This is a genomic window from Streptomyces sp. NPDC058308, assembly GCF_042880275.1.
Lineage (GTDB): Bacteria > Actinomycetota > Actinomycetes > Streptomycetales > Streptomycetaceae > Streptomyces.
In genome coordinates this window covers 1-57,671 of the sequence record NZ_JBHVZA010000017.1, presented here as the reverse complement: position 1 = coordinate 57,671, position 57,671 = coordinate 1, and the positions used below count along the sequence as shown (strand labels likewise).

The 57,671-nt window shown below is 70.6% G+C and carries 43 protein-coding genes (1 of these 43 running past the window's edge); 16 read left to right on the top strand and 27 right to left on the bottom strand.

Features of this window, described 5'->3' with window-relative positions; translation table 11 throughout:
* The 6 genes from ACFVYL_RS23115 to ACFVYL_RS23090 all read right to left on the bottom strand — a co-directional run.
* Positions 1–217 carry the 5' end (the start) of a nucleobase:cation symporter-2 family protein gene (locus tag ACFVYL_RS23115; RefSeq protein WP_389719075.1) on the bottom strand. The gene continues 1,217 nt to the left of window position 1, outside the view, so only the first 217 of its 1,434 coding nucleotides appear in the window; its start codon is at positions 215–217; its stop codon lies off the left edge, out of view.
* A gap of 68 nt (positions 218–285) precedes the next feature.
* Positions 286–1,218 (bottom strand): factor-independent urate hydroxylase, encoded by a 933-nt coding sequence (gene pucL / locus ACFVYL_RS23110; RefSeq protein WP_306337172.1) that lies wholly within the window; start codon positions 1,216–1,218, stop codon positions 286–288.
* 5 nt (positions 1,219–1,223) lie between these two features.
* Positions 1,224–1,631 (bottom strand): hydroxyisourate hydrolase, encoded by a 408-nt coding sequence (gene uraH / locus ACFVYL_RS23105; protein ID WP_389719074.1) that lies wholly within the window; start codon positions 1,629–1,631, stop codon positions 1,224–1,226.
* Entirely contained in the window at positions 1,628–2,140 is a 513-nt protein-coding gene (gene uraD / locus ACFVYL_RS23100; protein ID WP_389719072.1) for a 2-oxo-4-hydroxy-4-carboxy-5-ureidoimidazoline decarboxylase, read from the bottom strand. Before uraD ends, uraH begins: the two co-directional genes overlap by 4 nt.
* A gap of 190 nt (positions 2,141–2,330) precedes the next feature.
* Positions 2,331–2,708, bottom strand: coding sequence for a helix-turn-helix domain-containing protein (locus tag ACFVYL_RS23095; protein ID WP_389719071.1), 378 nt, complete (start codon positions 2,706–2,708; stop codon positions 2,331–2,333).
* Positions 2,705–2,983 (bottom strand): hypothetical protein, encoded by a 279-nt coding sequence (locus tag ACFVYL_RS23090; protein WP_389719070.1) that lies wholly within the window; start codon positions 2,981–2,983, stop codon positions 2,705–2,707. Before ACFVYL_RS23090 ends, ACFVYL_RS23095 begins: the two co-directional genes overlap by 4 nt.
* Positions 2,984–3,109: 126 nt before the next feature.
* On the opposite strand from ACFVYL_RS23090, the gene ACFVYL_RS23085 reads away from it, so the two are divergent.
* The 3 genes from ACFVYL_RS23085 to ACFVYL_RS23075 all read left to right on the top strand — a co-directional run bounded on the left by ACFVYL_RS23085 (position 3,110) and on the right by ACFVYL_RS23075 (position 6,572).
* Positions 3,110–3,949: a TIM barrel protein gene (locus ACFVYL_RS23085; protein WP_389719069.1), complete on the top strand. Its 840-nt coding sequence runs from the start codon at positions 3,110–3,112 to the stop codon at positions 3,947–3,949.
* A 53-nt stretch (positions 3,950–4,002) separates the two neighbouring features.
* The gene (locus ACFVYL_RS23080; protein ID WP_389719068.1) at positions 4,003–4,893 is read left to right on the top strand and encodes a 2-hydroxy-3-oxopropionate reductase; all 891 of its coding nucleotides are present in this window, start codon (positions 4,003–4,005) and stop codon (positions 4,891–4,893) included.
* Between the two features lie 221 nt (positions 4,894–5,114).
* Entirely contained in the window at positions 5,115–6,572 is a 1,458-nt protein-coding gene (locus tag ACFVYL_RS23075) for a catalase (RefSeq protein ID WP_389719067.1), read from the top strand.
* 316 nt (positions 6,573–6,888) lie between these two features.
* Here the strand turns inward: ACFVYL_RS23075 and ACFVYL_RS23070 are convergent, their stop codons facing one another.
* Together ACFVYL_RS23070 and gcl are read right to left on the bottom strand one after the other, a co-directional pair.
* A complete protein-coding gene (locus ACFVYL_RS23070; protein WP_389719066.1) occupies positions 6,889–8,145 on the bottom strand; it encodes a Shedu immune nuclease family protein in 1,257 nt (418 codons plus the stop codon).
* Between the two features lie 102 nt (positions 8,146–8,247).
* The gene (gene gcl / locus ACFVYL_RS23065) at positions 8,248–10,035 is read right to left on the bottom strand and encodes a glyoxylate carboligase (protein ID WP_389719251.1); all 1,788 of its coding nucleotides are present in this window, start codon (positions 10,033–10,035) and stop codon (positions 8,248–8,250) included.
* 331 nt (positions 10,036–10,366) lie between these two features.
* On the opposite strand from gcl, the gene ACFVYL_RS23060 reads away from it, so the two are divergent.
* Positions 10,367–11,218, top strand: coding sequence for a hypothetical protein (locus tag ACFVYL_RS23060; RefSeq protein WP_389719064.1), 852 nt, complete (start codon positions 10,367–10,369; stop codon positions 11,216–11,218).
* On the opposite strand, the gene ACFVYL_RS23055 is transcribed toward ACFVYL_RS23060, so the two are convergent.
* Entirely contained in the window at positions 11,178–12,410 is a 1,233-nt protein-coding gene (locus ACFVYL_RS23055) for an MFS transporter (protein WP_389719250.1), read from the bottom strand. The genes ACFVYL_RS23060 and ACFVYL_RS23055 overlap by 41 nt on opposite strands.
* A gap of 314 nt (positions 12,411–12,724) precedes the next feature.
* On the opposite strand from ACFVYL_RS23055, the gene ACFVYL_RS23050 reads away from it, so the two are divergent.
* Positions 12,725–13,336, top strand: coding sequence for a GNAT family N-acetyltransferase (locus ACFVYL_RS23050; protein WP_389719062.1), 612 nt, complete (start codon positions 12,725–12,727; stop codon positions 13,334–13,336).
* Here ACFVYL_RS23050 and ACFVYL_RS23045 read toward each other — a convergent pair.
* On the bottom strand, positions 13,314–14,921 hold the full coding sequence (locus tag ACFVYL_RS23045) for an AMP-binding protein (protein ID WP_389719061.1): 1,608 nt from the start codon (positions 14,919–14,921) through the stop codon (positions 13,314–13,316). The two genes, ACFVYL_RS23050 and ACFVYL_RS23045, sit on opposite strands and share 23 nt — an antisense overlap.
* Positions 14,918–16,633, bottom strand: coding sequence for an AMP-binding protein (locus ACFVYL_RS23040; protein ID WP_389719249.1), 1,716 nt, complete (start codon positions 16,631–16,633; stop codon positions 14,918–14,920). The genes ACFVYL_RS23045 and ACFVYL_RS23040 overlap by 4 nt, the downstream gene beginning before the upstream one ends.
* Before the next feature lie 159 nt (positions 16,634–16,792).
* On the opposite strand from ACFVYL_RS23040, the gene ACFVYL_RS23035 reads away from it, so the two are divergent.
* The gene (locus ACFVYL_RS23035) at positions 16,793–17,632 is read left to right on the top strand and encodes a response regulator transcription factor (RefSeq protein WP_389719059.1); all 840 of its coding nucleotides are present in this window, start codon (positions 16,793–16,795) and stop codon (positions 17,630–17,632) included.
* Between the two features lie 77 nt (positions 17,633–17,709).
* On the opposite strand, the gene dmpI is transcribed toward ACFVYL_RS23035, so the two are convergent.
* The 4 genes from dmpI to ACFVYL_RS23015 all read right to left on the bottom strand — a co-directional run bounded on the left by dmpI (position 17,710) and on the right by ACFVYL_RS23015 (position 21,159).
* On the bottom strand, positions 17,710–17,892 hold the full coding sequence (gene dmpI / locus ACFVYL_RS23030) for a 4-oxalocrotonate tautomerase DmpI (protein WP_389719058.1): 183 nt from the start codon (positions 17,890–17,892) through the stop codon (positions 17,710–17,712).
* Between the two features lie 128 nt (positions 17,893–18,020).
* Positions 18,021–18,917, bottom strand: coding sequence for a LysR substrate-binding domain-containing protein (locus ACFVYL_RS23025; protein WP_389719056.1), 897 nt, complete (start codon positions 18,915–18,917; stop codon positions 18,021–18,023).
* 22 nt (positions 18,918–18,939) lie between these two features.
* Positions 18,940–20,454, bottom strand: coding sequence for an AMP-binding protein (locus tag ACFVYL_RS23020; protein ID WP_389719054.1), 1,515 nt, complete (start codon positions 20,452–20,454; stop codon positions 18,940–18,942).
* A gap of 198 nt (positions 20,455–20,652) precedes the next feature.
* Positions 20,653–21,159: a carboxymuconolactone decarboxylase family protein gene (locus tag ACFVYL_RS23015; protein ID WP_389719053.1), complete on the bottom strand. Its 507-nt coding sequence runs from the start codon at positions 21,157–21,159 to the stop codon at positions 20,653–20,655.
* Positions 21,160–21,438: 279 nt separating this feature from the next.
* On the opposite strand from ACFVYL_RS23015, the gene ACFVYL_RS23010 reads away from it, so the two are divergent.
* Positions 21,439–22,215 (top strand): SDR family oxidoreductase, encoded by a 777-nt coding sequence (locus ACFVYL_RS23010; protein WP_389719052.1) that lies wholly within the window; start codon positions 21,439–21,441, stop codon positions 22,213–22,215.
* A gap of 27 nt (positions 22,216–22,242) precedes the next feature.
* Here the strand turns inward: ACFVYL_RS23010 and ACFVYL_RS23005 are convergent, their stop codons facing one another.
* Together ACFVYL_RS23005 and ACFVYL_RS23000 are read right to left on the bottom strand one after the other, a co-directional pair.
* On the bottom strand, positions 22,243–22,824 hold the full coding sequence (locus tag ACFVYL_RS23005; protein ID WP_389719050.1) for a hypothetical protein: 582 nt from the start codon (positions 22,822–22,824) through the stop codon (positions 22,243–22,245).
* 73 nt (positions 22,825–22,897) lie between these two features.
* On the bottom strand, positions 22,898–24,142 hold the full coding sequence (locus ACFVYL_RS23000) for a winged helix DNA-binding domain-containing protein (RefSeq protein WP_389719048.1): 1,245 nt from the start codon (positions 24,140–24,142) through the stop codon (positions 22,898–22,900).
* A 247-nt stretch (positions 24,143–24,389) separates the two neighbouring features.
* Here ACFVYL_RS23000 and ACFVYL_RS22995 point away from each other — a divergent pair, with 247 nt between their 5' ends.
* From ACFVYL_RS22995 to ACFVYL_RS22985, 3 genes are all read left to right on the top strand, one after another.
* Positions 24,390–25,580, top strand: coding sequence for a magnesium and cobalt transport protein CorA (locus tag ACFVYL_RS22995; RefSeq protein WP_389719046.1), 1,191 nt, complete (start codon positions 24,390–24,392; stop codon positions 25,578–25,580).
* Positions 25,581–25,703: 123 nt separating this feature from the next.
* Complete coding sequence (locus tag ACFVYL_RS22990) at positions 25,704–26,120, top strand: hypothetical protein (RefSeq protein WP_389719045.1); 417 nt, start codon at positions 25,704–25,706, stop codon at positions 26,118–26,120.
* 508 nt (positions 26,121–26,628) lie between these two features.
* Positions 26,629–27,318, top strand: a complete 690-nt coding sequence (locus tag ACFVYL_RS22985) for a hypothetical protein (protein WP_389719043.1) — start codon at positions 26,629–26,631, stop codon at positions 27,316–27,318.
* 404 nt (positions 27,319–27,722) lie between these two features.
* Here the strand turns inward: ACFVYL_RS22985 and ACFVYL_RS22980 are convergent, their stop codons facing one another.
* Entirely contained in the window at positions 27,723–28,886 is a 1,164-nt protein-coding gene (locus ACFVYL_RS22980; protein ID WP_389719042.1) for a hypothetical protein, read from the bottom strand.
* 297 nt (positions 28,887–29,183) lie between these two features.
* Between ACFVYL_RS22980 and ACFVYL_RS22975 the strand changes: the two genes are divergently transcribed.
* Both ACFVYL_RS22975 and ACFVYL_RS22970 read left to right on the top strand, forming a co-directional pair.
* Complete coding sequence (locus ACFVYL_RS22975; RefSeq protein WP_389719040.1) at positions 29,184–30,236, top strand: D-alanyl-D-alanine carboxypeptidase family protein; 1,053 nt, start codon at positions 29,184–29,186, stop codon at positions 30,234–30,236.
* A gap of 232 nt (positions 30,237–30,468) precedes the next feature.
* A complete protein-coding gene (locus ACFVYL_RS22970; protein ID WP_389719038.1) occupies positions 30,469–32,109 on the top strand; it encodes a BCCT family transporter in 1,641 nt (546 codons plus the stop codon).
* A 17-nt stretch (positions 32,110–32,126) separates the two neighbouring features.
* Here ACFVYL_RS22970 and ACFVYL_RS22965 read toward each other — a convergent pair whose 3' ends face one another.
* Entirely contained in the window at positions 32,127–32,681 is a 555-nt protein-coding gene (locus ACFVYL_RS22965) for a CGNR zinc finger domain-containing protein (protein ID WP_389719037.1), read from the bottom strand.
* Between the two features lie 112 nt (positions 32,682–32,793).
* Here ACFVYL_RS22965 and ACFVYL_RS22960 point away from each other — a divergent pair, with 112 nt between their 5' ends.
* The gene (locus tag ACFVYL_RS22960; protein ID WP_389719035.1) at positions 32,794–33,432 is read left to right on the top strand and encodes a LysE family translocator; all 639 of its coding nucleotides are present in this window, start codon (positions 32,794–32,796) and stop codon (positions 33,430–33,432) included.
* A 9-nt stretch (positions 33,433–33,441) separates the two neighbouring features.
* Here the strand turns inward: ACFVYL_RS22960 and ACFVYL_RS22955 are convergent, their stop codons facing one another.
* The 8 genes from ACFVYL_RS22955 to ACFVYL_RS22920 all read right to left on the bottom strand — a co-directional run bounded on the left by ACFVYL_RS22955 (position 33,442) and on the right by ACFVYL_RS22920 (position 45,570).
* A complete protein-coding gene (locus ACFVYL_RS22955) occupies positions 33,442–33,669 on the bottom strand; it encodes a hypothetical protein (RefSeq protein ID WP_389719033.1) in 228 nt (75 codons plus the stop codon).
* Positions 33,572–34,003 carry a DUF5825 family protein gene (locus tag ACFVYL_RS22950; protein ID WP_389719247.1) on the bottom strand — a complete coding sequence of 144 codons (432 nt, stop codon included), beginning with the start codon at positions 34,001–34,003 and terminating at the stop codon, positions 33,572–33,574. The genes ACFVYL_RS22955 and ACFVYL_RS22950 overlap by 98 nt, the downstream gene beginning before the upstream one ends.
* 40 nt (positions 34,004–34,043) lie before the next feature.
* Positions 34,044–34,280: a hypothetical protein gene (locus ACFVYL_RS22945; RefSeq protein WP_389719032.1), complete on the bottom strand. Its 237-nt coding sequence runs from the start codon at positions 34,278–34,280 to the stop codon at positions 34,044–34,046.
* Positions 34,281–34,510: 230 nt separating this feature from the next.
* Positions 34,511–35,098 (bottom strand): acireductone dioxygenase, encoded by a 588-nt coding sequence (locus tag ACFVYL_RS22940; protein WP_389719031.1) that lies wholly within the window; start codon positions 35,096–35,098, stop codon positions 34,511–34,513.
* A gap of 10 nt (positions 35,099–35,108) precedes the next feature.
* Positions 35,109–36,152, bottom strand: a complete 1,044-nt coding sequence (locus ACFVYL_RS22935) for an HAD-IIIC family phosphatase (RefSeq protein ID WP_389719030.1) — start codon at positions 36,150–36,152, stop codon at positions 35,109–35,111.
* Positions 36,142–37,344 (bottom strand): acyl-CoA dehydrogenase family protein, encoded by a 1,203-nt coding sequence (locus ACFVYL_RS22930; RefSeq protein WP_389719028.1) that lies wholly within the window; start codon positions 37,342–37,344, stop codon positions 36,142–36,144. The genes ACFVYL_RS22935 and ACFVYL_RS22930 overlap by 11 nt, the downstream gene beginning before the upstream one ends.
* Complete coding sequence (locus ACFVYL_RS22925; RefSeq protein WP_389719027.1) at positions 37,341–37,595, bottom strand: acyl carrier protein; 255 nt, start codon at positions 37,593–37,595, stop codon at positions 37,341–37,343. Before ACFVYL_RS22925 ends, ACFVYL_RS22930 begins: the two co-directional genes overlap by 4 nt.
* Before the next feature lie 61 nt (positions 37,596–37,656).
* Positions 37,657–45,570: an amino acid adenylation domain-containing protein gene (locus ACFVYL_RS22920; protein ID WP_389719026.1), complete on the bottom strand. Its 7,914-nt coding sequence runs from the start codon at positions 45,568–45,570 to the stop codon at positions 37,657–37,659.
* A gap of 656 nt (positions 45,571–46,226) precedes the next feature.
* Between ACFVYL_RS22920 and ACFVYL_RS22915 the strand changes: the two genes are divergently transcribed.
* The 3 genes from ACFVYL_RS22915 to ACFVYL_RS22905 form a co-directional block, all read left to right on the top strand.
* Positions 46,227–55,916 (top strand): amino acid adenylation domain-containing protein, encoded by a 9,690-nt coding sequence (locus tag ACFVYL_RS22915; RefSeq protein WP_389719025.1) that lies wholly within the window; start codon positions 46,227–46,229, stop codon positions 55,914–55,916.
* A gap of 135 nt (positions 55,917–56,051) precedes the next feature.
* Positions 56,052–56,993, top strand: coding sequence for a TauD/TfdA family dioxygenase (locus ACFVYL_RS22910; RefSeq protein WP_389719023.1), 942 nt, complete (start codon positions 56,052–56,054; stop codon positions 56,991–56,993).
* A 103-nt stretch (positions 56,994–57,096) separates the two neighbouring features.
* Positions 57,097–57,671, top strand: a 575-nt coding sequence (locus ACFVYL_RS22905; RefSeq protein ID WP_389719022.1) for a condensation domain-containing protein, incomplete at its 3' end; no start/stop codon positions are given.

Here is a 57,671-nt window from a genome sequence, read left to right as displayed (position 1 = left end):
AGGCCTGGCCGATGATGAGCGGAGGGGTGACCACACCCGCGTACATGGCGGCGATGTGCTGGAGCGCGGCGGGGACGAGCCGCGAGGGGTGGAGCTTCTCGTCCACCGGGTGACAGTCGGCAGTTGACGCCCTGTCAGCTATGTCCCTGTCAGCTATGTCCGATGGGGTGGAACACGGGCCTTCGGCTGCTGCCGGCCCCTGTGCAGGCTGTGCCATTGCGGATGTTCCCTCCGGTGTGGCGCGCCCCCGCCCACTGCGGGTGGAGCGGGGGCACGCATCCCGCGTCAGAGGTTGGTCATGTCGACCGGGATCTTCGGCTCGACGCCGTCCCGCAGGATCGTGGCCTCGATGAGGCCGTACGGGCGGTCGGCGGCGTAGTAGACGGCTCCGTCCTTGGCGGCGTTGTCGAGGCCGAAGGGCGAGAGGTCCTGACGGAAGTGGTGCTTGTTGGGCGCGGAGAAGCGGATCTCGTCGATCTCGCTGCGGTTGTTGATGACCCGCGAACCCATCTGGTACAGCGTCTGCTGGAGCGACAGCGAGTAGGTCTCCACGAAGGCGTGCAGGATGTGCTTCTTCGCCTGCTCGTAACTCCGCTCCCAACTCGGCATGCGCTGCTCGTCGTTGGTCCAGTTGTGCCGCCACCAGGTGGACAGGGAGGTGGCGAGGATGCGGTCGTAGTCTTCCTGGAGCGTCGTGTACTTGTCCTTGATGTAGCCCCAGAACTCGGAGTTCGTGGAGTTCATCACGGTCAGGTCCTTCAGACCCGAGAGGACCTCGAAGTTCTCGCCGTCGTAGGTGATCTGGGCGAGCCGCGTCTCCTGGCCCTTGCGGACGAAGGAGTGCTTGACCTCGTCGGCGCCTATGAACTTGGAGTTGCTGTCGGAGCCGCCGATGCGCTCCCAGCTGTACTCCTCGATGCGGATGCGCGCGCGGTGGATCGAGGGCTGGCTGTCCACGAAGTGCCGGGCGAGGTGGATGCCGTACTGCTCGGCGGACTCGATGCCGTATTCCTTGGCGAACGCGAAGCAGGTGTTCTTCGTCGTGTCCGTCGGCAGGCAGTTGGCGTTCGAGCCGTTGTAGTGGACGTCGTCCAGGTCGCCGGAGAGGGCGACGGAGACGTTCAGGTCCTTGATGTGATGGGTGTCGCCGTCCCGCGTGATCTTTACGACCCGGTTCTCAGCCTTGCCGTACTGGTTCTGTCCCAGAATGGTGGGCATGTCTGCTAGCTCCCTCGGTAAACGGAGTAGCCGAACGGGTTGAGCAGCAGCGGTACGTGGTAGTGCTCGCCCGGCGTGACGGCGAACGTGATCGCCACCTCCGGGAAGAACGCTCCGGTCGCACCGCTGTCCCGATTCGCGGGGGCGTCCTGCTGCGCCTCGGCTTGCTGGTTGTTCTTGGTCAGGAAGTACGCCTCGGTCTCGAAGTCGAGACGTACGTGTGTGACACCTTCCGGCAGCGCCGGGAGGTCCTTGCAACGCCCGTCCGCGTCGGTCGCGCTGCCGCCGAGCGCCTGCCACTCGGCGGCCGGGCCGCTGCGGGCGCACAGCGAGATGGCGATGCCCTCGGCGGGTCGTCCGACGCTGGTGTCCAGGATGTGCGTGGACACCGAGGCGGTCGTTTCCGTGCTCATGCGGCTTCCTCTTCCAGGAGGCGGGTCAGGCGGATGCGGTTGATCTTGCCCAGCTCGGAGCGGACGATCTCCCGCTCCTGTTCGGGCGAGTTGCCGATCCGCTCCTTGACCGCGTCCCGCATCTGCTCACCGGTGCGGCCGGTGGCGCAGATCAGGAAGACATGACCGAACTTGTCCTGGTAAGCCAGGTTCAGTTCGAGCATTTCGGTCTTGAGCTCCTCGGAGGCACCTGCCATGCCCCGCTGCTCGCGGGACGAGGTCGGGTCCCCGGGCTTCGGGCGCCCGATCGGCGGGTGCCCCGCCATCGCCTCGGCCAGATCGTCCGCGGTGAGCTCGGCCATGGCGGCGTCGCTCGCGGCGAAGAGGGCTTCGACGGTGTCGTAGGGGCGCTGGGAGAGCAGCTTGCTTCCCCAGGCCGAGGAGGCGCAGGCCTCGTGGAGCGCGGCGGTGGCCGCGGTCTCCTCCAAGGCGTTGAACCGGGTGAGACCCGGCGTCTTACTCGAAGTCACGGGGAGCCTCCGTGGCCTTGTGCTGGACGGGCTGCGGAACAGCTAAGACCTTCAACAACGCAGCGTCAACACTTTGTTGAAATAACTTGAACAAAGAAGCCGCCACCCGGCAATACGGGTGACGGCTCGGCTGCACAGAGTGACTCGCGGGAGGGGGCAGCGGGGCAGCTGGGGGCGGGGGCGGGGGCGGTCAGTCGCCCTTCGCGGCATTTTCCCTGTTCAGGTAGTTGTACACGGTGAAACGCGAGACGCCCAGGGCGCCCGCCACCGTCTCCACGCCATGCCGGACGGCGAACGCGCCGCGCGCCTCCAGGATGCGTACGACCTCCTGTTTCGCCTTGCGGTCGAGCTCGGAGAGCGGCCGCCCCTGCTTGCGCTCCAGGGCGAGCAGGATGTGATCCAGGGAGTCGGCGAGCTGCGGCAGCCGCACGGCCACCACGTCCTCGCCCTCCCAGGCCAGGACCACGTCGTCGATCCCCGCCTCGTCGGGCGGCACCATCTCGCCACCCATGGCGTCCACCAGCGGCTTCACCGCGGTGACGAAGGGGTCGTCCCCGAAACCGGTCACTTATCCGCCTCCCCCGGGTCCGCCGGCTCTCCCGGCTCGCCGATCACGTTGACCTGGAGCGAGACGCGGGTGGCGCCCGCCCCGAGGGACCGGCGCAGCATCGCGTCGACCGCGGTCAGCACCGCGTCGACGTCGCCCTCGGCCGTATTGCCGAACGGACCTACGTCCACGGCGTCCAGCAGGGCCCCCTGAATGACCTCGCGGGCCACCAGCGCATGCGCGGGGGCCTCGTCGAGATCGAAGGGTTCGGTCGTGAACTCCACTCTCAATCGCACGCTCCACAACCTAATGCCGCGGCTCGATTTTTCGGCAGCCCCCTCTTGACAGCTTCCGCAGACCACAGGCAGTCTTCCATCAAGCAGAAATGAACTTCCGCAATACGGAAGGAGCGCGGAAGCCCCATGGGATACTCCGACCAGCGCTTCAATGTGAACCTGTCGATCCTCTTCACCGAGCTCCCGCTCCTGGAGCGCCCCGCGGCCGCCGCGAAGGCCGGCTTCGGCGCGGTCGAGCTGTGGTGGCCCTGGGTCGACGCCCCCACCCCCGAGCAGTCCGAGCTCGACGCCCTGAAGAAGGCGATCGAGGACGCGGGCGTCCGCCTCGTGGGTCTGAACTTCTACGCCGGGCAGCTGCCGGGCCCGGACCGCGGCGCCCTGTCGATCCCCGGCGAGGAGAGCGAGAAGTTCCGCGCCAACCTCGCGGTGGCCGCGGACTTCGCCAAGTCCCTCGGGTGCACGGCGCTCAACGCGCTGTACGGCAACCGCGTCGACGGCGTGGACCCGGCCGTCCAGGACGAACTCGCCCTGGAGAACCTGGCGCTCGCGGCCCGCGAGGCCGACCGCGTCGGCGCGATCCTGCTGATCGAGGCGCTGAACGCCCCCGAGTCGCCCAAGTGCCCGATCGTGAGCGCGCCCAAGGCGATCGAGATCGTGGACAAGGTGAACGCGGCCACCGGCCTCGGCAACGCCAAGTTCCTCATGGACCTGTACCACCTGTCCATGAACGGCGAGGACCTGCCCTCGGTCATCGAGCAGTACGCGGCCAAGACGGGGCACGTACAGATCGCCGACAACCCCGGCCGCGGCGCCCCCGGCACCGGCTCGCTCCCCCTTGAGGGTCTCCTCGACCAGCTCAGGAAGGCGGGTTACGAGGGGTGGGTCGGCCTGGAGTACAAGCCGGGCGACGCCCCGAGCGCCGAGGCCTTCGACTGGCTGCCCGCCGAGGCCCGCGCCGCACGCTGAGCGGCCACTCATCGACGTACGACACGCTTGAGAGCAGTAGGAGAGACACCCTCATGAGCAACCTTCCCAAGATCGCGTGGATCGGCCTCGGCATCATGGGCTCCCCCATGTCCGAGAACCTGATCAAGGCGGGTTACTCCGTCACCGGCTTCACCCTTGAGCAGGACAAGCTGGACCGCCTTGCCGCGGCGGGCGGCACCGCCGCCAAGTCCATCGCCGAGGCCGTCAAGGACGCCGACGTGGTCGTCACGATGGTGCCCGCGTCCCCGCAGGTCGAGGCCATCGCGTACGGTGCCGACGGCATCCTGGAGAACGCGAAGCCGGGTGCGCTGATCGTCGACATGTCGTCGATCACCCCGCAGACCTCCGTGGACCTGGCCAAGGCCGCCAAGGAGAAGGGCCTGCGCGTCCTGGACGCCCCGGTGTCCGGCGGCGAGGCCGGTGCCATCGAGGCCGTGCTCTCCATCATGGTCGGCGGCGAGCAGGCCGACTTCGACGAGGCCAAGCCGCTCCTCGACGCCCTCGGCAAGACCATCGTGCTGTGCGGTCCGCACGGCTCGGGCCAGACCGTCAAGGCCGCCAACCAGCTCATCGTCGCCGTCAACATCCAGGCGTGCGCCGAGGCCGTGGTCTTCCTGGAGAAGTCCGGCGTGGACCTGAAGGCCGCGCTCGACGTCCTGAACGGCGGTCTCGCGGGCTCGACCGTCCTCACCCGCAAGAAGGACAACTTCCTGAACCGCGACTTCAAGCCCGGTTTCCGGATCGACCTGCACCACAAGGACATGGGCATCGTCACCGACGCCGCCCGCAACGTCGGTGCCGCCCTGCCGGTCGGCGCGGTCGTCGCCCAGCTCGTCGCCTCGCTGCGCACGCAGGGTGACGGCGGCCTGGACCACTCCGCCCTGCTGCGCTCCGTCGAGCGCCTCTCGGGCGCCGAGCTCTAGTCGGAGCTCCCCCTGAACTTCCGGGCCGCGGTGGCGCTGACACCTGTCCTGTCGCGCCCAGGCGTCGCCGCGGTCCGGAACCCTTTGCCGTACCCCATGCCGTGAACAAGGCCCACCCAAAAACTTCAACAAACTGTTGACGTGGCTGCTCAGGGGTCCATACGCTCCCGAGCACCGTCAGCAGTTGAAGCAGTTCCGTACGGAAGGTCAACCTCGCCACCATGTCGAAGCGTGTGCTCACGACCGAGTCCGGCGCCCCCGTCGCCGACAATCAGAACTCCGCCACCGCCGGCGTCGGTGGCCCGATCCTCCTCCAGGACCAGCACCTCCTGGAAAAGCTGGCCCGCTTCAACCGTGAGCGCATCCCGGAGCGCGTCGTGCACGCCCGGGGCTCCGGCGCGTACGGCTACTTCGAGGTGACCGACGACGTCACCGGCTTCACCCACGCCGACTTCCTCGGCGAGATCGGCAAGCGCACCGAGGTCTTCCTGCGCTTCTCGACCGTGGCCGACAGCCTCGGCGGCGCGGACGCCGTCCGTGACCCGCGCGGCTTCGCGCTGAAGTTCTACACCGAAGAGGGCAACTACGACCTCGTCGGCAACAACACGCCTGTCTTCTTCATCAAGGACCCGCTGAAGTTCCCCGACTTCATCCACTCCCAGAAGCGCGACCCCTTCACGGGCAAGCAGGAGCCGGACAACGTCTGGGACTTCTGGGCGCACGCCCCCGAGGCCACGCACCAGGTGACCTGGCTGATGGGCGACCGCGGCATCCCCGCCTCGTACCGTCACATGAACGGCTACGGCTCGCACACCTACCAGTGGACGAACGCCAAGGGCGAGGCCTTCTTCGTCAAGTACCACTTCAAGACGAACCAGGGCGTCCGCAGCCTCTCCGCCGACCAGGCCGCCGAGATCGCGGGCAAGGACGCCAACTCGCACCAGACGGACCTGCTCCAGGCCATCGAGCGGGGCGTGAACCCGTCCTGGACGCTGCACGTGCAGATCATGCCGGCGGCCGAGGCGGCGGACTACCGCTTCAACCCGTTCGACCTCACCAAGGTGTGGCCGCACAAGGACTACCCGCTCCAGCGCGTGGGCCGTCTGGTCCTGGACCGCAACCCCGACAACGTGTTCGCGGAGGTGGAGCAGGCCGCCTTCTCCCCGAACAACTTCGTTCCGGGCATCGGTCCCTCCCCCGACAAGATGCTCCAGGGCCGCCTGTTCGCCTACGCGGACGCGCACCGCTACCGCCTGGGCGTCAACCACACCCAGCTCGCCGTGAACGCCCCCAAGGCGACCAAGGCCGACAACTACGGCCGCGACGGCCTGATGGCGTCCAACGCCTACGGCCGCGACCGCAAGAACTACGAGCCCAACTCGTACGACGGCCCGGTCGAGACCGGCCAGCCGCTGTCGGCGCCGCTCGCCCTCGCCGGCTACACCGGCACGCACGCGGCCGCGACCCACACCAAGGACGACGACTTCTTCCAGGCGGGCGAGCTCTACCGCCTGATGTCCGAGGACGAGAAGTCCCGTCTGGTGGCGAACATCGCCGGTGGCCTGTCCCAGGTCTCCCGCGACGACGTCATCGAGAAGAACCTCGCCCACTTCCATGCCGCCGACGCCGACTACGGCAAGCGCGTCGAGGAGGCCGTCCGCGCCCTGCGCGAGGACTGAGCGAGTAACTCCCAGGCTGCGCCGGTGAGTTGACGGGAGGTCGACTCACCGGCGCTGAGCCCGCACCGTCGTCACGGACCCGGATGAGGGGTGGTACGTGACGCACGCGGGCAGGCACGGTCCGCGGCGGCTCTGCGAGCCAGTGCGGTGGTCAAGGTCCGACGGCTTCCTTCTCGACCTGAGGGAGGGAAACCCCCGGTCCGTCGCAGCCGCCGCGGTCCAGCCGACGGCCCCTTGGGGCCCCACAGACTCCGCCCGGCAGCGCGTATGCATGTTCCGCCAGTCGCGCGCGGTCGGGCGGTCACAACTCAAGACCTCATGGCCAGAGCGCCGAGTACGGACGGTCCCGTACTCGGCGCTCTTCCGTGTCCGCGGGACCCGCGAGGGAAAGGCGGGCATTGTCGACGAGCTCCTTGTAGGTGAGGACCTCGACGCGGCTGACATGTGAATTGAACGTCCGCAGCGCCTCGTTGATCTCCTTCTCCGGCACGTCGGACTGCACGTCGGGGTGGCCGATCAGGACCAGGGCGCTCGCCCTGCGCGTCTCGATGCCGAACTCCTCGCGGATGCGGTCACGGTTCTCGTCGAGGCCCACCAGGTAGTTGACCGCTTGGCCCACGGCGTCGTGCACCTGGGCCGTCGGCACCCAGGCCCCCCGGTGCTTCTTCACCAACGCGCCCTTCAGGCCCGTCGCGCGCTTCAGCTCCACGACGTGCAGGGAGCCGTCGCCGCGGAGCAGCGGGATGTCCAGCTCGTCGCCGGGCACGAGGCGGCGCTGGGCGAACTCGGCGACATAGCGGCCTCCGAAGATCCAGGGCTGGCCGTGGAGCGCACGCTGCAGGTCGTGCTCGGACGCGCCGGGGTCCTCGACGACCTGTCGCAACTCCTCCAGTCCGGCCGAGCGGCGCCGCAACTCGGCGGCTTGCAGCACGAGTTGCCCCTCGTCATCGGCGGCGAGCAGCGCCAACGCCTCCGGTGAGGTGGTGATCCGCCGGGCCGCCTCGGCGGGGTCCTCGACGTCGATGCGGCCGTCGCGCAGGATGCGCTCCAGCCAGAGCGCCAGCTCCGCGCTGCCGCGCGGGACGACGTAGCGCCCCGGGCGGTCTGCCGGTGCCTCCAGGAACCGGGCGTCCCGCTCCAGGCCCCGCAGCCGGTCCGACAACTCCCGCGCCGACGCCTGCGGATGCGTGGCGAGGTAGCTCTCGCAGGCGTCCGCCGCCTGGGCGTAACCCGCCGCGACGACGCCCCCGATGCCCCCGTTGCCGGAGCGGCGCTCGCCGTCCCGGAACAGCCGCAGACGGTCGTCCAGCTCCGGCTTGAGGATGCGCCCTTCGGCGTAGTCCAGGGCGTCCTGTACAAGGCGTACGACCTGCCACTCGCCGGCCGCGGCCGCCTTGCTCCGGGCCTTCTCGAGCAGCCCGAGGAGCTTCTTGCCGCCCCGGATGTTCCCCCTCGGGTCCGAGCGCAGGTGCCCCGCCACGGCCGCCAGGCACACGCCCGTGCCCGCGTCCGCTGCCGCCTCCGCGGCGATCTGTACCTGCTTCTCCAGCGCCGCGTCGGCTCTTGGTTGCATGCCGGCCAGTGTGCCGCCCGGCACTGACAACGCCCCGGGGTACGCCGAAGGGGCGGCCCACCCCCCACGGGTGGACCGCCCCTGTCAGTGGGGAGCCGCGTGTCAGACCTTCAGCGGGCGGATCGCCGTGGGCGCGTGGCCCGGCTCCGTGGCGATCTCCTCGAACTCCTTGACCGCGCTGATGTCGGCCGTGGGGCTCATGGAGATGTTCGTGATGCGCTCCAGGATCGCCTCAACGACGACCGGCACCCGGTGCTCCTGCGCGAGCTTCCTGGCCTGCTCGAAGGCCGTGCCGAGCTCCGCCGGGTCGGTCACGCGGATCGCCTTGCAGCCCAGGCCCTCGGCGACCTTGACGTGGTCGACGCCGTAGACGCCGAGCTCGGGGCTGTTCTGGTTCTCGAACTCCAGGTTGACCTGGAAGTTGATGTCCAGACCGATCTGCGCCTGCCGGATCAGGCCCAGGTAGGCGTTGTTCACCAGGACGTGGACGTACGGGATGCGGTGCTGCGCACCGACCGCCAGCTCCTCGATCATGAACTGGAAGTCGTAGTCACCGGAGAGGGCGACGACCTGCGTGTCCGGGTCGGCCTTCGCGACGCCGAGCGCGGCCGGGATGGTCCAGCCGAGCGGGCCCGCCTGGCCGCAGTTGATCCAGTGGCGCGGCTTGTAGACGTGCAGCATCTGCGCGCCGGCGATCTGCGAGAGGCCGATCGTCGTGACGTAGCGCGTGTCCCTGCCGAACGCCTTGTTCATCTCCTCGTAGACGCGCTGCGGCTTCATGGGGATGTCGTCGAAGTGCGTGCGGCGCTGGAGGGTCTCCTTGCGCTCCAGGTGCGAGGCGACCCACGCGGAGCGGTCGGGCAGCTTGCCGGCCGCCTTCAGCTCCTTGGCGACCTCGACGAAGAGTTCGAGGGCGATCTTGGCGTCGGAGGCGATCCCGTAGTCCGGCGCGAAGATCTTGCCGATCTGGGTCGGCTCGATGTCGACGTGGACGAACGTGCGGCCCTCGGTGTACACGTCCAGCGCGTAGCCGGTGTGACGGTTGGCCCAGCGGTTGCCGATGCCGAGGACGAAGTCCGACTCCAGGAACGTCGCGTTGCCGTACCGGTGGCCGGTCTGCTGGCCGACCATGCCCGCGTTCAGGTCGTGGTCGTCGGGGATGGTGCCCCAGCCCATCAGGGTCGGCACGACAGGGGTGTTGGTGAGCTCGGCGAACTCGACCAGGAGGTCGGACGCGTCGGCGTTGATGATGCCGCCGCCCGCGACGATCAGCGGACGCTCGGACTCGACCAGGAAGGTGATCGCCTTCTCGATCTGCGCGCGGGTCGCGGCCGGCTTGTAGACCGGCAGCGGCTCGTACGTCTCCGGGTCGAACTCGATCTCGGTCTGCTGGACGTCGATGGGCAGGTCGATGAGGACCGGTCCCGGACGGCCGGAGCGCATCAGGTGGAACGCCTGCTGGAAGACGCCGGGGACCTGCGCGGCCTCCAGGACCGTGACGGCCATCTTCGTGACCGACTTGGCGATCGTCGCGATGTCGACGGCCTGGAAGTCCTCCTTGTGCAGGAGGTGCGTCGGCGCCTGGCCGGTGATGCAGAGGATCGGGATCGAGTCGCCGATCGCGGAGTACAGACCGGTGATCATGTCGGTGCCGGCCGGTCCTGACGTACCGATGCAGACACCGATGTTGCCCGGGTTGGCCCGGGTGTAGCCCTCGGCCATGTGCGAGGCGCCCTCGACGTGGCGGGCGAGGGTGTGGTCGATGCCACCGCCCTCCTTGAGCGCCTTGTAGAAGGGGTTGATCGCGGCGCCCGGCACACCGAACGCGTTGACGACGCCTTCGCGCTTGAGGATCTCAACTGCCGCGCGGGCAGCGGTCATACGAGCCATGGGGTTCTCCTGCTTCGACAGCTTCGACAGCTCTTCGGCTGCCGGATTCGGCTGGCGGATCCGGCTCCCGTCGCGCCCCGCGGTGAGCTTCTGTTTCCGCATTGTGGAAAGTTTGTTCTGCTATATGGAAGCAATGTAAGCGGGCGCGCCGGAGACCGTCAAGAGAGATCGGGTGAACACCTCTCCAGGACCCGGTTCACCTGTTGACTCAACTCGCAGCCGCGGGGGAGCCCTTGGGTGGAGGATGAGGAGAGAGGGCCCGAGGGGCGGCGGGACGGCCGCCCGGACGGGCGCGACACGGCGGGGCGGCCCACGGCAGGCGGTGGTGACGGTGACGGACGGTGGTGCGCCGATACGGTGCCCGGACTGCAGGCGCGAGCATCTGTACGCTCCCCCGGCCTACCCCTGCGCGTGCGGTGCCCGGGTGACCCCTCCGGTGGCCAGGGGCGCGGCACCGGTCCCGGTCACGGACCGGACCTGGGCGCACGAGTGGGTCACGGTGCGCTGCGGGGCCTGCGGGCGCGGGGGCCAGTGGCCCCAGCCGGAGCTGGGCTGCGCCTGTGGGACGATTCTGCGCATTCCCGTGATTCCGACCGATGCCGGGATCTCGCCCATTCCAGCCACTCCGGCCGCCCCGGCTACTCCGGGCGCTCCAGCCGCTCCGGGCGTTCCGGCCACTCCGGCCACTCCGGGCGCTCCGGCTGTCCCGGTGATGTCACCTGAGGGGGCGGAGCCCATGGATGAGGCGGGGCCTCCGGGGTCTCCGGGGCGGGCAGAGACTCCGCGACCGCGCCCCGCCTTCCGCCCCGTGACGATCCGCAACGCCCACGACGCCGTGACCGTGGCCGCGCTGTACCTGCGGTGGCTCGGCTATCTCCATACGCGCAGTGCCGCCCGGCGCCCGCCCTCGGGGTCCCGGATCACCGCGCGCGGCGTGCTGGCGCAGGTGGAGCCCGGGCTGCGGCCCACCACCCTGCGGGACATCGAGTGTCTGTGGCTGACCGCCATGACCGAGGCCGGCGACACCCCCGTCACCTGCGTCTGCTTCTCCCTCGCGGGCTACACGGCCGGCGCCCGCACCCGCGCGGACACCCTCGACGTGCCGCTGTTCACCATGGACCTGACCGGCACGCCTCAGCCGGTCAACGGCGCGGCGGACGACCTGGTCGCCGCCGGGGCGTGAGCGCGGCCCGGCCCTCGCCGCCCCGCGGATGCGCCCGATGCGCCAAGTGCGCCAGATGCGCCAGGTGCCGGGTGAGCGCCAGGACGGTCAGCAGGGCCACGAGTCCGCACACCCCCGGCCAGCCGAAGGCGCCGTAGGCCCGTACCGCGAGCCAGGAACCAATGCTTCCGCCCAGGTAGGCGCAGGTCATGTACGCCGTGTTGAGCCGGGCACGCGCCTCGTCACTCAGCCCGAAGATCCGTACCTGGTTGGCGACCGTGCCCGACTGCATCGCCACGTCGAGCAGCAGCGACCCCACCCCGAGGGCGACGAGCCCCACCACCCCGCCGAAGCCGCCCACGAAGAGGACGGCGGAGGCCACCAGGACGGCGAGCATGCAGACCAGATTGACCGCGTCGGAGCCCCGCCTGTCCACCTGCCGCCCCGCCACCGGCGTGCAGATCATGGTCGCCGCGTTCACCAGGGCGAGCATGCCGACCGCCGACGCGCCCATCCCGTACTCCGGGCCGGTGAGGAGCAGTGCGACGCCGGTCCACAGGGCGGAGAACCCGCCGAAGATCATCGCCTGGTAGAAGCCGGAGCGCCGCAGGTCCGGCTCGGTGCGCAGCAGGCGGAGCGACTCGGCGAGCAGCGCGGGATAGCGCTGCCGGGACGGCGCCGTCGATCTCGGCAGCGCGCGGGCCAGGACGCACGCGAGGAGCAGGGTGACGGCCGACGTCATCAGGTACGGGGCGCGCCAGCCCAGCCACTCCCCCACCGCGCCGCCGAAGACCCTGGACAGCAGCATGCCGCCGATCGAGCCGCTCAGCAGGGTGCCCGCGACGGCTCCGCGGCGCTCCTCGGGCACGAGGCCCGCCGCCGTGGGCGCGATGACCTGGGCGATCACGGTGGTGACACCGACGAGGGCACTCGCCACGAGCAGCGGCGAGAGCCCGGGCGCGGCGCCCGCCCCGAGCAGGCCGAGCCCGGCCAGCGAGAGGAGCGTGACGATGAGCGGCCGGTACGGTATGCGGTCGCCGAGCGGCACCAGGAGGAAGATGCCGCCCGCGTAGCCGAACTGGGTGGCCGTCACGACGAGCGCCGCCGTGTCGGCCGACACGTCCAGGCCGTCGGCGACCAATGGGCTCACGGCCTGCGGGAAGTAGACGTTGCCGACGGCCACGCCACAGGTGACGGCGAGCAGCAGCACCATGCCGCGGCTCAGGCCGGGCGGGGCCGAGCCGACGACGGCAGCGGCCACTCCGTCCCTCCCGGCCCCGGCCGACCCAGTCCCGGCTCCCACCGATTCGGACCCGGCCCCCGCCGAGCCAGCCCCGGCCCCCGCCGATTCGGACCCGACCCCCGCCGGGCCGGTCCCCGCTCCCGCCGTGCCAGTCCCGGCTCTTTCCGCGTCACCGGCCTTGGACAGGTGCACACTCACCTCGCGTGATCGGCTGACGGACCGGCCCACGATCGCCGGTCGGTACCCGGCTGCACAAGCGGTTTTGGTCACGGCATACTCGCCCCATGCCCAACCCCGTGCCCGGACCGACGACGCCCGGAACCCCGCTCATCCGTCCCGCCACCGTCGCCGACCTGCCCGCGCTCCAGGACATCGAGCGCGCCGCGGGTGAGCCCTTCCGTGCCCTCGGCATGGCCGCGATCGCGGACGACGAGCCGTTCAGTGTCGAGGAGTTGGACCGTTTCCGTCGCGCGGGCCGGGCGTGGGTCGCCGCCGACGCGGACGACCGCCCGGTCGGGTACCTGATCGGCGAGCCCTTGGCCGATTCCGCCGACGGGGACCCCACCGACCCCGTGTTCCACATCGAGCAGGTCTCCGTGCACCCGCGCGCCGCCCGCCGCGGCGTCGGCCGCGACCTGATCGAGCACGTCGCGCGGTGGGCCCGCGCGCAGGGCGCCGCCGCGCTGACCCTGGCCACGTTCGCCGACGTCCCGTGGAACGCGCCGTACTACGCCCGCATCGGCTTCCGCCCGCTCGCGGACGCCCGCCTCAGCCCGGCGCTGCGCGGGATCCGCGCGCACGAGGCGGAGCTCGGCCTCGACCGGTGGCCCCGCCTCTGCATGCGCCGCGACCTCGCCGGGGACGAGGTCTCCGTCACTCCCCGTACCGCTCCCTGAGCTCGATCTTGCGCACCTTGCCCGAGACCGTCATGGGGAAGGACTCCAGGATCCGCAGCCCGGCCGGGATCTTGTAGTGGGCCAACCGCCCCGCGCAGTACGCCTTGAGCTCATCCAGCGTCAGCCCGGCACTGGGGTCCCGCAGGATCACGCAGGCCAGCGGTGTCTCGCCGTACCGTTCGTCGGGGACGCCCACCACCTGGACGTCGGCGATCTTCGGGTGGCCATAGAGGAACTCCTCGATCTCGCGGGGGTAGATGTTCTCGCCGCCCCTGATGATCATGTCCTTGATGCGGCCGACGATCCGGACGTAGCCGTCCTCACGCATGACCGCGAGGTCGCCGGTGTGCATCCAGCGCCCGGAGTCGATGACTTCGCGGGTCCGTTCGGGCTCGTCCCAGTAGCCGAGCATCACGCCGTAGCCGCGGGTGCACAGCTCGCCGGGCGTGCCGCGCGGCAGCGTCACGCCGGTCGCCGGGTCGACGACCTTCACCTCGACGTGCGGCAGGACGCGGCCGACCGTGCCCGTGCGGCGCTCCAGGTCGTCGGTGCGGCGGGTCTGGGTGGAGACGGGTGAGGTCTCCGTCATGCCGTAGCAGATGGACACCTCCTCCATGTGCATCTCGGCGACGACGCGCTTCATCACCTCGACGGGGCAGGGCGAGCCGGCCATGATGCCGGTGCGCAGCGAACTCAGGTCGTACGTCGCGAAGTCGGCGAGGTTCAGCTCCGCGATGAACATCGTCGGCACCCCGTACAGCGAGGTGCAGCGCTCCCGCTCGACGGCGTGCAGCGTGGCGACGGGGTCGAAGGACGGCGCGGGGATGACGATGCACGCGCCGTGCGAGGTGGCGCCGAGGTTGCCCATCACCATGCCGAAGCAGTGGTAGAAGGGCACGGGAAGACAGATCCGGTCCTGTTCGGTGTAGCCGACCGTACGGCCCACCCAGTAACCGTTGTTGAGGATGTTGTGGTGGGAGAGCGTGGCCCCCTTGGGAAAGCCGGTGGTGCCGGAGGTGTACTGGATGTTCACCGGCTCATCGCAGCTCAACTCGGCCTCACAGGAAGCGAGTTGCTCGTCCGTGACACCCTGCGCGGCGTCGAGGAGCACGTCCCAGGAACCGTCTCCGATGTAGTGCACGGCGCGCAGCCCGGGGCAGCGGGGCCGCACCTCGTCGACGAGCGCGCGGTAGTCGCTGCTCTTGTGGCTCTGCGTGGCGACCAGGACGCGGACGCCCGCCTGGTTGAGGACGAACTCCAACTCGTGGGCGCGGTACGCCGGGTTGATGTTCACCATGACCGCGCCGATGCGCGCGGTGGCGTACTGCACGAGCACCCACTCGGCGCAGTTCACCGCCCAGATCCCGACACGGTCCCCCTTGGCCACGCCCGAGCCGAGGAGCCCGCGCGCCACCCGCGCGACGGCGGCGCCGAACTCGGCGTACGTCCAGCGGGTGCCCGCGGCGACGTCGACGAGCGCGTCGCGGTCGGGCCAGGACCGGACGGCCCGGTCGAGGTTCTGCCCGATGGTGTCGCCGAGGAGGGGCGTGCGGCTCGTCCCGTGCGCGTAGGAGAGTTCACTCACCGGAAGTCCTCCTCACGGTATTCCGCGCCTGATCCGGCGGCGGTCGCCGCACGGAGCTCGACGCGCCGGATCTTGCCGGACACGGTCTTGGGCAGCGCGCCGAACTCCAGGCGGCGCAGCCGCTTGTACGGGGCGAGCACCGCGCGGGAGTGCTCGAAGAGCAGCTTGGCGGTGTCCGGGCCCGGTTCGAAGCCCTCGGCGAGCACGACGTACGCCTTGGGCACGGCGAGCCGCACCGGGTCGGGCGCGGGCACCACGGCCGCCTCGGCCACCGCCTCGTGCTCCAGGAGCGCGCTCTCCAGCTCGAACGGCGAGATCTTGTAGTCGGAGGCCTTGAAGACGTCGTCGGACCGTCCGACGTAGGTGATGTAGCCGTCGGCGTCGCGGGAGCCGATGTCACCGGTGCGGTAGTAACCGCCCGCCATGGCCTCCGCGGTGCGCTCGGGGTCGCCGTGGTAGCCGGCCATCAGACCGACGGGGTCCGCGCCCAGATCCAGGGCGATCTCCCCCTCCGCCGCGCCCGGTTCGCCGGTCACCGGGTCGAGGAGCTCGACGGAGAAGCCGGGGGTGGGGCGGCCCATCGAGCCCCGCTTCAGCTGCTGACCGGGCGAGTTGGCGACCTGTACGGCGGTCTCGGTCTGCCCGAATCCGTCGCGGATGGTGACGCCCCAGTCGCGCCGCACCTGCTCGATGACCTCGGGATTGAGCGGCTCACCGGCGGCGACGACCTCGCGCGGCGGGGTGCGCAGCTGCGTCAGGTCGGCCTGGATGAGCATGCGCCACACGGTGGGCGGCGCGCAGAAGGAGGTGACGCCCGCCCGGTCCATCTCCGCCATCAGCCGCCCGGCGTCGAAGCGGGAGTAGTTGTGGATGAAGACGGTGGCCTCGGCGTTCCACGGGGCGAAGAAGTTCGACCAGGCGTGCTTGGCCCAGCCGGGCGAAGAGATGTTCAGATGGACGTCGCCGGGCTTGAGACCGATCCAGTACATCGTCGCCAAGTGGCCCACGGGGTAGGACACATGGGTGTGCTCGACGAGCTTCGGGCGTGCGGTGGTGCCCGAGGTGAAGTAGAGCATCAGCGGGTCGTCGGCGAGGGTGATGCCGTCGGGCTCGAAGGTCTCGGGGGCGTCGTCGGCGCCGCCGTACGGGAGCCACCCCTGGCCCGCGCCGGTACCCGCGCTCCCGCCCGCGCCCTCATCCGCCGCCCCCGTGACGACGATGCGTGTGTAGTCGCCGGGCACGTCGTCGAACTTCGCGGTGTCCTCGGGGCGCACGACCACGTGCCGGGCGCGGCCCCGCTCGATGCGGTCGCGCAGGTCGGCGGGGCCGAGCAGCGGTGTCGCCGGGATGACGACGGCGCGCAGCTTCATCGCCGCGAGCGCGATCTCCCACAGCTCGACCTGGTTGCCGAGCATCACCACGATGCGGTCGCCGGCCCGGACGCCGTGCGCGCGCAGCCAGTTGGCGACCCGGTTCGAGCGGGCCGAGAGCCGTGCGAAGGAGTAGCGGTCCTCCCTGCCGTCCTCCTCCACGATGTGCAGCGCGGTCCGCCCGTTGCCGTCGGCGATGACGTCGAACCAGTCGAGGGCCCAGTTGAACCGTTCGGGCCGCGGCCAGGCGAAGCCCTCGTACGCGGCGGCGTAATCCTCTCTGTGCCGCAGGAGGAAGTCCCGTGCGGTACGGAACTGCTCCGTGGCGCTCGCCCCGGTCATCGTCATATGCACCCCTACTCGATCACGCGAACCCGCTCCGGCCGATCCGGCCGCTCCTGCCGCCGTACTCATTGCCGGACGCTACGGAACATCGTGTAATTCGTGATGCGGGTCTCACTACCCCCGGACGGGGGTGTCGCGAAACGAAGGGGCGATCGCGTGGCGGACGACGGCGGCGAAGCCGTGGAGGTACGGGCCGCTCTGCTGCGGCTGCGCCGCGGCACGGGGCTCCCGGTGGCGTTCGGCGGCCTTCTCGAAAACGCGCGCCACGTGCTGCGGATCGGCGAGCTGAGCGGCACGGGAACGCGCGCCCTGCACGGGCTCGCCATCTCGTCGGGCAACGGCCTGGGCGGCAAGGCGGTCGCCCTGTCACGGCCGTGCGCGGTCACCGACTACCACGTGTCGCGGCACATCAGCCACGAGTACGACGCGGCGGTCGCCGCCGAGGGCCTGCGGTCCGTGCTCGCGGTGCCCGTCGTGGTGCGCCGCCAGGTGCGCGGGGTGCTGTACGGGGCGCTGCGCACGGCCCAGCCGCTCGGCGACCGGACGCTGTCGGCGGCGGTGGCGGCGGCCCGGGACGTGGAGCAGGCCCTCGTCGTACGCGACGAGGTGCGGTCCCTGCTCGCGGCGGCCCGGGAGCCGGTGGCGGGCCATGGCGCGTGGGAACAGGTCCGCGAGGCACACGGCGCGCTCCGCGCCCTGGCCCCCCGCATCGTCGACCCGGCGCTACGGGCCGAACTCCTGTCGGTCTGCGGCCGCCTGGAGTCGGCGACGACCATCCCGGACCACGGTCGGAGCCGCCCCGTCTCCCTGACCCCCCGCGAGCTGGACGTCCTGTCCTGCGTGGCCGCGGGCGTCACGAACGCGACGGCGGGCGAACGCCTCGGACTGCGCCCGGAAACGGTGAAGGGCTACCTGCGCTCGGCCATGCGCAAGCTCGGCGCGCACACCCGCCTTGAGGCGGTGGTGGCCGCGCGCCGGGCGGGGCTGTTGCCGTAGCCCCGCCGGGCGGCGGGCGGGACTGTGGCCGTAGCCCCGCCCGGCGGCGGGGCGAGCGGGACGTCGCCGCGGTCCACCTACTTGTCGGCCGTCAGCGTCCCCGCCACGCCCCAGCTGTCCGCGGGCGTCTCGTGGATCCAGACGTGGACGCTGTCGGCCGGGATCTTGTACGCGTCCACGAACGCGTCGGTGATCTGCTTGACCAGCTCCCGCTTGAGCTCGATGTCGCGGGGACCCTGCTGGACGGTGACGATGGGCATGGCTGAACTCCCTTGCTCAAGGCCGGAATCACCGGCGTTCACGCCCCGGAGCGGCCGGGGCGTTCGGTACGGCCCCAGTCCATCCCCTGCGGGGGCCGCGACCAAGGGGCAGCCCGCGACCGCAGCGATCAGCGTTCGTGATCGCCGCAGGTCACCGGCGTCGCGGCCGCGCAGGCGGCGAGAAGGTGAGCGAGCTCGGGCGAGGGCTCGGTGGTCCGTACGGCGAGCCCCGTGGCGAGCGCGAGTCCCGGCGCGCGGAACGGCAGGAACGCCACCCGCGGGCTGTGCAGCACGCGCGCGTGCGACGCGTACACGACCGTCCACTGCCGCGCGACCCCCGTCCCGATCGTGGCGAGCCGGTCCTGCAGCGAACCGTCGACAGGGCCGGGCACCGGTTCGAACCCGGCGTCGCGGCAGGCCCCGACGACGAGGTCCACCAGGGCGGGGTTGTTGCGCCGCGCGGTGATGGCCAGCGGCAGCCCCGCGAGGTCACCGAGCGCCACGTCGGCCTCCGCGGCCAGCGGATGCCCGGCCGGGACCACGGCGACCAGCGGGTCGTCCCACAACGGCACGATCCGCACGCCGGGCACGGCTTCCGCGGAACGTACGAAGGCGGCGTCGACCCGCCCGTCGACGACCTGCTCGACCCGCTCGCGCGCCCCGCCCGACACCAGCTCCACCGGCACCCCCGGCGCCCGTACGGCGAACTCCGCGAGCACCCGGTCCAGGTGTTCCCCGAGGCCGGTGCTGGTGGCGAGCCGCAGCCCGGCGGGCGGGGCGACCGCGGCCCGCACCCGTTCGGCGGCGGCGAGCACCGCCCGCGCCTCGGGCAGCAGCCGCTCCCCCGCGCCGGTGAGCCGCACGTGGCGGGGCGAACGGTCGAAGAGCTCGGCGCCCAACTCCCGCTCCAGGCGCCGTATCTGCTGGCTGACCGCGGACTGGACGATGTGCAGCCGCTCGGCCGCACGCCCGAAGTGCAGCTCGTCGGCGACGGTCACGAAGTAGCTGAGCTGCCGCAGTTCCATCCGGGAAGCCTAAAGGGGGACCTCAAGAGACACCGAGTGATGCCCGCAGGCGCTTCTTGTCCGGCTTGCCCACGTCCGTGAGCGGAACGCGGTCCACGACATGCACGGCCGAGGGGGCGTACAGGGCGCCCTTGCCGCTGGTGACGAACTCCCGGACGGTGTCCTCGATGTGCCGCGTGGACCGCTCGGGACCCGGCGCTGCGGCGGGCACCACCGCCACGTGCACCTGCTCGATGCCTTGCGGATCCCGTACGCCGAACGCCGCGCACTGCGCGATGTCGGGGTGGGTGAGAAGGAGTTGCTCCAATTCCGCCGGATACACGTGGCCGCCCACAACGATCACCATCTCCTTGAGCCGGTCGACCAGGTGGAGATAGCCCTCGGCGTCCAGATAACCGACGTCACCCGTACGTATCCAGCCGTCGACGATCACCTCGGCGGTCAGCTCGGGCTGCTGCCAGTAGCCGCTCATCATCAGGGGCGTACGGACGTGGATCTCACCGGTCGCCCCGGCCGCGAGCACCGTACCGGCCGGGTCCCGGATCTCGATGACGACCCCGGGAGCCGCCCGCCCGACGGTCACCTCTCCCCCGCGGTGCTCGTCGGGCAGCAGCTCGGTGATGCACCCCGCCTCTGTCTGCCCGTACGAACCGTGGAGCACGGGACCGAACGCCTCCTGCGCCTGTACGAGCCGGCCGGCCGCGACGGGGGTTCCGCCGTAGACGATCCGGCGCACCGTCGTCACGTCGGTACGGGAGAGACGCGGATGGTCCAGCAACTCGTACAGGAGCGGCGGCAGCAGCCAGAGGTCGGTGATGTGCTCACGCTCGATCGTGGCGAGCGCGTCGCCGGGCTCGAAGGTGTCGCGCAGCACCACCGTCCCACCGGCGAGCAGCGCGATGTCGGCGATGATCCCGGCCATGTGCGCGAGCGAGGTGCAGGCGAGGAAGCGCGGCCGCTCGCCCGCCGCCAGACCCGCGACGCTCCGGGCCAGCACGCCCCGGTACGGTCCGTGCGCCATCCGGATTCCCTTGGGGGTACCGGTGGTGCCCCCGGTGTGGCGGACGCACCAGTCGTCCTCGGGACGCGCGCCGCCCGCGACGGGGCGGCGCGTACGGGCTGCCGCCTGCGCCACCAACTCCGCGAGCGTGCGTACGAGGGGGACGTCGGTCTTCCGGAGCAGCGCCTCCGCGGACGCGCGCAGCGCGGGGTCCACGAGCAGGATCGCCGTGCCGACGCTGTCCACGATCTCCGCCTGCGCCGCGGCGGCCAGACCGTGACCGAGGAAGACCACCCGGGCGCCGAGGAGGTTCGCGGCGTACCGGGCGACGAGAGCGTCGGGGCCGTTGCCGGTGAGCAGCGTGACGGTGTCCTCGCGGCCGATGCCGAGGGCCGCCAGTTCGGCCGCCACTCGGTGCACGCCGTCGCGCACGTCAACCGCCGGGACGTGGCGGCCCTCCTGCGTGATCAGGGCCACCCGGTCGGGCTGCCGGGCGAGTGCGTCGAGCAGGTCGTCGACGTAGGAGGTGCTGGTCATGGGGGTTCGTCCTTTGGTGCGACCGGGTTCGGTGTGACCGGCTTTGGCGTGACCGGCTTTGGTATCACCGGGTTCACCGGGTTCGGTGCCCCGGTGAGTGCGGGGTGGATCGGGTGCGCCCCGTACGGGTCCGGGTCCGGACCCGTACGGGGCGCTCACGCTCACGCGGTTGCTTGCCGCCACCGCGTGCGGCCGGTGTCAGCTCCAGGGATCACTGAAGGACCGGCCGGGCACCGGCTTGGCGACGAGCGCCACGGCGATGAAGAAATTGACCTGCCCGATCGCGAACATCAGGGTGGCCAGCGCCTTGGCGTCGTAGTGCTCCGCGACCTCGGCGTACAGCGCGTCGGAGACCCGCTCACCGTCCGCCGACGGCTGGAGCACGGCTTCCACGAGCGCGAGCGCGGCCCGCTCCGCACCGGTGAAGTACGGCGAGTCCTGCCAGGACGCCACCGACGTGATCCGCTCCTCCGACGCCCCGCCGCCGCGCAGGAATCCGGTGTGCAGAACGGTCAGGTAGGTGCTGCCGACGATCTGGCCGGCGCGCAGCTGCACGAGACCGATCGTGGAACGGGGCACCGAACCGTTGCCGGTGACTTTGAACAGTGCGGCCGACACGTCCGCCAACTCGGGAACGAGCTGGGCAGGGTCTTCGGACATCCGCGGAACCATCGGTACTTCTGCGGTAAGAGCACGTGTATCCATGGTCAACAACTCCTCAGGGCTTTGACGCTGCTGTCACTGCCCTGACGGAGCTCGGCGGGGAGATGTGACAGGCATACGGGAAATTGTTTCTCCGGGCCTGCGGCCGGGGCTCCCGTCGGGCTGGAAGCCTCCCGTCGGAACTGGTCGGCAGATATTGGGCGGCTGATATTGGTCGGCCGATTCCTGTCACAGTCCCGCCGGGCCGCGCGTCATGGCAGTGAGCCGACAGCGCGCGCCGTTCCGAGGGGGCGCCTGTGGTCGAACGTCAGGGAGACAACGATGAAGACGACTGCCCCCATCCTGGTCACCGGAGGCACCGGCACGCTCGGCAGCCACGTCGTGCCGCTCCTGCGCGCGGCGGGCCACCCCGTCCGCGTCCTGACCCGGCACAGCCGCGAGCCCGCGGCCGGTATCGAGTACCACGCCTGTGACCTGCTGCAAGGTGACAGCGACGCGCTCGGCGCCGCGCTGGCGGGAGTCGAGACGGTGCTGCACCTCGCGGGCGGCCCCAAGGGCGACGACGAGGCGACCAGGAACCTGGTGCGTGCCGCACGCGCGGCCGGCGTGCGGCACCTCGTGTACATCTCCGTGATCGGCGCGGACCGCATCCCGCTGGCGTACTTCCGCGCGAAGCTGGGCGCGGAGCGCGCGGTGGCCGAATCGGGGATTCCGTGGACGACGCTGCGGGCGGCCCAGTTCCACGACCTGGCGCTGACGGTGGCGCAGAAGATGGGGAAGCTGCCGGTCGTCCCGGCGCCGGGCGGGATGCGCTGGGAGCCGGTGGACGCGCGTGACGTGGCGGCCCGCCTGGTGGAGCTGACGCTGGACGACCCGGCGGGCCTGGTCGCCGACCTCTCGGGCCCGGAGGTGTACGGGCTGGGCGAACTGGTGCGTCAGTACCTGGAGTCGACCGGCAGGCGGCGCCCCCTGATGCCGGTCCGCATGCCGGGAAAGGTCGGCCGCGCGTACCGGACCGGGGAGAACCTCGCCACGGCGGGCGCGACGGTGGGCACGCGCACGTGGGAGGCGTTCCTGGCGGAGCGGAAGGCGGGCTGACGGGTCAGAACGCCGGATCTGCCCGCGTCAGAGCAGGTGCTGGTTCGGGGCCTTGGCGGCGTCGGCGTACTCGGACAGCTCGATGACGGTGACGCCGATGGCCTCCAGGGACCGGATTCCGTACGCGCCGTCCGCGTCTGATGGGTCTGACGTGCCTGACGTGCCTGACGTGCCTGACGTGCCGTCGGCGTGGGGCTCCCGGCACGCGGTGACCACACGCCGGATCCCGGCCTCGCGGATCAACTCGGCACACGGCCGGAGCCCCGGACCACGCTCGGCGCACGGCCCGGCCGAGCTGTAGACCGTGGCCGTGGACAGCCGCGGGTCGCCGGGGGCGATCTGGGCGAGGGCGCCTTCCGCGGCATGCTCGTGGGGTTCGTTCTGCCGCGAGTGACCGCGGGCGAGTTCGGTGCCGTCATCGGCGAGGACGACCACGCCGGCGGAGAACTCCGTGCGCGAGGGCGGGCACTCGGTCGCGAGTTGGCAGGCCACCGCGAGCCAGGCTCGGTCGGCGGTGGTCGGCTCGACGCCGGGGCCGGGGCGTCCGCACGCGCTGGCGGGGGCCCTGTCGGGGGTGCTGTCGGGGGTGCTGTCGGGAGTATTGGTCACCGGCTGTCCTTCCTGAAGGCGTACGGGGGCACACCGCTGACTGCGTACCGCAGGAGTACCACGCTGCGGCGGCCTACTCCCCTTCGCTCTCCTCCCCTTCGATGTCGACTCCGTTGCCGACTCCGTTGTTGACAACTGCCCCGAAGCGGATGTCGTACGACGACGAGGTCTCGGCGATCGTCACCAGCATCCGCTCCGCCTCCCGTGCCAACTCGTCCCGCTGGGCCCGGCTGGGCCTCCCGAACGGCTCGATGGTGAGCACGGCGACCCCGCTCTTCGCGTCCTCCGCCAGCCGCCACACCCCGGCCAGGAACCCGTCGAGGAGGAAGACGCGGTGCGCGAGGTTCCCCGTCCAGGTGCGGCCCTTGTACGCGGCGGGGACGACGCGGGTGCGGTCGGCGTGCGAGAGGAGGAGGTTGTCGTACTCGGGCAGGAAGCGGGGCGGGGCCGGGGTGTCCGCGTCGGGGCGGGGCGCGTCGGGCAGGTCGAAGAGTTCGACGCCGTTCCCGTCCCGGAACGTACGCAGCCGGGGCCGCAGCCGCTCGAAGACCTCACGCATCCGGGTGAGCCGCGCCCAGGTCTGCATGTCCTTGACGGAGGCGGGGCCGAAGGCGGCGAGGTAGCGCAGGACGGTGGTGTCGGGCGTGGGCGCGCCCTCTGCCCCGGCGCGACGACCGTCACCGCCCGCGTCATGACCGCCCTCACCCTGCTCACGATCGTCGAGCCACTGTCCGACGGTGGTGAGGGCGACCTGCCCGCTGCGTCGCCACAGCCCGCGCGGGGTGACCTGCACGAGCGGGAGGGTGCACCGGGCGGCTACGGCGAGGGACTGCGGGTCGGCGTCGGGCCACCGGAGGAGCAGCACCTCGCGGAGCTGCTTCATCGTGGGGGGCTCCGCCTCGACGGCCTCGCGGGCGATCTCCGCGAGCTCGTCGAGGTCGACGCCGGCAAGGCCTTTGCGGAACGCCGAGAGCTCGCGTTCGGGGGCGACCTGCACGAGCGGCCGCAGGGTGCGGGCGTCCTCGGCGGTGTGCAGATGGATGGTGGAGCGCAGGGTGACCATGCGGACCAGCCGGCGCGACTCCAGGAGCGCGGAGAGCTCGGCGGGGTCGAACTCCGCGAGGCGTGCGGCGAGGGCGTAGTAGGGCGGCTTGACGTTCTGCGCCTGCAGCCCGACGAGGTGGGCGACGGCGTCCTTGACGGACAGGTCACGGGACCGGCGCAGGAGCAGCTGCCGGTCGAGGGTGGCTCGGTTGAGGGCACGCGCGCCCAGTACGGGGGCGGTGCTCGCCGGGGACCGGGCCGTCGTTTTGGTCATGGGCGGCACGCTAGCGGGACTTGCGGACAGAAACAGTCCGCGACGGGCGCCACCCGGGAGACGCCCGAGCCACCCCCGACACTCGGCAGGCGCCCCAGCCGCCCCGACACCCCGGAGACGTCCCAGCCGCCCCCGACGCACCACACCCCACCTATCCTGCTCGGTGACCGCCCCGCGCGCCCGGACCGACCGGACACCGACCGGACAAGCGCTCGACACTCGACACTCGACAGAGGAGGCGGCGAGCATGGCGGAGCGCCGAGCCCGTCCGACACCACCACCCGCGAAGAAGCACGGGTGGCGGCGCATGGCACGCCCTCCGGCGTCCCCGCCCACCAAGACACCCAAGGGCTCCGACGGACCCCGGGACGCGGAGCCGACCCCGGGGTCCCGGGAAGCGACCGCCCGCGCGAACACGGACACTGTCGTCCAGGCGGCGCTGTACCGCGACGGCGTCCGCGTGGCGACCCCCACCTCCCTGGCGGACACCTTCCGTGAGCTGCGCGACCAGCCGGACGGCATGGCGTGGATCGGCCTGGCCCGCCCGACGGAGTCCGAACTCCTCTCCCTGGCAGCTGAGTTCGACCTGCACGAGCTGGCCGTCGAGGACGCCATGGAGGCCCACCAGCGCCCGAAACTGGAACGCTACGGCGAAACACTCTTCGTCGTCCTGCGCGCCGCCCGCTACCTCGACGCCCCCGAGGAGGTCGACTTCGGCGAACTGCACGTCTTCGTCGGCCCCGACTTCGTCATCACGGTCCGGCACGGCGCGGCCCCCGACCTCTCGGCGGTCCGCCGCCGCATGGAGGACTCCCCCGACCTCCTCAAACTCGGCCCCGAGGCGGTGCTCTACGCGATCCTCGACGCGGTCGTCGACGGCTACGCCCCGGTCGTCTCCGGCGTACAGAACGACATCGACGAGATCGAGACCGAGGTCTTCAGGGGTGACCCCGAGGTGTCCCGCCGCATCTACGAACTCTCCCGCGAAATGGTCGAGTTCCAGCGCGCCACCCGCCCCCTGGTCGGCATGCTGCACGCCCTGATGGCAGGCTTCGCGAAGTACGGCACGGACGAGGAACTCCAGCGCTACCTGCGCGACGTGGCCGACCACGTCACCCACACCAGCGAACGAGTGGACGGCTTCCGCCAGGCCCTGACCGACATCCTCACGGTCAACGCGACCCTGGTCACGCAGCAGCAGAACGCGGAGATGCGAGCGCTGGCGGAGGCGGGCTTCGAACAGAACGAGGAAATCAAGAAGATCTCGTCGTGGGCCGCCATTCTGTTTGCACCCACGTTGGTGGGAACGATCTACGGGATGAACTTCGAGACGATGCCGGAGCTGAAGTGGGCGGCCGGGTATCCGTTCGCGATCCTGCTGATGGCGGTGGTGTGCGTGAGCCTGTACTTCATCTTCAAGCGGAGGGATTGGCTGTAGCGGCGGGCTCGACCCCATTGACCAACTTCGGGTACGCGAAGGCTCATTCAGGGCGCTCCTAACCCCCTGGGGCAGAATGCGCTGCGCTGGGGAGCGGGCGATCGCCGTCCGGAGCGGCCCGTCATGGACTGGGCGGAGCTGCTGGCCACCCGCGCGCTGTGGCAACGGCTGAGCGAGTACCGGGACATCCCGGCGGGCGTGGCCCTCGCCCACGTAGTGGTGGCCGCCAAAGGCCGTCCTGTTGAGGTGGCACCCGATCCGATCGCCGAGCTCCTCGGCCCGGCCCTCGCCACACTGCTGCCCGCAGGGGGAGGCACGAAGCGGCTGGACCTGGCGGGACCGGGGCTCGGTGAGCCAACTGCCGAGCGGGTGCTGGTGCTGGTGCCGGTACATCCGCAGACCCGGCGAGATGCGGCAGCCGCGCGGCGGCGCCGTGGCCGTGCCCGTCGAGGCCACGCTCTGGGCCGAGTTGGCCTGCCCGCCCCATCGCACGCGCCTGCCTGCAGTCGGCGGAGTGCCTACGGGCGTGAAGCCGGATGATCCGCTGCCGCCACACCCGTGGTTGCCGTTCCGACCGTCCGGCGATGCCTTCCGTTACACCCTGGCGCGAATGCCCGCCGTCCTGGAACCGTAGCTACGGGAGATCTACGACCGAGGGTATTGACCCCGCGGCATTGGATCCTCATCGAGGTGGCCCATGAACAGTCAAGTTCGAACGAACCAATTCGCGGGCCGCTGCGCCCGGTGCAGCTCGGAAGTCGCGGTCGAGGCCGGCGTACTGCTCCGTAGCGCATGGGGTGGCTGGGTGGTCTATCACCCGGCGCACGCTCCGGCACCCGATCCGGACGGCATCACGTCGGACCCCTCCGCGATGCGGCCAAACCGGAGAGACGGGGAGTGCGAGGTCTGTGGCTCGATCGTTCCAGCAGGGCTCGGTGCACTCGTGGACACCGCTTTCGGCGGATGGGCCGTGTACCACCGCGAACACGCCCGCGAGCCTGCGCCGCCGCCCCGCCATCACCACCCGGGTTGGCACCGACGTCGCCTCATGGCCCTGGACATCGCGACCACGGGAAACCGGTACAACGTCGACCGGATCCTCGGTGCCGCGCTGCGCACCAGCGATGGGGCGGAGCGAACCTGGCTCATCGACCCTGGCCCCGGCCCGCTGTCGGTCACACCTCGCAAGAACCACGGCATCTCGGTGGAACACGCACGTACGCGCGGGAAGCCAGCCGCCCAGGCACTGGAGGAACTGGCTACCACGCTCGTCGGGCATCTGGTGACCAAGGAACCTCTGGTGGTCTGGCACGCCCCGTACGTGCTGACCTCCTTGGAGACCGAACTGCTCAGGCACGGGCTCGCGCCGCTGTCCGATCGCCTGGTCAACGGCCTGTCACCGATCTGCGACCCACTCGTCCTGGACCGGCACGCCGAACCCTTCCGCTCCGGTCGGCGCTCCCTGGAGGCCGTCGCCGAGTGGTACGGCGTCCCGCACGAACACCCCGGTGATCCCTCCTGCGATGCCGAAACCGCACTCGTCCTCGCACAGGTCGTCGCAGCCTGCCATCCCGCCATCGGACGATTGTCCCGACCCGCGCTCCACCGGGAACAGGCTCACTGGAACAAGCAGTACGCAGAAGAGGCGGAGGCTCGACGCCCCGATAGGAGCATGGGCCGTCATTGGCCCCTTGAGACAGTCCAGGTACTGGCTTGGAAGGACCACGATCCCGACTGACGACGGTGGCCCTGTCCGCCCTGCGGCCCGCTTGGGCCCCGCGCTACAGGCGACTCCCGTCGCTTGAAGGTGATCGCCGAAGCCGCGGATGTGGATGCCGATCTCGCTGCCCGCTTCCGGGCCAGTCCGTATTCGCGCACGCGCCGCGGTGGCGGCCAACCTGACGCTGCCGGCCGAGTGCATCGCCGACTTGGCGCGCGACACCGGACCACCAGGTCCGCACCGCGGTCGTAGCACGGCGCGGCCTCGACCCAGTGCAGCGCGATTCGATCCCGGTCGACTACGGCGGCAGCAGCAGCGACCTCGTCGGCTGGCCGCTCACCGCAGACCTGCCGGAGCCGGGGAACCGCGAGGCCCGATCCGTACATTGCCCGGGCGCCCCAAGAGTACGGCGGGCCGCGGTCTCAGCCGGAGGAAGCACCTTGACCGTCCACGAGTTGGTCGACGGCGGCGAGGACCCTCTCCACCGCGCCGGGCGCGGCCGCAAGCGCGCTCAAGGAGACCTGCGGCCACCCGCGGAACCCCGCCGCCCTCTGCTCGGCCAGCTTCAGCTCCAGCCCGCCCACGGCCGGCAAGGCGGCTGCGAACGCGGCTGCCGCCTCGAGACCGATGCGTTTGGTGATGGCACCGAAGCTGAAGGCCAACTCCGCCCGAGCCGCCGGGCTCTCGTACAAGGACACGGTGCCGACCGGGACCCATTGTCCCGCCACCCGGTAGTGGACGTTCATGCTCGGATACTTGGCGGTGCCCCCGACGAGCCGTCCACGCCCCTGCGCGTGACTCAGGAGTGCCCTCGCCACCCGCCGGACCTCCGGCCCATAGCGGCTCTCGATGGCGGCGTCCATCTCGTCCGGGTGCGTCTTCTGCGGACTGCGCCGCCCCGCAGCCGTCTTCGCCGTCATGGCGACTTCGCCGTAGACGCGCGGAACGAGAACCTTCAGCTCACCCCCGCCCCGGTACTGGGTCAACTCGACCGCGTACACGTCCGTCTGCCGCAGCTGGCGGTTGAGGAACTCAACGATCGACCGCAGTTCCAGGGGAATGCGGTCCGCGACGAACAGCAACCGCATCTGGCCCGCGGCCAGACGCTCCTCCACCGTCGTCCAGAAATCCTCGGGCGAACGCTCGGACCCCTCGCCCAACAGCTCCCCGTACGCCTCCTCCAGGGAACGGCCGTCGGCCTCGCAGGTCTCCTCGAAGGCGCGTTGCAGCAGTGCGGCGGGCCAGTAGCGTGCGCCGTTCGCGGCGTAGTCGAGCATCTGGCCGACGACTTCCCGCCGTATGCGGGTGTCAGTCGCCCGCTTGACCTCGACCAACGTGGGCACGCCGTCGGCATCCACGAAGAGGTGGTCCAACCAGTACGTCGGGCCGTTGTCCGCGCTGGTCGCAACGCCCATCTCCCGGGCGACGAGCACCAACCGCAAGGGGCGTCCGTCGGAGAGCGTCCCGAAGTCCAGTACACGCGGATGCCGCGCCAGCAAGTCCTGGAACTCCGCCTCCGTCCCGAATGCCGCAGCCTCCAGCGCCTGCAACCCTTCGCCCAGCACGAACACCGGCTGATCCGCCACCTGCCGCTCCCCCCATGGATACGTGAGCACTTGGCCCCCGGTCGGTGGTCACTCACACCGCTTCACATTCATACCGGAAGCCGCCGCGAGCGCACTGGCCAACCGACCACCCAGCGGAGGGATTGGCGGTAGCCACGGCCCAGTCCCCATCGCGCTCAGCCCTGTTACCCGGCTATGACACAGCGATCTTGAAATGGCCGTCATCGTCCAAGTAGGTTCACTACGCACCAAGTAGGTTCACTACGCACCGATTTTCCGTCACCAGCCGGCACCCCGCGCCGGGAGAAGAGATGCCTCATGGGTTCCCACGCCCGCCCCAACCGGCTGCACCGGACTGGGGCCCGGATCGCGACCGTCGCGCTGTTCGGGGCCGTGCTGCCGATCACCGCTGGTGGTCTCGCCGAAGCGGCCACCCCCAGTGCCACGCACTCCGTCGACGAGAGCGAGCGGGCGACCGGCGAGGCCACCGGTTCCGTCGGTCAGGGGCAGGGCGCGCCGGACACGCAGGGGCAAGGCGCGCCAGACACGCAGGGGCAAGGCGCGCCGGACACGAAGAGCCAGGACGACGCCCCCGTCATCAAGGCCGATCACGCCTTCCTGCTGGACGCCCGCGACGGCAGCCAGGAGCGGGAGATGTGGGCCGGGGCCAAGGCCGACGAGAGCGTGTCGATGGCCAGCACCACCAAGATCATGACCGCAATGATCGCGCTCAAGCACCCGGAGTGGCTGGACCGGCAGATCACGGTGAAGCAGGAGTACCGGGACTACGTCGCGAAGACCGGTTCCAGCACGGCCGACCTGCAGACCGGCGACAAGCTGACCGTCAGGCAGTTGTTGCACGCCATGCTGCTCCCGTCCGGGGCGGACGCCGCGATGGCACTGGCCGACAACTTCGGGGCCGGGGACACCACGGACGCACGGATCGCCGACTTCGAGAACCAGATGAACGCCGAAGCGCAGCAACTGGGCCTGACCGGCACGCACTTCGACTCCTTCGACGGCATCTCGCACGGCGACAACCGCAGCACCGCCCGCGATCTGGCCAAGCTCGGCCAGCGCGCCATGCTGAAGCCGGTGTTCGCCGACATCGTGAAGAAGAAGCAGTTCAAGGCCGAGGCCCCAGCGGCCAACGGCCGTACCCGGTACTACACCTGGAACAACACCAACGTGCTGCTGAGCACCTACGACGGCGCCCTCGGCATCAAGACCGGCAGCGGCGCGGAGGCCGGCTACGCCGTGGTCTTCGCCGCCCAGCGGGACAACCGCACCCTGGTCGGTGCGATCGTGGGGGCCGACAAGGGCCGCTTCGACGACGCCACCAAGATGCTCGACTGGGGCTTCGCCCACTGATCGGACGCGGACGGGCTCGGGCAAGGCGCGGCTGCCGCTGGTGCTCCGGCGCGAACGCGGCCGCCGCACCACCGGACATTGTCCGGAATTTGACGAAAACGTCCTTCGGATAGCACCCTTCCCTGCTGACCCGCGCGCCGAAACCGAGCGGTCCGGCCGCCACCCGGCCTCCCGTGCGCGCGTGCGCCCGCGCCGTGCCCTCGTGTGCGCATCCCCCTCAGCAAGGAACCTCATGTCGACTTCCCCTGCCCGTACCGTCGCGCCCGCCGACGGCGAGCCCGCCGCGGACGACGACGAAGGCGGCCATACCCACGAAGGGGGCCATGCGGCGCCCGCCGCGACTCCCGGCGGTCGCGACCGCACCGACATACCGGTGCTTGCCGTCAGCGGCGGGCTGCTCACCGCGTTCGTCCTGGCCTCGCTGATCGCGCCCACGGCCACGGGCGACGTCGTGAACGCCGTCTTCACCTTCGTCGCGCGGTGGTTCGGTCCGCTGTGGCAGGTGCTGCTGCTCGCGACGTTCGGCGTCGCGCTGTGGCTGGGCTTCTCCCGGTACGGGAAGGTGCGGCTCGGGGGCGCGGGGGCGCGCCCGGAGTACGGCAGGTTCCAGTGGATCGCCATGATCATGTCGACCCTGCTCGCGGGCGGCGGCGTCTTCTTCGCGGCGGGCGAGCCCGTGGAGCACTACGTCAACACTCCCCCCTTCTACGACGGCGTCAAGAGCGGCACCCAGGAGGCGGCCGACGCGGCGCTCTCCCAGAGCTTCGCGCACTGGGGCTTCCTCGCCTGGGCCGTCCTCGGCACCCTCGCCTCGGTCGTGATGATCCGGGGCCAGGAGCGCGGCATGCCGCTGCGCCCGCGCACCCTGCTCCATCCGTTCCTCGGCGAGCGCATCCGGCACTCCCGCCTCGGGGCCGCCGTCGACATCGTCTGCGTCATCGCCGTGGTGGCCGGGACCGTCGGCCCGATCGGCTTCCTCGGCCTCCAGGTCTCCTACGGGCTCTCCGAGGTGTTCGGCATCTCCGGCGGCTACCCCGTACAGCTCGGCGTCATCGTCCTGCTCACCGTCGTCGCCGTCCTCTCCGTCGCCAGCGGCGTCGACCGCGGCATCCAGTTCTTCAGCAAGGCCAACATCTGGCTCGCGGTCGCCCTGATGGCCGTCTTCCTGGTCCTCGGCTCCCTCGGCTTCGTGCTCGACTCGTTCCTGGGCGGCTTCGGCCAGTACGCGCGGGACTTCGTGCCGCTGGCCCTCAACCGGGGCGACCACGCGTGGCTCGGCTCCTGGACGGTCTTCTTCTTCGGCTGGTTCCTCGGCTACGGGCCGCTGATGTCCATCTTCGTGGCCCGCATCTCCAGGGGCCGTACGCTGCGCGACCTCGTGGTCTCCACCGCGATCATTCCTCCGCTGGCCACCATGTTCTGGTTCACGGTGTTCGGCGGCACCGGCATCTTCCTGGAGCAGCGCGACCCCGGCGCGATCTCGGGTCCGCTGAAGTCGGTCGGCATGGACGCCGCGGTCATCTCGATGGCGCAGCGGCTCCCGATGGGCGCGGTGGTCGCGGTCGCGCTGCTCCTGCTGACGATCACGTTCGTGGTGACGACCACCGACTCGATGTCGTACAGCATCGCCTCCGCGGGCACGAGGGCCGGTGAACCGACGCGTGCGGTACGGGCGTTCTGGGCCCTGCTGATGGGCGCCGCGGCCGCGGTACTGATCCTGGTCGGCGACGGAGGCATCACGGCACTGCAGTCGTTCATCGTGGTCACGGCGGTACCGGTGGGCTTCATCATGCTGCCGACACTGTGGACGGCGCCCCGGGTGGCGCGGGAGATGGCGCTTGAGCAGGGGGTCCTCCCGCCGGACCGGGGTTGAGCTCCCCACCCGGCCGCTCAGTCGGCGGCAGCCGCCCTACGGCTCCGGAACGCCGCCACACGCGCCCGGTTCTGGCAGGTCACCGAGCAGAAGCGGCGTCGGCCGCCGGGTGACTGGTCGATGTAGACGTCTGCGCAGTGGCCGCCGGTGCAGATGCCGATCCGGGCGAACCCGTGGTCGGCGAGGTACTGGCGCAGGGTGACCGCGGCCGCCGCGAGCAGGGCGTGATCGACGTCATCGACGCTCCACGCCGCGCGCAGCACGCCGGGGTCCGTCCCGCGCTCCACGACGGGGCGGACACCGCTGTCGGACAGCAGACGCGTCAGTCCTCGCGCGCACGCCACGGCGTCCCGGGCGGAGAAGACCTCGTGAAGGCGGTCCGCCGCGCAGGCGAGCGCCTCGGGGGTCAGCGCGGCGCTCACACGCGCGGGCAGGCCGAGGCGCACCGCGATGTCGGCGGCGGGCCGGTGAGGGGCGTCCCCCCGGCCGTCCTCCTGGCGCGGCAGCGTCCCCCAACCGTTGACGAGCTCCGTCACCGTCTCGACGGGAACCGCTGTGAGAGTGACTGCCATACATCCCAGCGTAACGCGTTGATAGCAGTCATTGCGTTGCAGCGGCCCCGCCGTACGGGTAACGTACTGCAACAGCTCTACGCGTTACATCATCCGAACGCAGGGGGTTGGCATGCTGGACCTCGCTCTTCTGCCGGCCTACCTGGCAGCGGCCGCGATCATCACCGTGGCTCCGGGGCCCGACGCCGCGTACATCGTGGCCGTGGCCCTGCAACGCGGCCCGCGAGCCGGTCTGCTCTCCGCCATGGGAATGGCCCTGGGCATGGTCGTCCATGTGACGGCCGCCGCGCTCGGCCTCGCCGTCCTGCTGCGCTCGACGCCCGCCGCGCTGAACCTGGTGGAACTGATCGGCGGCCTCTACCTCGGCTGGCTGGCGGTGAGCACGATCCGTTCGGCCAGGGAAGCGCCGACGACGGCTCCCGAGACGCCGCCCGAGCGCGAGGTCCTGCGCCGGGCCGTCCTCACCAACCTGCTCAACCCGAAGATCGTGCTGTTCTTCGCCGCTTTCCTGCCACGCTTCACCAGCCCCGAACACGGCCCGCTCTGGCTCCAGTTGCTCGCCCTCGGCCTCATCTTCCTGGTGATGGGCCTCGCCTGGGACAGCACGATAGGCCTGTTCGCCGGCCGACTGGGCCAGGGGCTGGTACGGGGGCGCCGCGCGGCCGTCACAGTGAACCTGGCCGCCGGAATCACGTTCGGCGCCCTGGCGGCGCTCCTCCTTGAGGATGTGGTGAGTAACGCCGTGGGATGACCCCTGGTCTCAGTCCTCCCTTCGACGGAGCACGGCATACCCAGCCGCCCAGTCCGTGACCCCCGGCCTTCGGCCGAAATCGGCGATCCGGAGGTCGAGCACGGTGAACCACGTGTCCACGGCGGCGAGGAACGTCTCCTCAGTGGTCCAGGACGGGCCGCCGGACTGGTTCAGGGCGTCGTCTTCGCCGAGTGCGGCGGCCCCGACATGTACCCACAGTCCGCCGGGTCGGCACATCCGAGCCATCGACTTGGTGGACGAGACCCGACTTCGCGAACGCTTCAATTTCCCTGTGCCGGAAGTCCGCGGCGGGGGCGCCGTCCAGTAGTGACGCCAGCTTTCCTCTGTGCACCTTGCGCATGATGACGCGCCGTTGCTTTCCGTGGCGCAAGTCGGTGACATCGACGAAGCCCGTACCACGCCGGTAGCCGCACTTGTTCATGTGGAACGTGGTGCGCCAGTCGAGGACCGCTTCGCCCTCGGGACCGGCCAGCGAGCGCGGCGGGTACAGGTGGCTGAACAGCCGCCATTCAGCAGTGCCGGCGCCAACTGACTGAAGAAAGCCACGGATATGCCGACCGCCCGCGGCGCGGATTCGTCAAGGGCCTCCGTCAGCAGATCGTGCAGATGCTCAGATCCACCTGATGCGCGCTGTAGCCGAACCGGCGGACGTCACCGGCGAGATAGGACAGACTCAAGTACGGAAAAAGAGTCGCCTCCGTCAATGGTGGAAAGAGCAGCAAGAGATCCATGCCATCCGTCCTGGTCCGGACGGTGGAGCCGACCGGATACGCGCAATGCTGGAAGTCGGTATCGGCCGACACCGCGGCCTCGCGACCGTCAGGCACCAGGTGCCTGGCGCGAGACCGCAGTGGCTCGTCAAGCCAACCGGTCGGGCCGGTCAGCCCGCCGGTGCCGGTTGACGGAGGCCGTCAGAGCCGGGACCCGCCTCGGCTTTCGGCCAGGCAGGAAGCCACCGCCTCTCGTGGCCGGATTCCGCCGCCCGCCGTCGCCCGGCAAGCTCACAAATGACGGCGTTGTCCCTCCTCGGCACCGGAACCACCCGGCCGTGTGCGCATCAGGCGGCCGTGCGCGCCGCCACGAGGCCATCGAAGTCCGGGAACTTCAAAGCGATGTCGCTCCCGGTGAAGTTGCCGATCCAGCCGCTCTCTTCATGGAAGAAGCGGATGACGGTGAACGAGGGTGCGGCCCCCATGTCGAACCAGTGCTTCGTCCCACGCGGCACGCCCAGCAGATCCCCGGCCTCGCACAGCACGGCGTGCACTTCACTGCCGACGTGCAGATAGAAGGCCCCGGCCCCCGCGACGAAGAACCGCACCTCGTCGTCGTCATCGTGCGTGTGCTCGCTGAGGAACTTCTTCCGCTCGGCCTTGGCGGTCAGGCGCCAGCCGAGATCCTTCCGCGGCCGCAGGCCCACGACGTCGATGGTGGCGAAACCTTCGGCAGCGGCCAGGCCATCCACAGCGTCCCGGTACGCGCTCAACACGGCTTCGGAGCCGGGGTCTTCGGGCAGGCCGTCGCGTAGCGGCCACTGTTCGTAGCGCACCCCCGCGGGTGCCAGGGCGGCCGCGATCTCACTGGGATCGGCCGTATGCCGTACGGGGTTGTCGGGGCCGGAATCCGGCCACGTGATCAGCAGGGTCATGGCGCACTCCTCAACGCTTGTCCGATGGGGCGGGCAGCGACAGGGCCAGATAGTCGGGATAGGTGTGCGGCAGGCCGGATGCCATTTCCAGCACCTGTGCGGGGCCTTCGGCGGCGGTCTTCTTGAAGCCCGCCAAGCGGTAGACCGTGTACATCGACTTATTGACATCGGTGGGCTTGAAGTCCGCTGTCAGGCGCACCTGTTCGGCCTCGGCCGACTGCGCCAGATACCGCAGGATGGCGCCTCCGACATTGCGGCCCATCACCCGGCAGGACATCAGGAACAGACGGATCCGCCATTCCTCCGCCGTCTTGCCGACCAGGGTGAGACCGATGGTGCCGTACGACCCGAAGCGGTCCGTGAGGCGGGCGACCAGGAGCGTCTGGTCCGGCCGGTCCATCAGTTCGCGCAGTTCCGCTCTGGAGAAGGTCAGACCGGTGGTGTTGAGCTGGTGCGTGCGCTCGGTGAGTTCGGCGGCGCGTTCCAGGTCCTCAGGAGTGGCCACCGCGACCGTGAGCCGCATCTGCAGCGACCTGAGGAACTCGACCTGCGGGCCGGCGAACGACTTCTCGTATTCGTTGCGCTCCTCCGCCTGCAGATACAGCGTGCGGCGGGCGCGCCCGTCCTCGGTCACCGGCCGGGTCAGCTCCGGGCGGTCGAGCAGGTCCGCGGTCTCGGCCGCGTCCACGCACCGCACCTGCGGGTGTACGAACTCGACCTCGGCCCGCTCGAAAGCGGAGTCGTCCACGAACATCACCGTGTCGAGGCCGATGTTGAGGCTCTTCGCGATGCTCTCGACCAGGCTCGACTTCGGCTGCCACGAGACGTGCGGGACGAGGAAGTAGTGGCGGATGCCCAGTCGTTCGAGTTCGGCGAGGGCCGCCTTCTCGTCGTTCTTGCTGGCGACCGACTGCAGGATGCCGCGCTGGTCGAGCGTGTCGATCAGCTCACGGACGCCGGGTCGCAACTTCACCCCCGAGCCTTCGGACAGTACGCCTTCCCACACGGTGTCATCCAGGTCCCAGACGACACACTTGACCAGCTCACTCGGCACAGTCAGCTCCTGCTTCGAACGGATATTGCGGGTGGCGTCTGCGTACGCGGAAACGCTGCAGGCTCTCCTCGGCCAGCAGGTCCTGCAGCAGTTGCGTGCTTCCCTCGATGATCTGCATGACCCGTGCGTCCCGCACCCAGCGGTCCACCGGACTTCCGTCCACCAGGCCCGCCGCGCCGTGCAGTTGGGCCGCGGCCGCGGACGCCCTGTCCGCCGCGCGGGACGCGGCCAGCTTGGCCGTGAGCACGTGTTGGTTCAGCCAGTCGTCCTGGGTGTCCATGGCCCGCGCCGCCTGCTCGCACAGGAGCCGCGCCGCCTCGGTGTCGAGGACGGCGTCGCTGATGAGACCGCGGACGAGTTGCAGGTCGATCAGACGCCCGCCGAACTGCTTACGGCTGCTGGTGTGGCCGAGGATCGCGTCACAGCACGCCTCGGCGATCCCGAGGGAACCGTACGCGACGCAGAGGCGCCCCAACGTCAGCGCGCTGCCCGCGACGTGGGAGACGCCGAAGCCGGGACGGCCCACCATGCGGTCGGCGGGGACGCGGCAGCCCTCCAGGTGCAGGTCGGCCAGCATGGCGCTGCGGAAGCCACTGGTGGGGCGGCTGGGGACCACCGTGACGCCCGGGTCGTCCCGCTGGACGAGAAAGGCCACGCTGCGGTCGCCGTGCCTGGCGAAGACCAGGAAGCAGTCGGCCAGCTGACCGAAGGACAGCCAGCGCTTCGTGCCGTCCAGGCGCCACACGGTGCCCGCGTCCGCGCCTGCCGGGCCGCCGCCTTCCGGGGCCTCTTCCGGAGTCGCCGTCGTCCCGACGGCCTGCGCGTCGCTGCCCGCGCCGTCCTCGGTGAGGCCGAACGCCCCGATGAGTTCACCGGAGGCGAGGCGCGGCAGCAGCCGCTGCCGGGTGGCCTCCGACGCCCAGCGGCTCAGGCTCGCGCACACCATGCCGTGCACCGTCAGCAGGCTCTGCAGCGACGCCGAGGTACGGGCCACCGCCCGGCTCAGCTCGCCGTACCCCCGGTGGCCCAGTGGCCGCCCCCCGTACTCCGCGGGCACCATCGCGCCCAGCGCGCCGGACCGGACGAGCTCCGCGACGACGTGCGCGGGCACCGCCTTCGCCGCCTCGATCTCGTCGGCCAACGGCAGCAGCAGTCGCCCCAGCTCGGCCGCGGCCGGTGGCGGCTGGCTCATGCCTGCTTCTCCTGCACGAACCGCACGATGCTGTCCAGGGTGTCGAAGTTCTCGATCTCCAGGTCGTCGTCGTCGATGCCGACGCCGAACTCCTTCTCGAGGTGACTGACGAGCGCCACGGTCGCCAGCGAGCTGAGCACCCCGCCGGTGATCAGCTGGATGCCTTCCAGCTCGGCGGGGTCGTCCACGTACCGCGACAGGAAGTCGAGGACACGGGATCGGACGGCTGCGTCCTCGTAGACGGCGGTCACTGCAACATCACACTCCAACTCACACGATCACAACAGGGCGGTGGCGATGACGCTCAAGGCGTCACCGCCTTCCACGCCACTTCTTCTCAAGTCGGTTGATCTGGCTCTGGCTGAGGTTGACGAGGGAGAGGTCCGAGGGCGTCCGGCCGACCGCGTCGGGGCCGTCGGCGTGCGCGGCCAGTGCCTTGAGGTGGGCGACCCAGCCCTCGCTGAGCTGCTTCACATCCCCGGGCGTCAGCACATCACGCGGCCATGACCACGTCGCGGACAGCTCCGGGCCTGACGGGCCTTCCGTTGTCGCCGCGTTCACCATCAGCGCGTGCGTCAGACGCATCCGGGGGTCGAGGCCGCCCGTGGGCGTACGGCCGACCACCTGCTGCCAGTCGTCCTCGGGACGGGAACGGCCCAGGCCGACCCGACCGAAGTAGTTGAACGCCACCTGCGCGTCGGGAAGTGCGGAGAGCACCGGTGCGGTCTCCGGGTTGAGATGGCGCAGCAGGCCGTAGTCGATCCGCCGCTCCGACGCGGCACGCAGCTGTTCCTTGACCCGTTGCAGAACCCGCCCGGCGGCGGGTCCGCCGCGCCGGACCTCGCCCCAGGACACCCTGCCGGGATCGAGCCGCACGGGGGCCATGGCCGTGAACCAGCCCACCGTCCGTGACGTGTCGGCCCCCGGGAACAGGTCCTCCCGCCCGTGGCCTTCGACATCGACCAGGAGGGACGTCGCGCCAGCGGCCCCCGGCGCGGGAGAGGCACCCAGTAGGGGAGAAACGCCCGGCACACCGCGCGCGTTCCGCCACTGGGTCACCGCGAGCAGGAACGCGGTCACGAGTACGTCCTCGACTCCGGCGTGCAGCGTGGTGGGCACCCGCGTGAGCAGCGCCTCCGTCAACTCCACCGGAACCGTCGTACGCAGCGCGTCGAGCCGCGCCGCCGTGTCCTCGGACGCACCCGCCCGCCTATTGCCTAGGGGCGGTTCGGAGACGGACAGGGCATCGGTCCAGTACCGCAGGGAGTCGGTGGTACGCGGTTCACCCGCGAGCGCGTGGAGCTGCTCCGCCCAGCGCTTGAAGGAGGTGGGAACCGTCGCCAACTCCGGTGCGTGGCCGCGGAGTACGGCCGCCCCCGCCGCGGCGAGGTCGGGCAGGAGTATGCGCCAGGAGACGCCGTCCACCACTAGGTGATGGATCGTCAGGAGCAGTCGTCCCGGCTCCTTCGGCCCGTGGTCGAACCAGACGGCCTGGAGCATCACTCCGTCGCGCGGCGCCAGCCGCCCCTGTGCCTGCGCGGCATGTTCGGCGAGCAGCTGTTCACGCTCGGCCGCGGCCGCGTCGGCGCAGTCCACCCTCGCCAGGGCGGCATCGGCCGTGAGCGCCTGCGGGCTGCCCACCGGAGGGACCAGCAGGGCCCAGTCGCCCTGGTCGCCGTCCCGCGTCAGTCGGGCCCGCAGTATGTCGTGACGGTCGAGGAGGGACTGCAGGATCTCCACCAGCTGGTCGCGCCTCACACCTGCGGGGGCCTGGACCAGTCGCGCCTGGAAGAACTCCTCATACGTGTGCTCGGGCTCGACGAGCCACCGCATGATGGGGGTCAAGGGGATCGAGCCGGTTCCGTCGTCCGTTTCCGATTCCGACGGGCTTGCGCCGTCCGGCAACCTGCCTGTCGTGTGGGCGAGTTGCCGCGCCGTGTGGTGGCGGAAGACGTCACGTGGTGTCAGGTCGAGGCCGCGTTCGCGGGCGCGGCTGACCAGGACGATGGAGCTGATGCTGTCGCCGCCGAGGGCGAAGAACCCGTCGTCGACGCCGACACGGTCGGGGTCGAGACCGAGAACGTCCGCGAAGAGGTCGGTGAGCGCCTTCTCCTGCGGGGTGCTCGGGGCGCGGGTGCGGGTGGCCGGCGCGTAGTCGGGTGCGGGCAGTGCCTTGCGGTCCAGCTTTCCGTTCGGCATGAGGGGGAAGGCGTCGAGGGTGACGACGGCTGCGGGGACCATGTGGTCGGGCAGCCGGGCGGCGACGGCCTTCTTGACTTGGTCGACGTCGACGGCACCATCGGCCACGTCATCCTCGGCCACGACGTAGCCGACCAGGCGCCGGTCGCCGGGCCGGTCCTCACGGATGAGGGCAGCCGCACTCGCGACGCCGGGGCAGGCGGTCAACGCCGCTTCGACCTCGCCGAGTTCGATGCGGAAGCCGCGCAGCTTGACCTGGTCGTCGGTGCGTCCGAGGTAGCGCAGGGTGCCGTCGTTGTTCCAGGACGCGAGGTCCCCGGTACGGTACATACGCGACCCAGCAGGCCCATACGGATCAGCGACGAACCGCTCCGCCGTCAGCCCCGGCCGCTTCAGATAACCGCGGGCGACACCGGCCCCCGCAACGTACAACTCACCGGGCACCCCGGGCGGCACCGGAGACAACCCCTCATCCAGGACGTACGTCCGCACGTTGGCGATCGGGCGACCGATCGGCGGCACCACCGCACCCGACAACGGCTCACTCACGGTCGCGCACACCGTCGCCTCCGACGGCCCGTACGCGTTGAACATCCGCCGGCCCGCGGACCAGCGTCCGACCGTGTCGGGGTCGCAGGCCTCGCCCGCCACGATCAGCGTCAGCGCTGCCGGGACACGCGCCGCGTCCAGGACGCTCAGTGCGGACGGCGGCAGGGTGCAGTGGGTCACTCCTGCGTCCACCAGGACACGCGTCAGTGCCTCGCCGGGCATGAGCCGGTCCGGGTCCGCCAGTACGAGCGTGCCGCCCGTCAGCAGGGCGGTGAAGACCTCCGACGCGGCGGCGTCGAAGCTCGGCGACGCGAACTGCAGCACACGGCTGCCCGTACCGATCCCCCACTGCTCGCTCTGCGCGAGAGCGAGATTCACCAGGCCCGCGTGGTGGGCCACCACGCCCTTGGGGGTGCCGGTCGAGCCCGACGTATAGATGACGTACGCGGGGTGGCCGGGGTCCAGTGGCGTCAGGCGGTCGGTGTCGGTCGGGTCGGCGTCCTGCCGGGCGGTCAGCCGACTCTGGAGGGTGGGGTCGTCGAGGAAGACGGTGGGGGTGTCCTCGGTCCACAGCGCGCTGGTGGTGGTGTGGGTCAGGACGAGGGTGGGACGGGCGTCCTCCAGCATGAAGCGGATGCGGTCGACCGGGTAGGCCGTGTCGACGGGCAGGTAGGCGGCGCCCGTCTTGAGCACCGCGAGCAGGGCGGTGATCAGTTCCGGTGAGCGGGGCAGGGCGAGGGCGACGATGTGTTCGGGGCCCACACCCTGCTCGATCAGGAGGTGCGCCAGGCGGTTGGCGCGGGTGTTGAGGTCCTCGTACGTGAGGTGCTCACCGTGCCCGCCGTCGGCGATCAGCGCGGTGGCGTCCGGTGTGGCTTCGGCCTGCGCCTGGATCAGTTCGGGGACCGTGGCGCGAGGCACCGGCCTGGCGGTGTCGTTCCGCTCCTCCAGGATCCGGTGCCGCTCGTCGTCGGAGAGCAGCTCGATCGATCCCACGCGCCGCTCGGCGTCGACGGCGACGCTCTTGAGCACGCGGATGAGCCGCTCGGCCATGGTGGTGACCGTGCCGTGGTCGAACAGGTCGGTGCGGTACGAGATCACGCCGCTGATCCCGGCATGGCCGCCGTCGGCATCGCGCTGTTCGGCGAGGTTGACGGACAGGTCCATCCGGGCGGCTTCGACGCGGACGGCCTGGGGCGTGGCCGTCACGCCGACCAGGTCCGGTGTGGCACGGGGAGTGTTGTTGAAGGCCAGCATCACCTGGAAGAGGGGGTGATGGGCCAGGGAGCGCGTCGGGTTGAGCGCCTCGACCAGTCCCTCGAAGGGGATGTCCTGGTGGGAGTAGGCGCTCAGATTCGTTGCGCGGACCCGGTCGAGGAGTTCGGCGAAGGTGGGGTCGCCGGACAGGTCGGTGCGCAGCACGAGGGTGTTGACGAAGAAGCCGACCAGGTCGTCGAGTTCCTCCTCGCCCCGGCCCGCGACCGGCGTGCCCAGGGGAATGTCCGTGCCCGCGCCGAGGCGGTGCAGCAGCACGGCGAGGGCGGACTGCAGCACCATGAACACCGTCGTCTGCCGCGACCGCGCAAGACCGGCCAGCGCCCGGTGCACCTCGGCATCCACCCGCACCGGCACCGAGGCGCCCTCGTATCCGGCCTGTTCCGGATACGGATGATCGGTCGGCAGCTCAAGGCGCTCCGGCAGCCCGGCCAGAGCCTGCTTCCAGTAGGCCAGCTGGGTGCTCAGCACACTGTCCGGCTCGTTCGCGTCGCCGAGCAGCTTCTGCTGCCACAGGGTGTAGTCGGCGTACTGGACCGGCAACGGCACCCACGCCGGCGCCCGTCCCGCACACCGCGCGGCATAGGCCGCACTCAGGTCACGGGCCAAGGGGCCCATCGACAGGCCGTCGCCGGCGATGTGATGGAGCGCGAGGACCAGTACGTGTGCGTCGACAGCGTCGCTGACCGTGAACAGGGCGGCGCGCAGAGGCAGTTCGGTCGCGAGGTCAAAGGGGTGACTGGCCGCACGGTCCACGACGGCGGTCAGTTCCGCCTCGGTGACCGCTTCGGCCGTCACCGAGGGCTGCGCCTCGGCCGCCGGGCGGATGTCCTGGTACGGCTGGCCGCCCGTCTCAGGGAAGACCGTGCGCAATGCCTCGTGGCGCGCGACCACGTCGCCCAGCGCGGCGCGCAGGGCATCGACGTCCAGGGTGCCGGACAAGCGCAGAACCACCGGCACGTTGTAGGTCGCGCTGGGTCCCTCCAGCCGGTTCAGAAACCACAACCGGCGCTGTGCGAACGACAATGGCATGTGTCGCGGACGGGGGGCGGGCGTCAGGGCCGGGCGGACGACCGGGTTACTCGTCGCCTCCACCACACGCGCCAGCGCGGCGACGGTCGGGGCCGCGAACAGGTCGCGGATGACCAGGTCGACCCCGAGCGCGGCCCGTATGCGGCCGATGAGGCGCATGACGAGCAGGGAGTGCCCGCCCAGGTCGAAGAAGCTCTCCTCCACACCGACCTGACCGACGCCGAGGACGTCCGCGAAGAGCGCCGCCAGGATCTCCTCGCGCACATCGCGCGGGGCCCGGGAGAGACCCGCCGTACCGCTGTAGTCGGGCGCGGGCAGCGCCTTGCGGTCCAGCTTCCTGTTCGGGGTGAGGGGAAGTTCGTCGAGGGTGACGACGGCCGCGGGGACCATGTGATCGGGCAGCCGCGCGGCGACGGTCTTCTTCACCCGGCTCACGTCGACGCCACCGTCGGCCACGATGTAGCCGATCAGGCGCCGGTCGCCGGGCCGGTCCTCACGGATGACGGCAGCGGCGGCCCGTACCCCTGGGCAGGCCGCCAACGCGGCCTCGATCTCGCCCAGTTCGATGCGGAAGCCACGCAGTTTGACCTGGTCGTCGACGCGGCCCAGGAAGCGCAGGGTGCCGTCGTCGTTCCAGGACGTCAGGTCGCCCGTGCGGTACATACGTGACCCAGGAGGACCGTACGGGTCGGCGACGAACCGTCCGGCGGTCAGTCCTGGCCGGTTCAGGTAGCCACGTGTGACACCGGCGCCCGCCACGTACAACTCACCGGGCACGCCCGGCGGAACCGGGGACAGCCCGCCGTCCAGTACATACGTGTGCACATTGCCGATCGGGCGGCCGATCGGCGGCACCGCGGCCCCGGACAAGGAGTCGCTGACGGTCGCGCACACCGTGGCTTCCGACGGCCCGTACGCGTTGAACATCCGCCGTCCGACGGACCAGCGTCCGACCGTGTCGGGGTCGCAGGCCTCGCCCGCCACGATCAGCGTCATCGCTGCCGGAACGCTCGCCGTGTCCATCACGCTCAGCGCGGACGGCGGGAGGGTGCAGTGGGTCACTCCGGCGTTCACCAGGACATGCGTCAGGGCGTCACCGGGAGCCAGTTCTTCCGGGGAGGCCAGGACGAGCGCCCCGCCCTGCAGAAGGGTTCGGAAGATCTCCGACGTGGCGGCGTCGAAGCTCGGCGACGCGAACTGCAGCACGCGGGTCCCCGGGCCGATCTCGTAGTGCCCTCGCAGGGCGAAAGCGAGATTCACCACGCCCGCGTGGTGGGCCACCACACCCTTGGGGGTGCCGGTCGAGCCCGACGTGTAGATGACGTACGCGGGATGTTCCGGCACCGACGGGCCCAGCCGGTCCGCGTCCGTCAGATCAGCCGTCGACAAGCTCGCGAGGCGGCCTTCGACCACCGGATCGCTCAGAGAGATGACGGCGCATTCACCGGAAATGCCGGGAAGCGTGGAGGCGGAGTCGACCAGCATCACGCTCGGGCGGGAGTCCTCCACCATGAAGCGGACTCGCTCCACCGGGTACTCCACGTCCACCGGCAAGTAGGCCGCACCCGCCTTGAGCACGGCCCATACGGCCACGATCATCTCCGGCGACCGTGGCAGCGCCAGCGCCACCAACTGCTCGGGGCCGACGCCTCGTTCCACCAGCAACCGCGCGAGCTGATTCGCGCGGGCGTTCAACTCGCCGTACGAATAGACCGTGCTGCCGTCCGCGGCCACCAGCGCCGCGGCATCCGGTGCCTGAGCGGCCCACGTCTCGAACAGGGCAGGCGCGGTCCCCTCCGGCACCTCCACCGCCGGACCACTGCCCCACACGTCCAGCACGCGCTCACGCTCATCGGCACTGAGCAGGCTGACCGAACCGATCGGCCGGTCCGGGAGCGCTGCCGCCAGCCGCTCCAGGAAGAGCAGGAAACGCTCGACGTGGGCGTCCATTTCCGCCCGGCTGTACATACGGTCGTTCGCGTCGAAGTACGCCTCGATCGGGCCTTCGTGCTCCCCTTCGTAGAAGGCGAAGGAGAAGTCCTCTGTGTAACGCTGCGAGAGGCTGCTTGCCTTTACCGGATGACCGTCGAAGCGTATGTCGTAGTCGAATGCCATGACATTGACCACGGGCCCGTAGGGAAGGCTCTCCCCGGCCATACGAATGCGTTCGCGACGCAGATCTTCCATACGGAACCGGCTGTGCCGCGAAGCCCGGGTCGTCTGGGCCCAGACTTTCCTGGCCAGCTTCTTCAATGACATTTCCGGACGCACCGTGATGTGCAGCGGAACGACGTTGACCGTCATTCCCGGCGTATTGCGCTCGACCTCGTCCAGGCGCCCGGACAGCGGAAGTCCGACGGATATGGTGCTCTCTCCGGTGGCCCTGCTGACGTATGCGGCGGTCGCCGTCACCGCCAATACCGAGAGGCTGACACCGAGTCGCGCGGCGGCGGAACGCAACTGATCCGAAAGGCCCGCGCCGAGCGTGGTCCGCCTACGGAGAATGTTCTCGGGCCTGCGGTGCGGGCGGCTGGAGAGCCTTACCGGGTCGGGGGCGTCCTCAAGGCGCTTGAGCCAGTACCGGCGGTCGGCTTCGTACTCTTCCGAACCCCGATAGGACACCTCGCGTTCCAGCAGATCGCGGAACGGAGGGAGCGGGGTCCCGCTGTCCTGGCGGCCCGCCACCCTGTCCGAATACAGCTGGGCGGTGCGCCGAGTGATCAGCGCGGAACTCCAGGCGTCCATGATGACGTGGTGGTAACGGCTGTACAGAATATGGAGGTTCGGGCCGACGGTGAGCAGCGCGGGCGCGTACAACGGCCCTTGCGTGAGGTCGAACGCGGTTTCGACATCCGTCGTCACCCACGCTTCGGCCGCCGCGCCCGGATCCTTCCACCCGGTGAAATCAAGCCGTCGCACCGCCACTTGTTCGGCGCGGCCGGGAACCTGAACCGGGCCGTCCGGACCCTGCGCAATGGCAAGACGCAGCGATTCCGCTTCCGCGAGGGCAGCCTGATAAGACTTTTCGAGAACTTCCGGGTCGATCGGCCCGTGGATTTCGACGCGCTCACCGACGTTGTAGACCGAGGAGATGGGCCCAAGGGAAGCGGCAAACCACACCCCTGACTGGGCAGCAGTTAGGGGCCATTGTTCATCGACCGGACCAGACACCCAAGCCCCCCACAGCTACGTGATCCATCCCGGCACTCGCCGGGCGTCCACATAATCACACATCATGTCGGCCAACCCATGGTCGAATTGATTGCCCCGCCGTCCGGCGCACCCCCTCGGGCAGCTTTGAGCGGGACACCCCGCGCCGTGGGTTAAGATCCCGGTCAGTACAGAAATCCAAGCCCTGCCTGCACCGCAAGGCTTTGTGACGGGCGTCACATGTACAGCTCGCAGCGACGGTTGTAGTGTCCCTTCAACTCATGGCTGCGTTACGGGGGTAGCGCTTTGGATGCAGGAGGGGGCCGTGGAGAGATTCCTCGGAGGGGCACCGCGGACACGTCTGGCCTATCGGCGAGCTATTCCCTGGCGACTCGGGTGAACAAGCCGAGCTGACGTCCTTTCCCAACTTCTTGGGCCACACCGACGACACGTGCCGTTTCCCTTTTGTGCGCGTCTCCTTTGTGCGCGACTGCCCAAGATATTCATGACCGGTGTGCGCGGCACACCGACGCCTGGCTCCCCCGCCTCTCGATCCGGCGCGGGAGACGGCGGGCGGACAGCCGCAGCCCGGTCCCGGTTCCGGTGAAGTGGTCGCGCGCACTGTCAATGGGCTACCTCAACACGTTGCAGTGCCTGGTACGGAGAGTGGATCAACCTTGTCGCATGAGCTTGAGGACATCTGGCCGCTGTCTCCGCTGCAGGAGGGGCTGGTCTACCACGCCCTTGCCGACCGCGAGGGACCGGATGCCTATGTCGTGCAGCTGATCCTGGACTTCGAGGGTCCCCTGGATGCCGAAGCCATGCGCACGGCCGGCCAGGCCCTGCTCGACCGGCACGCGAACCTGCGCGCCGCGTTCTGGGTGGACGACCTCGACGAGCCGGTCCAAGTCGTCGCGCGCGACGTCGAGTTGCCGTGGACAGAGGTCGACCTCACTCATCTGTCGCCCGCGGAGGCCGAGGCCGAACTGCGGTCGTTCGCCGACGCAGAGCGGGCCCGCCGCTTCGAACTCGACCGCCCGCCGCTGCTGCGCATGGCGCTCCTCAGGCACGCCGGTGGCGCGGGCGTGGCCGCGGCCGGCCGCAGCCGAGTGGTCATCACCCAGCATCATGTGCTCGTCGACGGCTGGTCGTCGTCCCTGATGGTGCGTGAACTCCTTGCCCTGTACGACGCCAAGGGCGACGACAGCGCTCTCCCTCCCGTCACGCCCTACCGGGAGTACCTGGTCTGGCTCTCCGAGCAGGACCGCGACGGCGCCCGCGAAGCCTGGACCACGGCGTTGGCCGGCGCTGAGCCGACCTTTATCGCAACTCCGGCCGTGGACACCGTTCCTGAAAGTGCGACAGCGGCCTTCCCGGAAAGCTTTGTTGCACACCTCCCCCAGCCGACCACGGCCTCGCTTCAAGCCCAGGCCCGTCGCCTGGGCGTCACGCTGAGCACGCTCGTCCAGTGCGCGTGGGGTGTGCTCCTCGGCCGGATGACCGGTCAGGACGACGTGGTCTTCGGTGCCGTGGTGTCGGGGCGTTCTCCCGAGATTCCGGGTATCGAGGGCATGATCGGTCTGTTCATCAACACGGTGCCGGTCCGGGTGCGGTTGAATTCCGAGGACACGTGGGCCGATCTGGCCACACGTGTGCAGGACGAGCAGGGTGCGCTGCTGCCGCACCAGCACCTGTCCCTGACGGACGTTCAGCGGGCCGCCAGTCTCGGCGACGCGTTCGACACGGTCATGGCCGTGGAGAACTTCCCCGCCGACCGCGACGCCTCCGCCAACCGCAGCAGCTCCCACCTCACGGCCACGGCCACGCAAGGTCGCGATGCCACCCACTATCCGTTGAGCCTTGCCGTGTCTCCTGGCGACGTACTCCGGCTGCGGCTGGACTTCCGCGCCGACCGCTTCGACCAGCAGGCGGTCAGCGTCATTGCCGACCGCCTTGTGCGGATCCTCACGGCGGTGGCTGAGGATGCGGGGCGGCGGGTCGGTGCGGTGGAGCTGCTCTCCGCTGGTGAGCGTGAGCGGGTGGTGGGTGAGTGGGGTGCCGGTCCGGCGGTAGAGGTGCTTGCGGAAACGGCCCCGGCTCTGTTCGCGGCGCGGGTCGCGCAGGCTCCGGATGCGGCGGCGGTGCTGGCTGCGGATGGCAACACCGTTTACTCGTACGGTGAGTTGGATGCGCGTGCGGATCGGCTGGCGCGGTTGCTGATGGACCGTGGGGTGGGGCCGGAGCAGGTGGTGGCGCTGGCGCTGCCGCGGTCGCCGGAGCTGGTGGTCGCCGTTCTTGCGGTGTGGAAGGCGGGGGCGGCGTATCTGCCCATCGACACCGCGTATCCGGTGGACCGGATCCGCTTCATGGTCGAGGATGCCCGCCCGGCACTGGTCGTGACGGACACGACGAGCATGCATCTGTGGACGCAGGACACGCCTGTTGTGCGGCTCGATGAGCCTGCCGTACAGGCGCAGTTGGCGGCTTCTGCCCCGGCCGGTCCGGTCGCGGCCGAGCTGGTCGCGGCCGAGCTGGTCGCGGCCGAGCTGGTCGCGGCCGAGCATCCTGCCTATGTCATCTACACCTCCGGCTCGACCGGGGTGCCCAAGGGTGTCGTGGTCACGCACGCGGGCCTGGTGAGCCTCGTGGCGTCCTCGGCCCCTGACCTCGGTGTGGGTCCGGGCAGCCGGGTGCTGCAGTTCGCCTCACCCAGCTTCGACGCGGCCACCTGGGACTGGAGCCTGGCGCTGCTCTCCGGTGCCGCACTCGTGGTCGCCGACGCACACGAGCTCGTTCCCGGCCCCGCGCTCACACGTGTCCTCTCCGACGCGGGCGTAACGTACTGCATGGTGCCCCCCTCCGCCCTGGGTGTGCTGGACACGGCACACATCCCGCCGTCGATGACGGTCGTCGTGGGCGGCGAGGCCTGCGGGCCAGACACCGCCGGACGCTGGTCCGTGGGCCGGACGATGGTCAACGCCTACGGGCCGACCGAAGCCACCGTGTGCGCCACCCTCAGCGACCCCCTCTCGGGGCCGGAAATCCCACCCATCGGCCGCCCCATCGGCAACGTGCGTACCTATGTGCTGGACGGCACGCTGTCTCCCGTCCCGCCCGGCGTCCCTGGTGAGTTGTACGTGGCGGGCGCGGGTGTCGCCCGTGGCTACCTCAACCGGGCCGGTCTGACCGCCGAACGGTTCATCGCCGACCCCTACGGGCCCCCCGGGTCGCGCATGTACCGCACCGGCGACCTCGCGTCCTGGAACAACGACGGCACCCTGCGCTACCTCGGACGCACCGACGACCAGGTCAAACTGCGCGGCTACCGCATCGAACTCGGCGAGATCGAAGCCGCATTGACCGCCTGCCCCGGCATGGCGAGTGCGGCCGCCCTCATCCGCGAGGACCGGCCCGGCGACCGACGCCTGATCGGCTACGTCGTGAGCGAAGCCGGAAGCGACGCCGAACCGGCCACCGTGCGCGCCCAGGTAGCCAACCGCCTGCCCGACCACATGGTCCCGTCCGCCGTCATGGTCCTGGACGCGCTGCCGCTGATGCCGAACGGAAAGCTGGACCGCAAGGCACTGCCCGCACCCGACTACGCCGCTACGGCAACGTCATCCCGGGCCCCGCGCGACGCACGCGAGGAGCTCCTGGCCGGACTCTTCACCGAAGTCCTCGGCCTGGACCACATCGGCCTCGACGACAGCTTCTTCGACCTCGGCGGACACTCCCTGCTCGCCATGCGCCTCATCGGCCGCATCCGAGCCGTACTCGGAGCGGACCTGGCCATCCGCGACCTGTTCACCGCCCCGACCGTCGCCACCCTGGCAGCCACGGTCCACGCCACGACAAACCCGGCCGCCCGACCCGCCCTCACACCCGCCACACGCCCCGAACAAACACCACTCTCGTTCGCGCAACGCCGACTGTGGTTCCTGCACCGCTACGAAGGACCCAGCGCCACCTACAACGTACCGATCGTGCTGCGCCTGACCGGCACCCTGAACACCAAGGCATTGCTGACCGCGCTGAACGACGTGGTCGCACGCCACGAGGCCCTGCGCACCGTCTTCCCCGACAACGACGGCCAGCCCTACCAGGACATCCGCCCGGCCACCGAAGCACAGCCCGAGATCACGGCCGAAACACTCACCGAAGCGGAACTGACCGACGCGATCGACCGCACCGTCCGCCACCCCTTCGACCTCGCGGCCGAACTCCCCCTGCGCGGAGCCCTGTTCACCCTCAGCGACACCACCGACGAGCACGTACTCGTCCTGGTCATCCACCACATCGCCGGTGACGGCTGGTCGATGGGACCTCTCGCCCGCGACCTGGGCACCGCCTACACCGCGCGCTGCGCGGGCAGCTCTCCGACGTGGCAGCCCTTGCCCGTGCAGTACGCCGACTACACCCTCTGGCAGCACGAACTCCTCGGCGACGAGAACGATCCCGACAGCCTGCTCTCCACTCAGCTCGCGCACTGGAGAGACGCGCTCGCCGGGCTCCCCGACCGCATCGAACTGCCCACCGACCTCGCCGAGCGGGCGTCGGGCGACCGGCGGGGAGAAGTGGCGGAGCTGTCCCTGACGGCGGAGCTGCACGCGGAACTCGTCCGGGTCGCGAAGGGCCACCGCAGCACCGTGTTCATGGTGCTGCAGTCCGCTCTGAGCGTGCTTCTGCACCGCCTCGGCGCCGGAACGGACATTCCGATCGGCACGCCGACGGCAGGCCGGGCCCAGCAGGAGCTCGACACCCTCATCGGCAACTTCGTCAACACACTGGTGCTGCGCACCGACCTGTCCGGCGATCCCACCTTCGCCGAACTCCTCGACCGCGTCCGCGAGAGCGACCTCAACGCCTACGCCCACCAGGACGTCCCCTTCGAAAGCCTGGTGGAGGCACTCAACCCCACCCGGTCCACGGACCACCAGCCGCTGTACCAGGTGATGCTCACGCTGCAGAACCACGAGGCGCAGCAGCTCGACATCCCCGGGCTGAGTCTCACGGCCTCGTCCTGGAACACGCAGGCCGCGCGCCGGGACCTGACCCTGACGCTGCGGGAGCGGTTCGGTCCTGACGGTGTGCCGCAGGGGATCGACGGGGCCCTGCAGTTCGACGCGTCCCGGTTCTCCCGGGAGCGCGTCGAGGCCATCGGCCGCTGGTTCCGGCAGACCCTCGCGAGCCTTCTCGACGATCCCGAGCAGCGCGTGGGATCGGTGGACCTGCTGTCGGCCACGGAGCAGGAGGAGATGCTCCGGGCGTGGAACGACACCGCCGTGCCCACCCGGCCCGGCACGCTCCCCGAGCTGTTCCAGGCGCAGGCCGAGGCCACGCCGGATGCCGTCGCCCTGATCGCCGACGGCACCCACCTCACCTATGACCAGCTCAACACCCGCGCCAACCGTCTGGCCCGGCTACTGAGGGAACACGGCGTCGGCCCCGAACACATCGTCGCCCTCGCCCTGCCCCGCTCACCGGAACTGATCACCGCACTCCTCGCCGTACTCAAGACCGGCGCCGCCTACCTGCCCATCGATACGACCTACCCGGTCGACCGCATCCGCTTCATGCTGAAGGACGCCCGCCCCACCCTCGTCCTGACCCACACCACCACCAGCGCGCTGTGGACCGAGGACACCCCCACCGTCCTCCTCGACGACCCCGCCCTCCAGGCGCAGACGGCAGCGCTCGACTCCACCGACCCGGCCACCACAGCCGACCCCGCCCACCCCGCGTACGTCATCTACACCTCGGGGTCCACGGGAACCCCCAAGGGCGTCATCGTGCCGCACGCGGCGGTGGTCGACTATCTGCGCGACACGAGCCGTCGTTACCCGGGGGCCCAGGGTGTGGCACTGCTGCACACGTCGCTCTCCTTCGACCTCTCGATCACCGCGCTCTTCACGCCGCTCGTCTCTGGCGGCCGCGTGGTGCTCGCGGAGCTGCGGGACGATCTCGCGGACGACGCGGAGATGCGTGCGCTCGGCTGCGACTTCCTCAAGGCCACGCCCAGCCACCTGGCGCTGCTCGAAGGCCTCCCGGAAGAAGTCTCCCCGCGCAAGGAGCTGCTGCTCGGCGGCGAGGCGCTGCTCGGCGAGGCCCTGCGCACGTGGCGCGACCGGCACCCGGACGTGACGGTCATGAACGTGTACGGGCCGACCGAGGCCTCGGTGAACTGCACCGAGTTCAGGATCGAGCCCGGCGACGAGCTGCCGGACGGGCCGGTCCCGATCGGCCGCCCGATGGCCAACACCCAGGTGTACGTCCTGGACGCGGGCCTGCGTCCGGTGCCGCCCGGCGTGCCCGGCGAGCTGTACGTGGCGGGCGAGTGCCTGGCGCGGGGCTACCTGCGGCGGCCCGGGCTGACCGGGCAGCGCTTCGTCGCCGATCCGTACGGGCCCGCGGGATCCCGGATGTACCGCACCGGCGACCTCGCGCGCTGGAACGGCGACGGCACCCTCGTCTTCCTCGGCCGCGCCGACGACCAGGTCAAGCTGCGCGGCTACCGCATCGAACTGGGCGAGATCGAGGCCGAGTTGACCCGCTGCGCGCACGTCGCGCGGGCCGCCGTGGTGGTGCGCGAGGAGCAGGAAGGGGACCGGCGCCTCGTCGGCTACGTCGTCCCGGAGACCGACGCGAGCGTCGACCCCGCCGAGGTGCGGGACCGCCTCGCGGAGCGGCTGCCGGAGTACATGGTCCCGGCCGCGGTCGTCGTCCTCGACGCTCTGCCGCTGACCGCTCACGGGAAGCTGGACCGCAAGGCGCTGCCCGACCCCGACTACACCGCCGCCGGTGGCACCGAAGGGCGGCCGGGCAGGCCCGCGCGCAGCCCGCACGAGGAGATCCTCACCGCCCTGTTCGCCGAGGTGCTCGGCGTCGACCCCGAGCGCATCGGTGTCGACGACAGCTTCTTCGACCTCGGCGGGCACTCCCTGCTGGCCGCCCGCGTGATCGGCCGTATCCGCAGGGCCATGGGCGCGCAGCTCGGCATCAAGGCGTTCTTCGACGCTCCGACGGTCGCGGGCCTGACCCGGCAGCTCGCGGGCAGCACCGAGGCGCGCCCGCCGATCGTGCCCGTGGCGCGCCCGCAGCGGATGCCGCTGTCGTTCGCGCAGCGCCGACTGTGGTTCCTGCACCGGTTCGAGGGGCCCAGCGCGACCTACAACGGCGCCGCCGTGCTCCGTATCTCCGGCGCCCTGGACGCGGAGGTGCTGCGGGACGCGCTCGGTGATGTCGTGGCGCGCCACGAGGCTCTGCGCACGGTCTTCCCGGAGACGGACGGCCAGCCCTGCCAGGACATCCGCCCGGCCGCGGAGGCGCGTCCGGTGGTGGACGTCGAGTCGGTCACCGAGGCGGAACTGGCCGGTGCGGTGGACCGCGCGGTGCGCCATCCCTTCGACATCACGGCCGAACTGCCCCTCCGTGCGGCCCTGTTCACCGTCGACGGCCTTGTCGACGAGCACGTGCTCGTCCTGGTCATCCACCACATCGCCGGTGACGGCTGGTCGATGGGGCCGCTGTCCCGCGACCTGAGCGCGGCCTATGCGGCCCGTCGCGCCGGCCGGGCTCCGGCATGGACGCCGTTGCCGGTGCAGTACGCGGACTACACCCTGTGGCAGCGTGCTCTCCTCGGCGACGAGAGCAACCCGAAGAGCCTTTTCACCGCGCAGGTCGGCTACTGGCGTGATGCGCTGGCCGGGTTGCCGGAACGCATCGACCTGCCCACCGACTTCCCGTATCCCGAGCAGGCGGGGTCCGAGGGCGGCGTCGTCCCGGTGCGGATCGATGCCGAACTGCACCAGGCTCTGGCCGGCCTCGCGCGGTCGCGGCAGACGACGGTGTTCATGGTGCTCCAGGCCGCGTTGAGCGTGCTCCTGCACCGGCTCGGCGCGGGCACGGACATCCCCATCGGGACCCCGGTCGCCGGTCGTGGCGAGGAGGAACTCGACGACCTCGTCGGCTTTTTCGTGAACACGCTGGTGCTGCGCACCGACCTCTCCGGCGACCCGACGTTCGAGGAACTGCTCGACCGCGTCCGCGAGAGCGACCTCAACGCCTACGCCCACCAGGACGTCCCCTTCGAGGGCCTGGTCGAGGCCCTGAACCCGACGCGGTCCCTGGCCCACCACCCGCTCTTCCAGGTGATGCTCGCCCTCAACAACAACCCGCGGGGCGAGCTGACCTTCGCCGGGGTGAAGGCGACCCCGCAGGAGGCGCGCATCAGGGCCGCGCGCATGGACCTGACGCTGCACCTGGCCGAGCGGCAGGGCGGGGGCGGATCGCCGGACGGCATCCACGGGTCGGTCGCGTACCGCACGGATCTGTTCGAGCAGGCCACCGTGACCGCGCTGGTGGAGCGGCTGCTGCGGGTGCTGCGCGTCGTCACCGCCGACCCCGGTCAGCGCGTCGGCACCGTCGATGTGCTGTCCGAGGGCGAGCGGCACCGGGTGCTCGAGGAGTGGAACGACACGGCCGCTCCCCTTCCGTCGGTCACGCTCCCGGAGCTGTTCCAGGCGCAGGTAGAGGCCACGCCGGATGCCGTCGCCCTGATCGCCGACGGCGTCCGCGTCTCGTACGCGGACCTCGACGCCCGCGCCAACCGTCTGGCCCGGCTGTTGACGGAACGGGGTGTCGGCGCCGAACACATCGTCGCCCTCGCCCTGCCCCGCTCGCCGGAACTGGTCACCGCCCTGCTCGCGGTGCTCAAGGCGGGGGCCGCCTACCTGCCCATCGACACGGCCTACCCGGTCGACCGCATCCGCCACATGCTGGAGGACGCCTGCCCCACCCTCGTCCTCACCGACACCACCACCACCGGCCTCTGGCCCCACGGCACCCCCACCGTCCTCCTCGACGACCCCGCCCCCCAGGCGCAGACGGCAGCGCTCGACACCACAAGGCCGGTCACCACACCCGACCCCGCCCACCCCGCCTACGTCATCTACACCTCAGGCTCCACCGGCACCCCCAAGGGCGTCACCGTCCCGCACTCCGGAGTCGTGAACCGGCTGCGGTGGATGCAGTCCGAGTACGGGCTCGGGGCCGACGACCGGGTGCTGCAGAAGACACCGGCCGGATTCGACGTGTCCGTATGGGAGTTCTTCTGGCCGCTGCTGCAGGGCGCGGCCCTGGTCCTGGCGAAGCCCGACGGTCACAACGACGCCCGCTACCTGGCCGGACTCGTGGAGAGCGAGAGCGTCACCACGGCGCACTTCGTGCCGTCGATGCTGGACGCGTTCCTGAACGAACCGTCGGCCGGGCGTTGCGTGTCCCTGCGGCGGCTCTTCAGCAGTGGTGAGGCGCTGCCCGCCCATCTGGTGACGCGCTGCCACTCCGTACTGCCCGCCGCGCGGCTCCACAACCTGTACGGGCCGACGGAGGCGACGGTCGACGTCACGTACCACCCGTGCGCCGCGGACAGCGATCCCAGGGTCGCTCCGCCCATCGGCCGTCCGATCGCGAACACGCGGGTGTACGTGCTGGACGCCGCGCTGCGTCCGGTCGCGCCGGGTGTCGCCGGGGAGCTGTACCTCGCGGGGGCGGGCCTCGCGCGGGGCTATCTGAACCGGCCGGGGCTGACGGCGGAGCGGTTCGTCGCCGATCCGTACGGGGGCGCGGGGTCGCGTATGTACCGCACGGGTGACGTGGCGGCCTGGAACCACGACGGTGCCTTGCGGTACCTGGGCCGCACGGACGATCAGGTCAAGCTGCGCGGCTTCCGTATCGAACTCGGCGAGGTCGAGGCCGCGTTGGCGGCCTGCCCCGGGGTGGCGAGTGCGGCCGCTCTCATCCGTGAGGACCGGCCCGGCGACCGGCGACTGGTCGGCTACGTAGTGGCCGATGGTGCCGTGGCCGATGGTGCCGTGGCCGACGGTGCCGCGGCCGGTGACGCCGTGGCCGGTGACGCCGCCGTCGACGTCGGCCAGGTGAAGAAGGCTGTCGCCGCGCGGCTGCCCGACCACATGGTCCCCGCGGCCGTCGTCACCCTCGACGCGCTCCCCCTCACGCCGAACGGAAAGCTGGACCGCAAGGCGCTGCCCGCACCCGACTACAGCGGTACGACGGCGTCGTCCCGGACTCCGCGCGACAACCGCGAAGAGGTGCTCGCCGTGCTCTTCGCCGAGGTCCTCGGCCTGGAGTCGGTCGGCATCGACGACAACTTCTTCGACCTCGGCGGACACTCGCTGCTCGCCACACGCCTCATCGGCCGCATCCGCACCGCCCTCGGCGCGGAGGTCGACCTGCGGACGGTCTTCACCAAGCCGACGGTGGCGGAACTGGCCGAGAACCTGGAGAACCCGGGCAGGCCGAGCCCCAAGCCCAGGCCCAAGCTGCGGCCGCGCTCGCGCGGGACGACGTGAGCACGGCCCGGCCGGCGGCCTGAAGCAGAGCCAGCCGGAACCGGGCCGGGAACCGGCACAGGAACCGGAACAGGCGGAGCCCCGGACAGCGGGACATCCGCAGCCGAAGGACACAGGGAACAGAGGAGAAGTGGCGTGAGCGAGCAGAGCGACTGGACGCCCCATGTGGTGACGCCGGACACGGCGGGGGTGGCGGCGAGCCATGAGGGCCTGCTGGCGGCGATCGGCGACACGGCGAGGACGGCCGAGCTGCTCCTCGCGAAGAAGGCCCTGGTCTTCCGTGGCTTCGGCACGTCCCAGGAGCAGGTCGACTCGGCGCTCGACCTCCTTCTGCCCAACCGCCTGGCCTACGTGCACGGCAACTCGCCCCGCACCAAGGTGGGCAGCAACGTGTACACCTCGACGGAGTACCCGTCCGAGTTCACCATCTCCATGCACAACGAGCTGTCCTACGCCCGCCGTTGGCCGTCCCGGCTCGCCTTCTACTGCGAGCGGCAGCCGGCCACCGGAGGCGCGACGCCGGTGGTCGACGGCACGGTGTGGCTCAGCTCCCTCGACGAGGACGTCAGGGCCGCCTTCAGCAAGGGCATCCGCTACACGCAGAACCTGCAGAGCGGGGCGGGCTTCGGCAAGAGCTGGCAGGACACGTTCGAGACCTCCGACAAGGACGAGGTCGAGGGGCTCCTCGCGGACGCCGACGTCACCTGGGAGTGGAAGGCGGACGGCGGCCTCCGCGTCACGCAGCTGCGCCCGGCCACCGTGCGGCACCCGGTCACGGGCGAGGAGGTCTGGTTCAACCAGTTCGATCAGTGGCACCTCGCCGGCCTCGACGCCGACACCGCGACGATGCTCTCCGAGCTGATGCCGGAGGACGAGCTGCCGCAGTCGGTGACGTTCGCCGACGGCACGCCCATTCCCGACGAGTACGTGGCGCACGTACGTGACAACGGCCTGGCCGCCGCCGTGGACGTGGACTGGCGCGACGGCGATCTGCTGCTGATCGACAACGTGGCCGTGGCGCACGGCCGCCGCCCGTACACCGGGCCGCGCCGCGTCCTGGTGGCCATGTCCGGGTGACCTGAACCTTTCCGGATGACCTGAACCATCCGGATCCACATCGCGCGGGACAGACCGGCGCTAGAGCTGCTGCTGAGACACGAGGGGAACGCAAGAAGACATGGTGCCGTTGTCGTTTGCGCAGCGTCGGTTGTGGTTCCTGTACCGGTTCGAGGGGCCCAGCGCGACCTACAACGTGCCGGTCGTGCTGCGTCTGTCCGGGGCCCTGGACGTCGATGCCCTGTGTGCCGCGCTGGGCGATGTGGTGGTGCGCCACGAGGCCCTGCGCACGGTCTTCCCGGAGTCGGACGGGCAGCCCTACCAGGACATCCGTCCGGTCACCGAGGCGCGGCCGGTGGTGGACGTCGAGTCGGTCACCGAGGCGGAACTGGCCGGTGCGGTGGACCGCGCGGTGAGCCATCCCTTCGACCTGGCGACCGAACTGCCGCTTCGTGCCGGGCTGTTCACTGTGGAGGACGCTGTCGACGAGCACGTACTCGTCCTGGTCATCCACCACATCGCCGGTGACGGCTGGTCGATGGGACCACTGCTCCGCGACCTCAGCACCGCCTACACCGCCCGCCGTGCAGGCGGGCCGCCCACGTGGGAGCCGCTGCCGGTCCAGTACGCCGACTACACCCTCTGGCAGCACGAACTCCTCGGCGACACGGACGACCCCGACAGCCTGCTCACCACCCA

What these genes read in the sequence shown, in the direction of transcription:
- ACFVYL_RS23085 (WP_389719069.1), top strand. Translation starts at nt 3,110, where the DNA reads ATGGGATACTCCGACCAGCGCTTCAATGTGAACCTGTCGATCCTCTTC.
- uraH (WP_389719074.1), bottom strand. Translation starts at nt 1,631, where the DNA reads ATGAGCACGGAAACGACCGCCTCGGTGTCCACGCACATCCTGGACACC.
- ACFVYL_RS22930 (WP_389719028.1), bottom strand. Translation starts at nt 37,344, where the DNA reads ATGAGCCAGCCGCCACCGGCCGCGGCCGAGCTGGGGCGACTGCTGCTG.
- ACFVYL_RS23055 (WP_389719250.1), bottom strand. Translation starts at nt 12,410, where the DNA reads ATGGTGCTGCTGCTCGCCGTCACCTGTGGCGTGGCCGTCGGCAACGTC.
- ACFVYL_RS22960 (WP_389719035.1), top strand. Translation starts at nt 32,794, where the DNA reads ATGCTGGACCTCGCTCTTCTGCCGGCCTACCTGGCAGCGGCCGCGATC.
- ACFVYL_RS23050 (WP_389719062.1), top strand. Translation starts at nt 12,725, where the DNA reads ATGCCCAACCCCGTGCCCGGACCGACGACGCCCGGAACCCCGCTCATC.
- ACFVYL_RS22970 (WP_389719038.1), top strand. Translation starts at nt 30,469, where the DNA reads ATGTCGACTTCCCCTGCCCGTACCGTCGCGCCCGCCGACGGCGAGCCC.
- ACFVYL_RS23025 (WP_389719056.1), bottom strand. Translation starts at nt 18,917, where the DNA reads ATGGAACTGCGGCAGCTCAGCTACTTCGTGACCGTCGCCGACGAGCTG.
- gcl (WP_389719251.1), bottom strand. Translation starts at nt 10,035, where the DNA reads ATGGCTCGTATGACCGCTGCCCGCGCGGCAGTTGAGATCCTCAAGCGC.
- ACFVYL_RS23080 (WP_389719068.1), top strand. Translation starts at nt 4,003, where the DNA reads ATGAGCAACCTTCCCAAGATCGCGTGGATCGGCCTCGGCATCATGGGC.
- ACFVYL_RS23020 (WP_389719054.1), bottom strand. Translation starts at nt 20,454, where the DNA reads ATGACCAGCACCTCCTACGTCGACGACCTGCTCGACGCACTCGCCCGG.
- ACFVYL_RS22955 (WP_389719033.1), bottom strand. Translation starts at nt 33,669, where the DNA reads ATGTGCCGACCCGGCGGACTGTGGGTACATGTCGGGGCCGCCGCACTC.
- ACFVYL_RS23000 (WP_389719048.1), bottom strand. Translation starts at nt 24,142, where the DNA reads ATGACCAAAACGACGGCCCGGTCCCCGGCGAGCACCGCCCCCGTACTG.
- dmpI (WP_389719058.1), bottom strand. Translation starts at nt 17,892, where the DNA reads ATGCCCATCGTCACCGTCCAGCAGGGTCCCCGCGACATCGAGCTCAAG.
- ACFVYL_RS23015 (WP_389719053.1), bottom strand. Translation starts at nt 21,159, where the DNA reads ATGGATACACGTGCTCTTACCGCAGAAGTACCGATGGTTCCGCGGATG.
- ACFVYL_RS22985 (WP_389719043.1), top strand. Translation starts at nt 26,629, where the DNA reads ATGGCCCTGGACATCGCGACCACGGGAAACCGGTACAACGTCGACCGG.
- ACFVYL_RS22990 (WP_389719045.1), top strand. Translation starts at nt 25,704, where the DNA reads ATGGACTGGGCGGAGCTGCTGGCCACCCGCGCGCTGTGGCAACGGCTG.
- ACFVYL_RS22965 (WP_389719037.1), bottom strand. Translation starts at nt 32,681, where the DNA reads ATGGCAGTCACTCTCACAGCGGTTCCCGTCGAGACGGTGACGGAGCTC.
- ACFVYL_RS23040 (WP_389719249.1), bottom strand. Translation starts at nt 16,633, where the DNA reads ATGACCGGGGCGAGCGCCACGGAGCAGTTCCGTACCGCACGGGACTTC.
- ACFVYL_RS23070 (WP_389719066.1), bottom strand. Translation starts at nt 8,145, where the DNA reads ATGCAACCAAGAGCCGACGCGGCGCTGGAGAAGCAGGTACAGATCGCC.
- pucL (WP_306337172.1), bottom strand. Translation starts at nt 1,218, where the DNA reads ATGCCCACCATTCTGGGACAGAACCAGTACGGCAAGGCTGAGAACCGG.
- ACFVYL_RS23010 (WP_389719052.1), top strand. Translation starts at nt 21,439, where the DNA reads ATGAAGACGACTGCCCCCATCCTGGTCACCGGAGGCACCGGCACGCTC.
- ACFVYL_RS23075 (WP_389719067.1), top strand. Translation starts at nt 5,115, where the DNA reads ATGTCGAAGCGTGTGCTCACGACCGAGTCCGGCGCCCCCGTCGCCGAC.
- ACFVYL_RS22995 (WP_389719046.1), top strand. Translation starts at nt 24,390, where the DNA reads ATGGCGGAGCGCCGAGCCCGTCCGACACCACCACCCGCGAAGAAGCAC.
- ACFVYL_RS22940 (WP_389719031.1), bottom strand. Translation starts at nt 35,098, where the DNA reads ATGACCCTGCTGATCACGTGGCCGGATTCCGGCCCCGACAACCCCGTA.
- ACFVYL_RS22975 (WP_389719040.1), top strand. Translation starts at nt 29,184, where the DNA reads ATGGGTTCCCACGCCCGCCCCAACCGGCTGCACCGGACTGGGGCCCGG.